Below are 54924 nucleotides of genomic sequence, written 5' to 3'. Positions count from 1 at the left end.
TACCTCGTCTCCACCGGCGAGCTCAACCTGTTCCTCGCCGCGACCGCGGGCGCGATCGGGTGCAACATCGGCTCGGTCGTCGCGTATGAGATCGGACGCCGCGGCGGGCGGCCGATGGCGGAGAAGTTCGGCCGCTTCGTGCTGGTCGGCCCGGGCGAGCTCGACCTCGCCGACCGCTTCTTCAACCGCTGGGGCGCCTGGGCGATCCTGATCGGGCGGATGCTGCCGGTGGTGCGCACCTTCATCGCCTTCCCCGCCGGAGTCGCGCGGATGAAGCTCATCCCGTTCCACCTCTACACCTTCCTGGGTTCCTGGCCATTCTGCCTGCTGCTCGCCTGGATCGGCATGACGTTGGGCGACAAATGGAACAGCGACCCGCGGCTGAAGGCCTTCTTCCACCGCGCCGACGCGGCGATCGGCGTGGTGCTGGTCGCGGCGATCGCCTTCTACGTCTGGCATCGGGTGCGCGGCCTCAAGAAGCACGGCTGAGCCGTCAGCGCGGACGCTCCCCGCGCCGCGGCCCCGGTCCGCGATCCGACCGGCCGCGATCGGGCCGCGGCGTACGATAGCCCTCGGCGCGGTTCTCGCGTCGCGTCTCCCGATACTCGCGCCGCACGTCGCCGCGATATTCCTGCCGCGCGTCGCGCCGCCCCTGACGGAACTGGTCGCGCGTGATCGTGCCATCGCGATAGGCGTCGCGGTTGGCACGGAGATCGCCGCGATAGTCGCGCCGCTCTCGCCCGACATCCCGGCGGAAATCGCGCCAATTGTCGCGCACGTCGCGCCCGTTGTAGCCGCCGCGGCGCTGCTGCCAGAAACGCTGCTGGTTGTCGTTCCAGCGATACGGGCGACGGTAGCGATCGTAGACGTAGACGCCGGTGCCCGGGTAATAGAAGCCGTCGTTCCACCCGTAATAGCTCGGCGCATAACCGTAGCCGCCGTAGCCGTACCCGCCGTACGGGTCGTCGTAATAGCCGCCGCTGCCGACGCCGAAGCCGACCCCGCTATAGCCATAGCCGGTCGAGCAGGCAGAGGTCATGGTCGCCAGCCCGCCGAGCAGGCCAGCGGCGACGATGTGGGTCCATCTCATCGGAACTCTCCGTACCTTGGAGGAAGCGGCCGATACGCGCCGCCCATGCGGAGCCAACGGCGCGGGGCGGCCGGCGGTTCCGGCGAGGCTCAGTGCCCCTCGAACGCCACCAGCGCGCTGACCGCGATGTCGTCGGCGCGCAGCCGCTCGGCGCCGCCCAGGTCGGGCAGGTCGACGACGAACTGCGCCTGCCGCACCTCGGCGCCGGCCTTGCGCAGCAGCCGCACCGCGGCGCGCGCCGTGCCGCCGGTGGCGATGAGGTCGTCCACGAGCAGCACGCGCGCGCCCGGCGCGCAGGCGTCGGCGTGGATCGCGATCCGGTCGCTGCCATATTCGAGCGCATAGTCCTCGGCGATGGTCGCGCCGGGCAGCTTGCCGTCCTTGCGGATCAGCAGCACGCCGGCGCGCAACGGCACCGCCAGTGCCGCGGCGAAGAGGAAGCCGCGCGCCTCGATCCCCGCCACCAGGTCGATCGGCCCCTCGGTCGCCGCCACCATCCGCTCGACGCAGGCGGCCACGCCGGCCGGGTCGAGCAGCAGGGTGGTGATGTCGCGGAACTGGATGCCGGGCTTGGGGAAGTCGGGGATCGTGCGGATCAGGGCCCGAAGGTCGTCGTTCATGCGCGGCTCCGCTGGGCGATGATGGTACGGCACACCGGGGCGGGACCGTCGCGGGGTTCCTAGCCGGTGCGGGGCGGAAGTCCACAGCGGCGCATCGTGCGCTTGCTCAAGCACCTGCGAACGCGCCAGAAGAGCGAAGATAGTGAGGAGCAGTCGATGCGCGCGACGATGACGGCGGTGGTTCTCGCGGCGGCCTTGGCGGCGCTGCCCGCGGTCGCGGCGCCGCGGGTGGAGGAGGTATCGCTCGAGCAGCTGAGCGCGCAGCTCGCCGCGGGGAAGACCAGCAGCGTGGCGCTGACCCGCGCCTATCTCGCCCGCATCGCCAGGATCGATCGCAAGGGCCCGACGCTGCGCAGCGTGATCGCGCTCAACCCCGACGCGCTCACCCAGGCGCGCGCGCTCGACGCCGAGCGCGCCGCCGGCCGTGTCCGCGGGCCGCTCCACGGCGTGCCGATCCTGCTGAAGGACAATATCGAGACCGCCGACCCGATCCCGACCACCGCGGGCAGCCTCGCCCTCGCCGGCAACGTGACCCGCCGCGACGCGCCGCTGGTGGCGCGGCTGCGCGCGGCGGGCGCGGTGATCCTCGGCAAGACCAACCTGTCCGAATGGGCCAACATCCGCTCGACCCGGTCGATGAGCGGCTGGAGCGCGGTCGGCGGGCTGGTGCGCAATCCCTATGCGCTCGATCGCACCGCCTGCGGTTCGTCGTCGGGCTCGGGCGCCGCGGTCGCCGCCAGCCTCGCCGCCGCGGCGGTGGGCACCGAGACCGACGGCTCGGTCACCTGCCCCTCCTCGATCAACGGGCTGGTCGGGCTCAAGCCGACACTGGGACTGGTGAGCGCCGAGCGAGTCGTGCCGATCAGCCACAGCCAGGACACGCCCGGTCCGATGGCGCGCAGCGTGCGCGACGCCGCGCTGCTGCTCGGCGCGATGACCGGCGGCTCCACCGACTATGCCGCCGCGCTCTCCATCAGCGCGCTGAGCGGCGCGCGCGTCGCGGTGATCCGCCCGCCCGAGCTGCGCCCCGCGCTCGCGGCGCGCTACGACGCCGCGCTGGCGGTGCTGCGCGCCGCCGGCGCCGAGCTGGTCGAGGTCGCGCTGCCCAAGCTCGACGGGCTCGGCGAGGCCGAGCAGCTGGTGCTCTCGACCGAGCTCAAGGCCGATCTCAACGCCTATCTCGCCACCACGCCCGCGAGCGTCACGACGCGCACGCTCGCCGAGGTGATCGCCTTCGACCGCGCCCATGCCAGCGCCGAGATGCCCTATTTCGGCCAGGAGTTCTTCGAGGGCGCGGAGAAGACCAAGGGACTCGATGACCCGGCCTACCGCGCCGCGCGCGCGACCTCGCTGCGGCTCGCCGGCGCGCAGGGGATCGACGCGATGCTGCGCCAGGCGCGCGCGACGCTGCTGGTGGAGCCGAGCTACGACGCCGCCTGGCCGAGCGACCGGGTCTATGGCGACCAATATGGCGGCCCGTCGGCGTCGCAGCTGCCCGCGATCGCGGGTTACCCGCATCTGACCGTGCCGATGGGGCTGGCCGACGGGCTGCCGGTCGGCCTCTCCTTCATCGCGACCCGCGGCGGCGATCAGGCCGTGCTCGGCGCGGGTTATGCCTATGAGCAGCGGGCGCGCGCGAGGGTGGCGCCGCGCTACCTGGCGCAGGCCGGCGTGAACGCCGCGGCGGACGCCGGCACCGCGCGTTGACGCCCGCCTGCGCAACGCGGCGTCGCCCGCCGCTCAACGCCATACGGGGGAGACGGTGCGCGCGCGCCGCGTTGAGCGCGCATCATCTCGCGGAGACGTACCCATGAAGATCACGCGCAGCGGCGACATCGCGTCATCGCGCGGCCCGGCGGACTATTTCACCGGCGAGGTCCGGCTCGACATGCCCTTCGAGGGCAGCGGGGCGCTCGCCGGCGCCACCGTCACCTTCGAGCCGGGCGCACGTACCAACTGGCACACGCATCCGCTCGGCCAGACGCTGCTCGTCACCTTCGGACGCGGCCGCGCGCAACGCGAGGGCGGCGCGATCGAGGAGATCGCCCCGGGCGACATCGTCTATTTCGCGCCGGACGAGCGCCACTGGCATGGCGCCGCGCCCGACACCGCGATGACGCATGTCGCCATCGCCGAGAAGAAGGACGGTGGCGCGGTCACGTGGCTCGAGCCGGTCAGCGACGCCGACTATCGCGGCGACGCGGCGGCATGACTCGCCCGCGCCTCACCTGCCTGATGGCGGGCTCGCTCGACGGCCGCCTGCACCCGAGCCGCTGGACCGAGAGCCCCGACGGCACCGCGGCGGACTGGACCGACGCCTACGAGGCGATCCACGACCGCTATGACGCGGACGGCTGGATCGTCGGCCGCGTCACGATGGCGGAGATGGCCAAGGGTCTGCCGCACCCGCCCGCCGACGTCGGCACCCCGCCGCGCCCGCTCCATGTCGCGCGCGATAGCGGGCCCTATGCGATCGCGCTCGACCGCGCGGGCAAGCTCCACTTCACCGCGGGAGAGCTGCACGGCGACCATGTCGTGGTGCTGCTCGGCGCGGACGTTCCCGACGCGCATCTCGCCGAGCTGGTCGACGACGGCGTCTCCTACATCGTCGCCGACGCGCGCGACGATGGGCTCGATCTGGCCGCCGCGCTGGACGTGCTGGGCGAGCGCTTCGGGGCGCGCCACCTGCTGCTCGAGGGCGGCGGCGGGGTGAACGGCAGCTTCCTCGCCGCCGGCCTGGTCGAGCAGTTCGACCTCCTGCTCGCCCCCGCGCTGGACGGCGGCGACAGTCGGGCGATCGTCGAGGCCGGCGCCGCGGGGTTGAAGGGCAAGGTGCGGCTGAAGCTGCTCGGCGCGGAGCAGCTCGGCCACGGCGCGCTCCACCTGCGCTATGCGGTGACCTCGGCTCAGGACGCGGTGTAGCGGTCGCAGGTGTAGCGCTGCGCGGCGGGCGCGGGATTGTAGACCATGTCGAAGGTGCGGCGGTCGCGCACGATGAACGAGGCGGTGTAGCGCATCTGCTGCACGCCCGCGCTCAGCCAGCGGCTGCTGATGATCGGGTTGTAGAGGTAGTTCACCTCGACGAACATCACCCCGGTACCCGGCGGCGCGGTGACCTGCGCGCCGGCATTGCCCATGCCGGTGACCACCGTCCCGGCGTAGGCGCTGCCGGTCTGCGTGCCGGCGTCGGCCGGGGCGGTGCCGTAGTGCGAGTCATAGGCCGCGCCGCTCTGCGTGCCGAGGCAGCGCTGCCAGTGGATATACTGCTTGCCGCCGCTCTCCTCCAGCGAGGAGACGATGATCCGCCCGCGCGTGGTGAGCCCCAGCTTGGCGCCCTGCAGCCGCGCCGCGGTGAGCACGTCGTTGATGTCGACCTCGCGCAGCTGGGTCGAGTTGTCGCTCTGCATGCTGCCGACGCGCGAGGCGTTGTCGGCGAGGTTGAGCGCGAGCTGGCTGACCTGGAGCGAGGTCAAGGCCACGTTGCTCGTCTCGATGCCGTAGCAGCCGAGCGTCAGCACCACGGGCAAGGTGAGCGCGAACTCGATCATCGAGACGCCCGAGCGGTCGCGCCGCAGCCGCGCGGCGAGCGGGGCGAGGCTCAGGTGCATATCGACCTCACCACGTTGCTGGTCTGGGTCTTGTACGGCTGGTTCTTGAGCAACGTGGACGCCGACAGCGACTGGGTCCGCGGCCAGCCGACCAGCGCCGCCATCGGGAAGATGCGGTTGTAGGTCAGCGTGACGGTGTAGTTGGTGACGTCGTTGGCGCCGCCCTGCCCGCCGACGCCGGGATCGGCATCCCAGATGCCGTTGCCGTTGACGTCGTCGAAGCACTCGCCGGCGTCGCGCACGCCGTTCCTGTTCTGATCGTCGAACGCCTCCGGCTTGACCAGCGAGAAGCTGGCGTAGCTCTTGCGCGACGTGGTGATCGTCATGCCGCCGCCGAGCGCGGCGAGCATGGTGCGCACCTTGGTGTCGATCGCGCTCTGGTCCGCGGCGTTGTTCTCCAGCGCGCTGTCGCGCCCCGCCTTCACCACCGCGCCTTCCAGCACCGAGCGGACATAGACGCCGTACATCAGGTCGAAGAGGCCGAGCACCACCATGAACAGGACGGGCGCCAGCAGCGCGAACTCGATCGTGCTGACGCCGCGGCGATCGCGCGCGAACTGGCGCGGCGCGGTCACTGGTCGATCCGCAGCATCGCGACCTGCTTGGCGATCTTCTGGAAGATCGCGGAGAGCCCGCTGCCGGTGGTGGTGTACAGCGCCTGCGAGCTGTTGCGCGCGCATTGCGTCAGCTGGTCGCTGGGCGCGTCGTCGATCGCGACCGTCCACACGTCGATGCCGAGCTGGCGCGCCCGGCCGCACTCGTAGAGGAAGCGCGCGTTGTGATAGTTGGTGAGATTACCGGTGTCGCCGCCGCTCACGCGCTGATCCACCCCCTCGAGGCCATAGAGGCCGTAGATCGAGGGGCTGGGCGACATCACGCCGTCGGTCAGAAAGACGATGATCTTCCGGGGTGAGGGCTGGCCGGTACGTCCGCTGTTATCCGCGGCGAAAATGCCCGCTGACGCAAGCAGCCGCGTCCCCCAGATCATGCCCGTGTCATGGTACGTGCCACCGAGCGGCTTGAAGTCGGGCGCGTCGACGTAAGCGGCGATAGCGGAGGCCGTCATGGCAGAGAGGCGATGGATCGGCTTGCCGCACGAGTAGAAACCGGACTTCCGCTGGCTTGCGCTGCCGAGATTGGCGTGATCCTCCCCGATGCCGGTATCAGCCGCCGTGTCTTTTCGGAGGTACTCGACGTCGGCCCACATCGGCCGCCAACGCGTCTGTACCAGTGTGGCGTTGGGGATCAGTTCGGGATCGAGGTCATAGGACGCGGAGGTGAAGTTCGTTGTCCCGGCCTGCGTCTGACGCTCCTCGACACAGCCGTCCCATTTGGAAGTGGCGCCGGTGACGGCGAGCTTGCTCGGGTCGGTCACCGCCGCGCCGGTGATGTACTTGGACACGTCGAGGTTGAATTTATCGTACGCATAGTTCGGCACCATGTTGCGGGTGACATTGCCGTAACATCTGCCGCCGCTCCACACCTGACCACCAGTGTAGCTGGCGGTGGCGGTGGCGTCGAAGGTACCGGCGGTGCCGTACGAACGCGTGCCCATCACCGCGGTACAGTCCGCCTGCGCCTTATAGTTCGGGCTGCCTGTCGCACTCTCGACGGACTCGCCGGATGCCGGAGTGCGCGATTGATACCACCATTTCTCGCCCGAGGTCGCGCCGAGCAGATAATTGGGAGACATCTGGTAGATCGCCTTGCCGGCGTTCACAGTCGACGTGTAGGTGACGAAGCCGTAGCGCACCCGCGTGCTGCTATCCATGGATGATGTGATCACCGCGGCGAAATCCTTCACCGCCTGACGCAGCGCCTTGATGCGCGAGCCGTTGCCAGCGGTGGTCTCGGGCACGGCATAGCCAGTCGAGTTGAGATAGCCCGCGACCGCATCAGGATCGCTCCCCGGGCGTGTATAGGCCTGCGCCGGATTCGCGTTGACATAGCTGCTGCACTGCGCGTCGGTGTCCTCCGGGCGACACGCCATCGATCCGGTGGTGTCGAGCACGAAGACGATGTCGGTATCGGCGATGTCGAAGCGCGCCTTGCACGTCACCGTCAGGTTGGCGGTGGCCATGGAGAACATCTTCATCACCGTCATCGGCACCTGTACCGTCGCGGTGCCTGCCACCTGCTGGTCGCTGGTCTTGGTGGGGGTGAAGGTGGCGTTGGCGGCGCCGAAATAGCCCGTGCCGAAATTGTTGTTGAAGAACGTCTTGGCCTGCGCCGTCGCGGTGGCGTCGAGCGTCGTGCCGCCGTCCGTCGCCATGAAGCGCCGCCCGGCCAGCACGCCCGCGTCGCACGCCTGCTGCAGTCGCGACTTGACCACGTACATCCGCGACACGTCCAGCGCCGAGCCGGCCAGCGCGGCCAGCGGGAGCATCGCCACCGCCATCATCGCCGCGACGTTCGCGCCGCGGTCGCGGCCCAGGCGGGTCAACCAGGAGAAGCTCGTCATACGCATGCGACCGCCTTGGGACCCGACGCGTCGCTGGCGCGCGCGGCGGGCGGGATGACAGTCGCCCGCTCCCGTTCGCGGAGCTGTGGGCGACCGGGGTCAATGACCTCGTCGCCTGCCTGTAAGTTACTCGTACTTAAGGATTCGTTCGCGCGACCGTATACGCCGCGGATCGCGTCATCCGTCCGGTGCGCCGCGCACGGCGACGGTGGCGACGATGACGTTGAGCAGCGGACGGCGGCTCGCATCCTCCACCGTCACGCGCCAGTGTCCCTCCTCGGCGTAGCCGGGGTGCGCCGAGAGGTAGCCGCCGAGCCGCCGTACTGCCTCGTTGCGCGCCGCAGCCACATCGGCACACTCGATCCCGGTCGCGTCCCGCTCGCGACCGGCTAATTGAAAATAAAACAAGGCCATGGCTCTCAGAAACGCGGCGGAAGTCGATCGTTCCGGCACTTGATGCAAGGCAACGGATCAGTCCTACCCGCGCGTGGCCACGTCAGCGTTTCGCGCCGATCCGCCGCAGCTTGATGTTGCGGAACGCGACCGGCTCGCCATGGTCCTGCAGCGCGATCACGCCGCTGGCGAAGGTGCCGTACAGCGGCATCTTGGCGAACTTGGACTTGGCCACGCGCGCCTTCCAGGCGGCATCGCCGTAGGACACGTCGGCCGTCGGCACGCCGTTGAGCCATTGCCGGATGCGACCGGGCTCAACCAGCAGTCGCGCGTGATTCCAGCTGCCCGCCGGGCGCGACACGCCCGCCGGCGGAACGGTGATGTCGTAGAGCGAGCCGGCGCGATGCGACGGGATCTTGCCGTCGGGATGGCCCTGGTCGTCGAGCACCTGCATCTCGAGACCGGTCTCATAGCTCTGCGTCGTCCCGGGCTCGTCGCGCGCGAGATAGATCACGCCGCTGTTGCCGCCCTTCTCGACCTTCCAGTCGAGCGTGAGTTCGAACGGGCCGTAGCTCGCCGCCGTGGCGAGATCGGCGCCGCTCATGTGTCCGCCCGAGGCGGTGAGCTCGAGCGCGCCGTCGCGCACCACCCAGGAGGGCGCGGGCGCGCCGCCCTTGAACGAGCGCCAGCCGGTGAGATCGCGTCCGTTGAACAGCAGCGTCCAGCCGGCGGCGCGCTCTCCGGCGGTGAGCGTGTTGGGCGCACTCGCGCCGCGCTGCGCTACGCTCGGCGCCGCCGACAGCGCCAGGGCGAGTGCGGCCACGCCAGCCTTCGTCAGATTCCGCATCATGTCTCTCCTTCTCGACCGCGCTGCCCCATCCTCGGGCAACGCCGGCACGACCCGGGCGCACTCAAGCGCATGCGTCCGTCCAGCGCAACGCCGCTCAGCGCGTCTCCTCGCGCAGCGTGCGCTCGAAGTCGACCCGGGCAGCGCGCGCCATGTCACCGAGCAGCCGCGGGGCGACCAGCGTGCCCGATCGCGCGCGGCCGAACACGTCCGCCGCCTCGGGGTGCATCGGCAGCACCACGTCGGCGCGCAGCCGCTCCATCCGAGCGAAGGTGGCGCGATAGTCGCGTACGATCGTCGCATAGCGGCGATTGTTCACGAGGCGGTTGCCCGCGACGGTCATGCTGCCAGCGAACACCACCTCGCGCGGGCGCCCGCGATCGGTCACGCGCATCACCCAGCTGGTACAGCCGGGCGTGTGCCCCGCGGTCGTCACCGCGCGCAGGCTGACATCACCGAGCGTGACTCGCTCACCGTCGGCGACGCCGGTGACGCGCGCGACCGGCGCGAAGCGGCGGACACCGTAGCTGGTCTCCCCCGGCGGCGTGCCGGTGCGCAGCGCGGCGACGTCACCGCGCCCGGCGAGCACGCGCGCGCCGGTGTCGCGGCGCATCCGCTCGAGCCCGCCGACATGGTCGAAATGCGCGTGGCTGACCAGGATGAGCTTGACGTCGTTGAGCTTCAGCCCGAGCGAGCGGATGTTGCGCTCGATGGCGGGGACGTTCTCGTCCATCGTCGCGTCCACCAGGATCGCGCCGGCGCTGGTGCGGATCAGGTACGCGCCCAGTCCGCGCGACCCCACATAGGTGATGGGGCCGAGCAGGTGCAGAGGGGCGCGCGGCTGCGTCCACTCGGGCGGGTCGCCGCTCGCTGCGGCGACCGGCGCGGCGGGAAGCGCGAGCGCGGCCGCGAGAAGCGTCAGGAGAGGAACGATCCGGGCGGTCGACGTTCTCTTCATCGATGTCCGAGGCCCGTCCGGCGAGACAACCGCGTGCGCCTGCGGTTGCAGCTGCCCAGAGCGGCCGGCAGACCGCTTTCGGCTCTGGAAGCCGGCATCCGCGGGGGCACGATCTCGGTCGAACGGCCTGATCCTCGGCATGGGGTCCCGCGCGCCGCCGAGTGACGCGGGCGAGCAGCCCCCGGCCGCTCGCTCGTCCCGCGCGCCGCGGCGGCTCGCGCCGCCGAGTGACGCGGGCGAGCAGCCCCCGGCCGCTCGCTCGTCCCGCGCGCCGCGGCGGCTCGCGCCGCCGAATGACGCGGGCGAGCAGCCCCCGGCCGCTCGCTCGTCCCGCGTCATTCCCACTCGATCGTGCCCGGGGGCTTGGAGGTGTAGTCGTAGGTCACCCGGTTGATGCCCTTCACCTCGTTGATGATCCGCGTCGCCACCCGCGGCAGGAAGTCGCCCGGGAACTGGAACGCCTGCGCGGTCATGCCGTCGGTCGAGGTCACCGCGCGCAGCGCCAGCACCGAATCATAGGTCCGCCCGTCGCCCATCACGCCGACCGAACGCACCGGCAGCAGCACCGCGAACGCCTGCCAGATCGTGTCGTACAGACCCGCCGCGCGGATCTCCTCGAGGTAGATCGCGTCGGCCTTGCGCAGGATGTCGCAGCGCTCCTTGCTGACCTCGCCGGGGATGCGGATCGCGAGACCCGGCCCCGGGAACGGGTGGCGGCCGACGAAGGCGTCAGGCAGCCCCAGCTCGCGGCCGAGCTCGCGCACCTCGTCCTTGAACAGCTCGCGCAGCGGCTCGACCAGCTTCATGTTCATCCGCTCGGGCAGGCCGCCGACATTGTGGTGACTCTTGATCGTCACCGACGGGCCGCCGGTGAAGCTCACGCTCTCGATCACGTCGGGGTAGAGCGTGCCCTGCGCGAGGAACTCGGCGCCGCCGATCTTGCGCGCCTCGTCCTCGAACACGTCGATGAAGGTCTTGCCGATGAACTTGCGCTTCGCCTCGGGATCGGTGACCCCCGCCAGCCCGCCGAGGAACAGGGTCTCCGCGTTCACATGGACCAGCGGGATGTTGTAATGGTTGCGGAAGAGCCCGACGACCTGGTCGGCCTCGCCCGCGCGCAGCAGCCCGTGGTCGACGAAGACGCAGGTGAGCTGGTCGCCGATCGCCTCGTGGATCAGCACCGCCGCCACCGCCGAGTCGACCCCGCCCGACAGGCCGCAGATCACGCGCCCGCTGCCGACCTGCGCGCGGATCTCGGCGATCTTGGTGGCGCGGAACTCGGCCATCGTCCAGTCGCCCGCCAGCCCGCAGACGTGGCGCGCGAAATTGGCGATCAGCTTGCCGCCGTCGGGGGTGTGGACCACCTCGGGGTGGAACTGCATGCCGTAGTAGCGGCGCGTCTCGTCGGCGGTGAGCGCGAAGGGCGCTCCCCTGGACGAGGCGACCGGGGCGAACCCGGGCGCGAGCGCGGCGACATGATCGCCGTGGCTCATCCACACCTGATGGCGCTCGCCCGACTGCCACAGCCCGTCGAACAGCCCGCAGGCGGCGTCGACCTCGACATAGGCCTCGCCGAACTCGCCGGCGTTGCCCTTCTCGACCTTGCCGCCGAGCTGCTCGTTCATCACCTGCTGGCCGTAGCAGATGCCGAGCACCGGCACGCCCGAGTCGAACACCGCCTGGGGCGCGCGCGGGCTCCCCTTGTCCACGACCGAGGCGGGACCACCGGAGAGGATCACGCCCTTGGGGCGCATCCGCTCGAAGGCGTCGGCGGCGGACTGGAAGGGCGCGATCTCGCTGTAGACCCCCGCCTCGCGCACGCGGCGCGCGATCAACTGGGTCACCTGGCTGCCGAAATCGACGATGAGGATGCTGTCGGGATGCTCCATGGCGGGCCTGTAGCGGCTGTACCCCGGGCTTGGAAGGGGCGCGAATGTTGCGAATGTTGAGTCCATGGCGGGGTGCGCACCGGCGAATGTCGAGTCGGACGTAGCGTGCGTCGCGCCACGCCGCGCCGCAGCCCCGAGCGTCACGCCGCGGCGATCTCCGCCGCCATCGCGACCAGCTTCGCTACCGTGTTGACGTTGCGCGCGGTCCCCTCCGCCGCCGCCGACAGCTTGAGCCGCGACCGCCCCATGCCCGCGCCGTAGGCGACGTAGATCTCGCGCACGCCGAGGGCGAGCCGTTCGCCGCCCGGCGCTAGCGCGTGTTCGAGCGTGTCGGTCGGGGGCGGCGCGTCGAGGAAGACCATCACGGTGGTAGACGGCGGCGCGTCGGCGAAGGGGTTGGCAGCGAGCGCCGCCGCCAGCTCGTCCGCGGTGCGCACCGCGACCCTCACCTGCCGCCCGGTCGACTCCTGCAAGGCCTCTTCCAGGCGCCGCTTCGCCGCCGCCGCGTCGAGCGGACTGGTGAAGACCACGTTCCCGCTCGCGTTATAGGTCCGCACCGCGGCGAAGCCCGCCGCCTCGCACGACCGCCGCAGCTCGGCCATCGCCAGCGCGCCCGTGCCGCCGACGTTGACCGCGCGGAGCATTGCCACATAGGCCGTCATCCCCGGCTCACCGCGCACAGCTTGTTGCCGTCGGGATCGCGGACATAGGCCAGCACCGCGCGGCCGAAGCTGGTCTCGCGCGGGCCGGGGCCGTCCTCGATCGAGGTGCCGCCGTGCGCGACCGCGACGTCGTGGAAGCGCTGCACCTGCTCGGCCGAGTCGCAGCGGAAGGCGACGGTGCTGCCGTTGCCGACGCTCGCCGGCGCGCCGTCGATCGGCTGACTGACACCGAACATCGTACCGTTGTGGCGATAGAACAAGCGCTCGTGCCCGCTCGGCGCGGTGTCACGGCGTGCCGGCGGGGCGCCGAGCACGCCGAGGACCGCGTCGTAGAAGCGCGCCGAGCGCGCCAGGTCGTTCGACCCGACCAGGACGTGGTTCAACAAGACCGATCTCCTTCTCTCCCAGGATCACGCCACGTGACAGATCGCGCGGGCGTAGGACAGCCCGCGGGCCGCCGCGCTGGGAGGCGAGCCGACGGGTCGCGCGCCGGACGGGCCGACGTGGCCGACCGACGGCGAGCGCCGCCTCACACCGCGGTTCTGCCGTAATCCTGCCGCGTCACCGGGTGGCTCGACGACAGGCCGCCGTCGACCACGATCGCCTGGCCGTTGACGTAGCTGGCTTCCTCGCTGGCGAGGAAGAGCGCGACACGCGCCAGTTCCTCGGGCTGCGCGCCGCGGCGCAGCGGGTTGAGCCGGCCGAGCCGGTCGAGCTTACCCGCCTCGCGCGCGTAGTCGAAGGTCGGCCGCGTCATCCCCGTCTCGGTCAGCCCGGGGCAGATCGCGTTGACCCGCACGTTGCTGCCGCTCAGCTGCTGCGCCGCCACCTGCGCGAGGTTGATCACCCCCGCCTTGCTCGCCGAATAGGCCGGCGACCCCGCCCCCGAGCGCAGCCCGGCGACGCTGGCGGTGAGCACGACCGCGCCGCCCCCGCGCGCCGCGATCAGCGGCGCGGCGTGCCGGAGCGCGAGGAACGGGCCGATCAGGTTGACGCGGAGCACCTCGGTGATCAGCGCGACGTCGGTGTCGAACAGGTTGGCGAGCCCGCCCGAGATGCCCGCGTTGGCGAACATCACGTCGAGCCCGTCGTGCCGCTCCGCCGCCAGCGCGACCAGCCGCGCGACGTCGCCCTCGTCCGCCGCGTCGCCGCGAAAGGCCAGCGCGATGCCGCCCGCGTCGGCGATCGCGGCGGCGGTGGCGTCCGCGCCCTCGCTGACGTCGGCGGCGACGACGCGGCCGCCCTCGCGCGCGAACAGCAGCGCGGCGGCGCGGCCGATGCCCGAGCCCGCGCCGGTGACGACGATCGACTTGCCCGCGAACCGCATCCGCTCCCCCTCCGCGCTCATGCCCCCGCGCGCCCGGCGAAGTGCCACGCCGCGCTCACCAGCAGCGGCAGCCGCGCCGCGGTCTCCTGCGCGCGCGCGTTGGCGGCGGTGCCGACCAGCACGCGCTTGCGAATGCCCTGCACGATGCTGGCGAGGCGGAAGAGGTTGAAGGCGAAGTACCAGTCGATCGCGACCGGCTCGTCGCGACCGGTGCGCGCCGCGTAGCGCGCCAGCATCTCCTCGAGCGTCGGGATGCCCGACGCGTCGCCGGTCAGCCCCATGACGCCGGAGCGCCCCTCTGGCTCGGTGACCCAGCTCATCAGATAATAGGTCAGGTCGGCGACCGGATCGCCCAGGGTCGACAGTTCCCAGTCGAGCACCGCGGCGACGCGCGGCTCCTCGCCCGGCGCGAAGCGCATGTTGTCGACGCGGTAGTCGCCGTGGACGATCGCGGTGCGGGTCTGCGGCGGCACGGTGCGCGGCAGCCACTCGATCAGCCGCTCCATCTGGGGCAAAGTCTCGGTCTCGGCGCCGCGATACTGCTTGGTCCAGCGCGCGACCTGACGCTCGAAGTAATTGCCCGGCCGACCATAGTCGCCGAGCCCGATCGCGCCCGGATCGACGTTGTGGAGATCGGCGAGCGTGTCGATCATCGCGTGATAATGCGCCCGCCGCGCCGCGGGCGCGAGCACGGGCATGGCACCGTCCCAGATCGTCCGCCCCTCGACCATCTCCATGACGTAGAAGGCCGAGCCGATCACCGACGCGTCCTCGCACAAGGCAAAGGGCCGCGGCACCGGGAAGCCGGTGGGGTGGAGCGCGGCGATGACGCGATACTCGCGCTCGACCTGGTGCGCCGAGGGGAGCAGCTCCCCCATCGGCTTGCGCCGCAGCACGTAGCGCCGCTCGGGCGTGTCGAGCAGGTAGGTCGGGTTCGACTGGCCGCCCGCGAACTTGGCATAGTCGAGCGGGCCGGCGAAGCCGGGCACGTGCTCGGCCAGCCACGCGCCCAGCCGCGCGGTGTCGAGCCGGTCGCGCTCGGCGAGATCGCGCTGGAGCGAGGGTTCGTCGCTCATGCGAAGACGATCACGCTGCGCGTCGAGTCGCCGCGGCGCAGCTCGTCGAAGGCGTGGTTGATGCGTTCGAGCGGGAGGCGCTCGGCGATCAGCGTGTCGAGGTCGAGCAGCCCGCGCCGGTAGAAGTCGACCAGGCGCGGCACGTCGATCGGGAAGCGGTTGGAGCCCATCAGCCCGCCCTGCAGCCTCTTGCCCGACAGCAGGTCGAGGGCCGAGAGGCCGACCGATTCCATCGGCGGGAGCATGCCGAGGATCGTCGCGGTACCGCCGCGGCGCAGCACCGCCACCGCGGTCGCGGCCGACTGCGGCCGGCCGACCGCCTCGATCGCGTGGTGGACGCCGCCGCGCGTCGCCTCGACCACCGCCGCGGCGACGCCCTCGACGGCGCTGTCGAACGTGTCGGTCGCGCCGAGCCGCTCGGCGATGGCGCGCTTCTCGGGCACCGGGTCGAGCGCGACGATCCGCCCCGCCCCCGCGATCCGCGCGGCGTTGATCGCCGCCAGCCCGATCCCGCCGCAGCCGACCACGCACACCGTCTCGCCGGGCGACACGTCGGCGGTATTGAACACCGCGCCCGCGCCGGTCGTCACCGCGCAGCCGATCAGCGCGGCGCGGTCGAGCGGCATGTCGCGGTCGATCGCGACGCAGGCGTGCTCGTGCACCAGCATCTGCTCGGCATAGGCGGAGAGATTGAGCATCTGCGCCACCGCGCCGCCGTCGGCGAGGCGCAGCCGCGGCTCGGCGCCGCGCGGCCGCCGCGTCTCGCCGCTGACGCACAGCGACATCCGCCCGCTGAGGCAGAACTCGCAGTGCCCGCAGAAGGCGGAGAGACAGGTGACGACATGATCGCCGGGCCTCACGGTACGCACCTCATTGCCGACCGCCTCGACCACGCCCGCCGCCTCGTGGCCGGGGATGGCGGGGAGCGGGTGCGGGTAGAGGCCGTCGACGAAATGCAGGTCGGAGCGGCACACGCCCACGGCCGCGGTGCGGATCAGCACCTCGTGCGCAAGCGGCGTGCTGACGGTGACGTCGGCGATCGTGAGCGGCTCGCGCGCGGCGGTGAGGACGGCGGCTCTCATCGGCGAGCCACTGCGAAGGCCTGCGGCACGCCAGCCGCCTTGCCCGGCGTCATCCCAAATTCGTCCCGCGCTCTCAGACGACATGGCGCTCGCGGCAGGGTGGATCCCGGAGCAAGTTCAGGATGACGCCAGGGAGGAAGAGTGACGCACCTTCCCAGCCCGGATGAACGCGGGACCGTGGATCCGCGAACGGGTCCAGGTCGACGCCGCGACAGGCGGGAAGAGAAAGCTTCCACCCCCCTCACCGGCTCACCCCGACGTCGCCACTCGATGCCGCGGCGCGCCCGCCGGCGTCACCGTATTTTCCGAACTCGTGCCGCGCGATGGCTCGGCAGTGCACCTCGTCCGGCCCGTCGGCGAAGCGCAGCGTCCGCACCGAGGCCCAGGCATGCGCCAGCCCCGCGTCCTCCGCCACGCCGGCGCCGCCGAACGCCTGGATCGCGTCGTCGAGAATCTGCAGCGCCATCGTCGGCGCCTGCACCTTGATCATCGCGATCTCCTGCTGCGCCGCCTTGTTGCCCGCCTTGTCCATCATGTCCGCGGCCTTGAGGCAGAGCAGCCGGGTCATCTCGATGTCGATCCGCGCGCGCGCGATCCGTTGCTCCCACACGCTGTGATCGGCGATGCGCTTGCCGAAGGCGACGCGGGCGAGCAGCCGTCGCGCCATCTTCTCGATCGCCACCTCGGCGACCCCGATCGTGCGCATGCAATGGTGGATCCGCCCCGGCCCGAGCCGCCCCTGCGCGATCTCGAAGCCGCGCCCCTCGCCCAGCAGCACGTTCTCCACCGGCACGCGCACGTCGGTGAAACTCACCTCGCCGTGGCCGTGCGGCGCATGGTCGTAGCCGTAGACCGAGAGCAGCCGCTCGACCGTCACGCCGGGCGTGTCGAGCGGCACCAGCACCTGGCTCTGCTGGCGGTGGCGCGAGCCCTCGAGGCTGGTCTTGCCCATCAGGATGCCGATCCTGCAGCGCGGATCGCCCACGCCCGAGGACCACCATTTGCGACCGTTGATGACGTAATGGTCGCCGTCGCGCTCGATCCGGGTCTCGATGTTGGTCGCGTCGGATGAGGCGACCGCGGGCTCGGTCATCAGGAAGACCGAGCGGATCTCGCCCTCCATCAGCGGGCGCAGCCACGCCTCCTTCTGCGCGCGCGTGCCGTAACGGTGAAGCACCTCCATGTTGCCGGTGTCGGGGGCGGAGCAGTTGAAGCACTCGCTCGCCCAGCCGATCCGCCCCATCTCCTCGGCGCAGAGCGCATATTCGAGGTTGGTCAGCTGCGTGCCCTGGAACTCGAAGCTGTCGTCGACGTGCTGCTGGCCCGAGTGCGGCGGCATGAAGAAATTCCACAGCCCCTCGGCCCGGGCGGCGCGCTTGACCTCCTCGATCACGGGGATGACCTTCCAGCGCTCGCCGCTCGCCAACTGCTGCTCATACTCATGGTCGCGCGGTGCGATATGGCGCGCGATGAAGGCGCGGACGCGATCGCGGAAATAGGTCTCGCGCTCGCTCAGCGTGAAGTCCATCGCCACCCTCTCCTCGTTCGTCGAGGCTGGGCTTAGGCCATACCGTGTATTCGGTAAAGCGCGCTTCGTCGCGCCGCCGCAGCTACGATCCATGTCGATGGAAAAGGGACTGTATCTTCGAAAGCGACGTGCTACCCATCGCGCCATGGGGGATCTGAGGACCGACGACGCCACCGCCACGCGGCGCTTCCGCGAGAAGCGCGAGGCGATCCTGGCCGCCGCGGCGGACGCGATCAACGAGCAGAGCGCCAAGGGCATGACCTTCGCCGACGTGGCGCGTCGCGTCGGGCTCAACACCACCAGCGTCACTTATTACTTCAAGCGCAAGGAGGATCTCGCCGCCGCCGCGTTCGAGCACACGCTCGACTATCTGCTGGCGATGCTCGACGCGGCCGCGGCCGAGCCGACCCCGCCCGAGCGGGTCGAGCGGCTGGTCACGCTCAACCTCGCGCGGCTCGCCCGGATCGAGCGCGGCGAGGAACGCGCCTTCGCGGTGCTCTCCGACCTGCGCGCGATGGACGAGCCGGTGCGCGCCCGGCTGATGGCGCGCTGGCGCGAGGTGTTCCGCCGCACCCGCGCGCTGTGGGGCGAGCAGCGCGCGCGCGGCGCGGTCGACCTCGCCGGCGCGCGCGCGCACGTGCTGCTGGAGAACATGTTCTGGCTGCCCGCCTGGCTGCCGCGCTACGACGCCGACCAATATCCGCGCGCCGCCGAGCGACTGATGGACCTGTTCCGCCACGGCCTGGCCGGCGCGGACGCGCGCTGGGCGCCGCGCCCGCTGACGCTCGCGCAGGACGATGGCATGCCGGGGCGCGACGCCTTCCTGCTGGCGGCGACGCGGCTGATCAACGAGCTGGGCTATCGCGGTGCCTCGGTGCAGCGGATCGCCTCCGAGCTGAACGTCACCAAGGGCAGCTTCTACCACCATCTCGACGCCAAGGACGATCTGGTCGCGGCCTGCTACCGCCGCAGCTTCGACACGATCGCGGCGGCGCAGCGCAGCGCCGACGCGCGCGGCGGGACGCACTGGCAGCGGCTGTGCGACGCGGTGGCGACGCTGGTGGCGGTGCAATTCTCCGACAGCGGCTCGCTGCTGCGTACGACCGCGCTGAGCGGCCTGCCGCCGGGCGAGCGCCAGCAGATGGTCGACCGCTCCACCCGCATCGCGCGCCGCTTCGCCGGGACGCTGATGGACGGCGCCGCGGAGGGAACGATCCGCGCGGTCGACAGCCTGATCGCGAGCCAGGCGCTGATGGCGCTGCTCAACGCCGCCTTCGACATGCGCAAATGGGCCTCGACGATGCCGCGCGACCGCGCCGTGGGGCTCTATGCCTCGACGCTGCTGTTCGGGATGTTCGACGACCGTCTGCTCGGGGAGTGAGCCGACGAATGGGGCCGCCGTGCGCCGGGTCCGCTGCCGCTCCCGGTCGCTCACCCCAGGCAAGGCCGAGCGTCGCCGATCCGGCCGCCGCCGCTAGACCGGCGCGCCGAGCGCCTCGGTGCGCGCGCGGATGGCGAGCTGGTTGTGCGGCCCGCGCCGGCGCGAGAACTCGCGCACGGAGCAGCCCAGGAACAGGTGGCTGTCGCGCAGGAAGTGCGAGCGGTCCCAATAGCCCGCTTCCTCCAGCGTCATCGGCGCCGCCTCGGGCTGGGTCAGCACCGCGCTGAGCGCACGCAGGAAGCGGGTGCGGCGCAGCAGCAGCTTGGGAGTGAAGCCGAAATTGAAGCGGGTCAGCGCGGCGAGCGCGCGCGGTGTCATGTCGAGCGACTCGGCCACCGCCTCGATCCGCGTCGTGGCGGGGTCGCGCAGCATGGTGCACAGCCGGTCGATGCGCGGGTCGGCGACCGGGCGGCGCTGCAGCCGCGCCTCGAGCCAGGCATCGAACACCTGCTCGAACGGCTCGCCCGACTCGAGCGCGGCGCGCAGCATCTCGGCGCCGGGGTCGAGCTCATCGAGCGACACGACCCGGTTCGACAGCCGCGACACGTCGCCGCCGAACAGCTGCGCCCAGCCGTACGGCAGCAGCCCGGCACCGACCAGGATGCCGCCCGAGCTGGTGACATAGCCAGCGTAGCTGGTGGGTCCCGTCAGCGCGCAGGTCGGCATCGGGTCATAGCTGCGGCTCCCGATCCGCAGCCCCCAGGAGGGGCTGCCCGCCAGCGTGACCCGGATCGTCGCGACGCTCGGGAAGAAGGCGTCGTGGAAGACATGCCCCGGCACCACTGGCGCGGCGAAGCGATGATAGCCGGTAACGTAGCGCGTCAACGCGTCGCTCGGGCGGCGGTACGCGACCCCGACGCTCTCCTGATCCCCCACCGGCGCCCCCCAGCAACCCTTATTTACATCTCATTACCGCGCGGATCGCGCGGGACAAGCCTTGGTCCCGGTTCGATCCATATTCTTTTCACATAGATCAGCTTGTTCGGGAGGCGAGGACAGCGCTGCCGGGCGGCGCTATGGACGAACCATGCCTCGCTTCGCGCATCGCGCCGTGCCGATCGTCCTCGCCGCCGTCACGGTCGACGTGATCGGCTTCGGCATCGTCATGCCGGTGCTGCCGGGGCTGATCGTCGCGCTCGGCCGCACCGACCTGGCGCATGCCACGCTGATCGGCGGGTGGATGCTCGCCGCCTTCGCGTTGGCGCAGTTCGTCGCCGGGCCGATCCTCGGCAATCTCGGCGACCGCTTCGGCCGGCGCCCGGTGCTCGTCGCGGCGATGGTCGCCTTCGCGCTCGACTATGCGCTGATGGCGGGCGCGCCGACGCTCGCCTGGCTGTTCCTCGGCCGCGCCATCGCCGGCGCGGCGGGGGCGAGCTACGGGCCCGCCGGCGCGGTGATCGCCGACGTCACCCCGCCCGAGCAGCGCGCCGCGGGCTACGGCCTGCTCGGCGCGGCGTTCGGCCTCGGCTTCATCGTCGGACCCGCGCTCGGCGGGCTGGTGGCGCATTGGGGGCCGCGCGCGCCGTTCGCGCTCGCCGCCGCGCTGGCCGCCCTCAACGCGGTGGCGATGCTGCTCTTCCTGCCCGAGACGCTGGGGCGCGAGCATCGCCGCCCGTTCCGTTGGCGCGACGCGCACGTCATCGGCGCCTTCCGTCCGCTGTTCGCCGCGGGCAACGCCGCGCCGCTGCTGGTCGCCTGGTTCCTGTGGCAGCTCGGCGGCATCGTCTACCCGGCGGTATGGAGCTTCTGGGCAACGCTGCGCTTCGGCTGGAGCCCCGCGGCGATCGGCTGGAGCCTCGCCTGGGTCGGCTTCCTGCAGCTGCTGGTGCAGCTACTCCTCACCCGGCGTGCGGTGGCGCGGCTGGGCGAGCGCCGCGCCGCGCTGATCGGGCTGGCGGCCGGCGCGGCGACGCTGCTGGCCTATGCCTTCGTCACTCGCGGCTGGCAGGTCTATGCCTTCTTCCTCGTCGGCGCGCTCGGCGCGCTGGCGTGGCCGGCGATGAACGGGCTGCTCAGCCGCCTGGTCGACGCGACTCGCCAGGGCGCACTGCAGGGTGGGCTCGGCAGCATGAACTCGGTGGCGGCAGTGATCGGGCCGCTGATCGCCACGCAGAGCCTCGCCTGGGGCGCGCGGCACGGCTTCGACGGGCTCGCCTTCGTCGTGGCGGGCACGCTGATCGGCGCGGCGGCATTGATCGTGGCGGTCGGCGTCCCCACCCTTCGCGCACACGACGGAGACGCGCGATGATCGACCTGCATTACTGGCCCACGCCGAACGGCCACAAGATCACGATCTTCCTGGAGGAGGCCGGGGTCGACTACACCGTCCACCCCGTCAATATCGGCGAGGGCGAGCAGTTCCGCCCCGAGTTCCTGGCGATCTCGCCCAACAACCGCATGCCCGCGATCGTCGACCATGCGCCGACCGACGGCGGCGCGCCGGTCAGCGTGTTCGAGAGCGGCGCGATCCTGCTCTATCTCGCGCACAAGACCGGGCAGTTCGGCGGGGCGACGCCGCGCGCCCATGTGGAGGTGCTCGAGTGGCTGATGTGGCAGGTCGGCGGGCTCGGCCCCATGCTGGGGCAGAACCATCACTTCACCCGCTACGCGCCCGAACGGGTGCCCTATGCGATCGATCGCTATCTGAAGGAGACCAACCGGCTGTACGGCGTGCTCGAGCGGCGGCTGGAGGAGCGCGACTATGTCGCGGGCGGCGCGTACAGCATCGCCGACATGGCCTGCTTCCCCTGGATCCTGCCCGAGCCGCAGGGCCAGGACATCAACGACTTCCCCAACATCGCGGCGTGGCACGCGCGGATCAAGGCGCGTCCCGCGGTGGTGCGCGCCTATGAGCAGGGCGCGCGAGTGCAGGCCCAGCCGGCGGAGATGAGCGAGGAGCAGCGGCGCGTGCTGTTCGGGCAGACCGCGCGATAGGTCGAGTCGATCAGGACGGGGAAGGCTTGGTCTGGGCGCATGCCGCCGTCGCCGCCCGCCCCCCTCGTCTCTTCCCCTCACCTCCTGTCGTCACCGCGGAGTCGGTCCGGGATCCACCGGGCCGCACCATCCGAGAACGTCGTTCTCGCGGAGGAGTGGATCCCGGACCGAAGTCCGGCATGAGGGAGGTGTCACGTTGTCGCGATCCTCATCCCCCCTCCCGCGTCGGCCACACCTCCGCCGCGGTGACCACCGGGATCTTCGAGCCGAGCGCGGCGAGCGCGACCTGGTGGACGAAGTCGGTCGGCGCGGTGCACAGGTCGCCGATCACGCCGCGGTCGAGCACCGTCGCCTCGGGCGCGAGCGCGGTGTAGGTGACGCAATTCTGCGTCATCATGCCGCAGATGAAGAGCTCGCCGGTGTCGAGCAGATGCGCGCCGAGATCGGTCTCCTGGAACGCGTCGGGGAAGCTCTTGGTGATCACCGCGGCGCCCTCCGCTACCTCCATGATGGCGGGGCGGATGACGCTGCCGGGCTCGTCCTCGGCGAAGGGACCGCCGGCGGCGACGTGACGGACCAGCACGATCTGATCGCCCGCCGCTCGCGCCGCGGCGACCGCGGCGACGATCCGCTCCTCCACCGCCTCGGCGCGCCACAGCGGCAGCGCGCCGCGCGCGAAATAGGCATTCTGGACGTCGATCACCAGCAGCGTGCGCCTCATGTCATCTCCTCGTCGTCGCAGCCTCCTTCATAGCGGGCTCCACGGGGCCGACGTGCCGCGCGGCCGACTCTTCTCGCCCCGCCGTGGCGCGCGGCATTGATCCGTCGCGATCCGCCGTTAGCGTGAGGCGATGACCAACCCAGCGTCGCCCACCCCGCTCGGCCAGCTGCTCGCCGCGTTCGTCCGCGACGGCGGCGCGGCGCGCTGGCACGGCGCGATCCCGCCCGATTGGCAGCAGGGCCGCACCGCATTCGGCGGCCTCTCGACGGCGTTGGCGCTGCACGCGGCGCACCAGCTCGAGCGCGAGCTGCCGCCGCTACGCTCGGCGCAGGTGGCGTTCGTCGGGCCGCTCGCCGGGGCGGTGACGGTCTCCGCCGCGCTGCTGCGGCGCGGGCGCAACGCCGCCTTCGTCGCCGCCGAGGTGAGCGGCGAGGCCGGGCTCGGCGTGCGCTGCACCTTCGTCTTCATGCGCGCGCTGCCCGAGGCGCTGGCGCACACGCGCGGCGCCGCGCCCGCGGCCGCTCCGCCCGGACCCGACGACCGCGTGCTGCGCGGCGGCCACCCGCAGGTGGCGTTCACGCGCCACTTCGAGTTCGTCGACCCGCCCGGCCAGGACGATCCGGCGGCGTGGCTACGCTGGGCGCGGCTTGCCGAGCGCGACGGGCTCCATCCCGAGGTCGAGCTGCTGGCGATCGGCGACTGCCTGCCGCCCGCGGCGCTGCGGCTGCTCGGCGTCGGCGCGCCGGTGAGCTCGATGACCTGGCAGCTCAACCTGCTCGCCCCCGCGCCGGCGACGCGCGACGGCTGGTGGCTGCTGCGCTCCGCCACCGACCACGCGCGCGACGGCGCCTCGTCGCAGCAGATGGCGATCTGGGACGCGGACGGCCGCGCGGTCGCCGAGCAGACCCAGTCGGTCGCGATCTTCGGCTGATACAAATCGCGACAATATTCCGGCGCTCCGACATCCCGGCGCGACACACGCGGCCTAGTGCCGCGACACTGATGGGGCCCGAGCCCCGTCGAACGTGTCGAGGGGTGTATCCGATGAAGACCTTGCTCTCCGCCGCGGTGCTCGGCGCCGCCGCGCTTACCAGTGCCGCGCCGCTGCTCGCGCAGGACCTGCCCGCGGCGCGGGCGGACGCGCCGCCGCCACGCCCGATGGGGCCGCACGACCCGCTCGCCGCCGCCGACGCCGACCGCGACGGCGTGGTGACGCGCGAGGAGGCCGCGGCCGAGGCCGACCGCCGCTTCGCCGCGATGGACACCAACGGCGACGGCAAGATCGATCGCGACGAGCGCCGCGCGTTCCGACCGCCGCACCGCCCGCGCGGCGACATGGCGCCGCCGCCCGGCGAGAACGGCCCTCCGCCGCCGCCGCCCCCGCCGGGTGCGGACGCGCCGCCGCCGCCCCCGCCGCCCGGCGCGGAGCGCGACGGCGACCGGCACGAGCGCGGTGACCGCCCTCACCGCCGCGCCCCGCGCGAGATGACGCGCGAGCAGTTCCGCGAGCGTGCGCTGCGCATGTTCGACCGCGCCGACACCAACCATGACGGCCGCGTCGACCAGCAGGAGCGCGAGGCGATGCGGCTGATGATGCGCGCGCGCCGCGTCGGCCCCGACGGCGACCTGCGCGGCCCCGGCCCACGCGGCGGCGGACGCGAGGGTGAGGGAGGCGACCCGCACGACGGCGCCGCGCCCGAGCGCGACTGACACTGCGGCCCTTCCCATCAAGGCATCAGCTATGGCAGGCCCCGACGACATGGCCGACACCCCGCATCTGCTGCTGGTCGACGACGAGCGCTCGATCCGCGAGCCGCTCGCCGTCTACCTCACCAAGCAGGGCTTTCGCGTCACCCAGGCGGGCGACGCGGAGAGCGCGCGGACGCGCATGGCCGCCTATGCGATCGACCTCGTCGTGCTCGACATCATGATGCCGGGCGAGGACGGGCTGTCGCTGTGCCGCCACATCCGCGCCACCGGCGAGACGCCGGTGATCCTGCTCACGGCCAAGAGCGAGGAGACCGACCGCATCGTCGGGCTCGAGATGGGCGCGGACGATTATGTCGTGAAGCCCTTCTCGCCGCGCGAGCTGGCGGCAAGGATCAAGGTCGTCCTGCGCCGCACCGCGGGCGGCGCGGTGCGGCAGCACGCCCCCGAGAGCGGCGCCTATGCCTTCGCCGGCTGGCTGCTCAAGACCGGCGAGCGCGCGCTGGTCGACCGCGAGGGCGTGTCGGTGCCGCTGTCGACCGGCGAGTACAACCTGCTGCTCGCGCTGGTGCAGCGCCCGCGCCAGGTGCTGACGCGCGACCAGCTGCTCGACCTGACGCAGGGGCGCGAGGCGGCGGCGTTCGACCGCGCGATCGACAATCAGGTGAGCCGGCTGCGCCGCAAGATCGAGGCCGATCCCAAGGCGCCCGAGATCATCAAGACGGTGTGGGGCGGCGGCTACGCGCTCTCCACCGACGTGACGCGGCTGTGAGCGCGGCGATGAGCGCCGCGTGACCTGGCGCCGCCTGCCCTGGCCGCGCAGCCTCGCCGGGCAGATGGCGCTGCTGGTCGCGCTCGCCCTGTTCGTGGCGCAGGCGATCAACCTCGCGCTGCTGCTGCGCGAGCGGAGCAGCTTCCGCGTCGCGCAGGCGTCACGCCCCGCCGCCTTCCGCCTCGCCGACGCGCTCGACCAGGAAGCGAGCGGGCGCCGCATCGCGCCCGATCGCGGCCGCGTCCGAGTCGCCGCGCGCAGCCCGATCACCGCCGAGATGGCAGCGCAGCCCGAGATGGCGCGCGAAGTGCGCGCGCAGCTCGACGAGTTCGGCGTGCGGATGCGCCGGGTGGAGGTGGCGATCGCGCCGCCGGGCACCTATCAGGTGCCGCTCAGCCGGTTCGAGCGCCGCATGGCCGCGCGCCACGGCCCCGAGCCGCCCCCGGAGACGATCGTGGTCGCCGCGCAGCAGCCCGGCGGGCGCTGGCTGGTGCTGGCGGGCGGACTGCCGCGCGGCGACACGCGGCTGTTCTGGCGGCTGCTGGCGCAGACGCTGATCCTGTACGGCATGGTGCTGCTGCCGGTGCTGTGGGTGGCGCGTCGGATCTCGCGCCCGCTGCGCGAGCTCGCCGCCGCGGCGCGCGCCTACTCGCCGCGCACCCCGCCGCGCGCGCTCGAGGAGGAGGGGCCACCCGACGTCGCCGCGGTGATCGCCGCCTTCAACGCGCTGAGCCTGCGCGTCACCGCGATGCTCGACGAGAAGGACCGCATGCTCGGCGCGATCGGCCACGACCTGCGCACCCCGCTGGCCGCGCTGCGCGTGCGGATCGAGTCGGTCGAGGACGAGCAGGACCGCGCGCGCATGGCCGACACGATCGCCGAGATGAACCGCACGCTGGAGGACATCCTGTCGCTGGCGCGGCTCGGCCGCCCGAGCGAGCCCGAGACCGAGGTCGATCTCGCCGCGCTGGTCGACGCGGTGGTGGAGGACTTCCGCGACCTGGGCGACGATGTCGCGTTCGAGGAGGCCGCGCGGCTGCGGATGCGGCTGCGCCCGTCGCTGATCCGCCGCGCGGTGCGCAACCTGATCGAGAATGCGGTGAAATATGCCGGCGCCGCGGAAGTGTCGCTGCGCGCCGAGGCGGCGAGCGCGGCGATCGTCGTCGCCGACCGCGGGCCCGGCATCCCGGCGGACCGACTGGACGACGTGTTCGGCGCCTTCATCCGGCTGGAGACGTCGCGCAACCGCGAGACCGGCGGGATCGGCCTGGGGCTCGCGCTGGCGCGCGCGATCGTCGAGGAGGCCGGCGGCGCGATCGTGCTCGCCGCGCGCGACGGCGGCGGGCTGGTCGCGACCATCACGCTGCCGCGGGGGTGAGCGGGAGGCTGGGCCTCTGCCGTTTGGCCCTCCGCTACCGTTCGGCCCTCCTCCTCCGTTCGTTCCTCCAACCGTTCGGCTCGAGTAGCGATCGAGCTTGTCGAGAGCGCGTATCGAGAGCGCGCCACCTGCGGCACCTTCTCGATACGCCGTCTCGGCAAGCTCGACGGCTACTCGAAGCGAACGGGTTAGTGGGGCGACCCGACGACAGACACCCCCCTTGCGCTCGTCCGGCGCAGCGCCGAAAGCGTCCGCTCACCTGGGAGAGCCTGTATGTCGATCCTGTCGGACCGCTGGATCCGCGAGCGCGCGCAGGGCGAGGGCATGATCGAGCCCTTCGTCGAGGCGCAGCGCCGCGACGGCTGCATCAGCTACGGCCTGTCGAGCTACGGCTATGACGCACGCGTGGCCGACGAGTTCAAGATCTTCACCAACGTCGACAACGCGATCGTCGACCCGAAGGACTTCGCCTCGAACAGCTTCGTCGACCGCAAGACCGACGTGTGCATCATCCCGCCGAACAGCTTCGCGCTGGCGCGGACGGTGGAATATTTCCGCGTGCCGCGCGACGTGCTGGTGATCTGCCTCGGCAAGTCGACCTACGCGCGCTGCGGCATCATCGTGAACGTCACCCCGCTCGAGCCGGGCTGGGAGGGGCACGTCACGCTGGAGTTCTCGAACACCACGCCGCTGCCCGCCAAGATATACGCCAACGAGGGCGCGTGCCAGTTCCTGTTCCTCCAGGGCAACGAGCCCTGCGAGATCAGCTACGCCGACCGGGCGGGCAAATATATGGGGCAGCGCGGGGTGACTCTGCCGCGATTGTGAGGGTTGGCGAGTCACCCTTTGCCTCTCCTGTTCCCCCGCGGAAGCCGGGGCCCAGGTGGGAAAGCTGTCGTGAGACTCACCCGCGTCTCCCGCCTGGGCCTCGGCTTTCGCCGGGGAACAGGTTGCGTGTGTGGAGCGTCAGCGCCGTGATCCTGCCGCCGAGCAGTTCGGTTGAGTCGCTGCTGCCCCCACCTTCCGTACCGTGGAGGGAACCCCCACCGGCGCGCACGTCTTAGAAAGAGCCTATCAGCGGGAGAACCGGATCTTGGAAGTCGTCACCCTGTGCCTGTTCCTGTTGCTGGCGGTGGTCGTCAGCGGCACCGTCTCGCGACTTCTGCCCTCCGCTCTCCCCCGCCCGCTGGTCCAGATCGCGCTCGGCGCGCTGATCGGTGCCTTCGCCGGCATCCGCGTGGAGCTCGATCCCGAGCTGTTCTTCCTGCTGCTGGTCCCGCCGCTGCTGTTCCTCGACGGCTGGCGCATCCCCAAGGACGAGCTGCTCCGCGACCGCGGCGCGGTGCTCGGGCTCGCGCTCGGTCTGGTGTTCCTCACCGTGCTGGGGCTCGGCTTCTTCGTCCACTGGCTGATCCCGGCGATGCCGCTGGCGGTCGCCTTCGCGCTCGCCGCGGTGGTGTCGCCGACCGACCCGATCGCGGTCGGCGCGATCGCGCAGAAGGTGCCGATCCCCAAGCGCATGATGCACATCCTCGAGGGCGAGTCGCTGCTCAACGACGCCTCGGGGCTGGTCTGCCTGCGCTTCGCCATCGCCGCCGCGCTCAGCGGCACCTTCTCGCTCGGCGAGGCGCTCGGCACCTTCGCCTGGATGGCGCTCGCCGGGGTCGCGATCGGCGCCGGCGTGACCTGGCTGGCGATCGGCGGCAAGTCGCTGGTAGCGCGCCGCACCGGCGGCGACGACGCGGGCTCGAACATCCTCGTCAGCCTGCTGATCCCGTTCGGCGCCTATCTCGCCGCCGAGCATGTCCACGCCTCGGGCGTGCTCGCCGCCGCCGCCGCGGGCATCGCGATGACCTTCGTCGGCAGCGGCGTCGCGGTGAGCGCGGCGACGCGGATCCGCCGCCGCGCGGTATGGGACATGCTGCAGTTCACGCTCAACGGCGTGATCTTCGTGCTGCTCGGCGAGCAGTTGCCCGCGCTGTTCGCCGGCGCGCGCGCCGCCGTGGCGGGCACGGGGCACGACAGCCTCGGGTGGCTGCTCGGCTATGTCGCCGCGATCGTCGCGGTGCTCGCCGCGCTGCGCTACTGCTGGGTGTGGGTCGCGCTGCAACTGACGCTCTATCGCGCCAAACAGCGCGGCGACGGTCCCAAGGGCAGTCCGCCGCGGCGCGTGATCGCGGCCATGTCGGTGGCGGGCGCGCGCGGCGCGATCACGCTGGCGGGTGCGCTGACGCTGCCGCTGGCGCTGCCGAGCGGCGCCGACTTCCCCGCGCGCGACCTCGTCATCCTGCTCGCCTCGGGCGTGATCCTCGCGTCGCTCGCGATCGCCGCGGGCGGGCTGCCGCTGCTGCTGCGCGGGCTGACCTTCCCCCCCGAGGAAGGCGCCGCGGGCGAGCGCGACCGCGCCCGCGTCGTCACCGCCGAGGCGGCGATCGCCGCGATCGAGCGGGTCCAGCACGCCATGGCGCAGGACCGCGGCGACGCCGATCGCTACACCGACGTCGCCGCCCGGCTGATGGCGCAGTATCGCGATCGTATCGCCCACCTCGACGAGGACAGCGGCGCGCGCGACGAGCGCTCGCAGGACAAGGAGATCGAGCGCGAGCTCCGCCTCGCGGCAGTGCGCGCCGAGCGCCAGGCGCTCTTCGAGCTGGGCCGCCGCCGCGAGATCGGGCTGACGCTGGCGGAGCAGCTCGGCCGCGAGCTCGATCTCGCCGACGCGCGCCTGACGCGGAAGGGGCTGTGATCCGGACATGAGCGAGACGATCGCCGAGCTGCACGCCGCGATGGAGGCCGCCGCCGCCGCGCTCGACTTCGAGGAGGCGCGCCGGTTGCGCGATCGGATCACCCTGCTGCGCGGCGGCGCGAGCGCGGAAGACGCGGCCGCCGCCGACCTCAGCGGGCTGGAACGCCAGCGCCCCGGCGCGATGGGGCTGGGCACGAGCCAGCAGCGTGTCACGCCGCCGCCCGGCTGGACTCCCCCGCCCCGCCCCGATCCGATGACTCGCGGCCGCGGCACGCGCCGCCGCTGAGCGGTCACGGGCGGGACACCATGTTGCGCTAGGAGAGAAGGCAGATCGCGGGCGCCCGGCCAGCCGATCTGGCGCTACAGAAGAGGCGCGCCGTGGCAGCGAAGAGCCCGCCTGGGTCGGAGTCCGCTCGATCCTCGCCTGAACCGCCAGCGTGCGCCGGCGAACGCCGGTGTCCGGGGCCGCCTACCATACCGCGCGCCGGTCTGGGGTCCCGCCTGCGCGGGAGCACGGTCCGGCATCGGCGGCGCGGACGTCGACCCTCACAAGCCTCGTCTGCGCCGCACCTCGCTCCTCACAAGCCGATCGTGTCGAGCGCGGCGGCGAGCTCCGCGTCGATGGTCTCGCCCTGCCGCGGGGTCAGCCGGTTGAGCGCGGTCCGGACGCGGCGCTGCGCCACCTGGAGCGTCTTGTGGCGCACGGCGCGCACCTGGTTGGTCCGCCCGGAGCGGCTCTCGCCCAGCAGCGCGGCCCATTTCTCCTCCTCCGCCGCGAGGAGGGCGAGCGCGAGCCGGAGGCCGTCGCGCTGCCCGCGCGCGTGATCGTCACTCATCCGCCGTCGCTCCGCCATGCTGCCGGCCTGGGTGGCACGGCGCGTCCGATGCTATACGGCACCGCCGTGCCCCAGTTGATCCCGATCGTCGACCCTGCCGACCCGCGCGTCGAGCCCTATCGCGACATCCGCGAGCGTGACCTCGTCGGGCGACGCGGCCTCTTCGTCGCGGAAGGCACCGTCGTGCTCGAGAAGCTGGTGGAGAGCGCGACCCATCGCGCTACCTCGCTGCTGATCGCCGACAAGCGCGCCGCGGTGCTGGCGCCGCTCCTGGCGCGGTTGCCCGAGGACACGCCGGTCTATCTCGCCGCGCCACGCGTGCTCGACGCGGTCGCCGGCTTCCCGCTCCACCGCGGCGTGCTCGCGATCGGGCAGCGCGCCGCGGACCTGTCCGCCGACGCGCTGCTGGGCGGCGCGACGCCGCCACGCGACGTGCTGCTGCTGAGCGGCATCGCCAACCACGACAACATGGGCGGGATCTTCCGCAACGCCGCGGCTTTCGGCACGGGCGCGGTGCTGCTCGACCCCGACTGCTGCGACCCGCTCTATCGCAAGGCCATCCGCGTCTCGGTCGGCGCCGCGTTGACGGTGCCGTTCGCGCGGCTCGGGCGCGACGAGGACGCGCTCGCGCTGCTGGCGCGGTTCGGCCTCGAGGCGGTCGCGCTCAGCCCAGCGGGCGCGACCGCGCTGCCGGCGTGGCGACCCGCGCCGCGCAGTGCGGTGCTGCTCGGCGCCGAGGGACCTGGGCTGGCGCCGGCGCTGATGGCGCGGGCGCGCACGCTGCGGATCGCGATGGCGCAGGGCTTCGACTCGCTCAACGTCGCCACCACCTCGGGGATCGTGCTCCACCATCTCGCCACGGCGCGCGCCGGCGGGGCGTAGCGTTATGGGGCGACGCCGCGCGCCGCGGCGTTGCCGTGCCGGGCCGGTGCGGCATAAGTCTCGTCCCCATGAGTATCCTGTGTACCCTCGGCCTGCACCGCTGGCAGAGCCAACCGACGCTGCGCCCCGGCACCACCGTCCATCGCTGCGCCTGGTGCGGGGCGCGCGCGCTGACCCACGGCGGGCGGCAGCGGCGCCGCAAGCGCATCGTCTTCGGCGTCGCGCTGCTGGTCTCGGCGGGGCTGTGGTTCGTCAGCTACAATCTGCTGGTGCACGGCCGCACCCGCGTGCTTCACACCGCCTCGACCTCGGCGCGTAAGGTAGCGGCAGCGGCGTCGCACGGGCGCAACGTCGTGCATCGGATCGAGGGCGACCGCGGCAGCTACGTCGAGGGCACGGACTGAGGCGCCTGCCGCATCGGATTGCCTGGACGGTCCGCGTCCGCGCGCGATCGTTCGACGGGAGCGGCGCGTTGGAACGCCCTCGAATCTGGTGGCGGGAAGATCGGTTGCCGACTGACAGGTCGGGCGGCGGCGCCGAACGATCCGAGGTGGTGCCCCACAGAGGACGAAGAAGGGCACTCAAATCATTGGACAATTGTTCAAACGCGATCTCAGATGTGATGCGGAAGAGTCCCATTCGATCGTGTGGCGACTTGGGCGACTTGACGGTAGCGTCCCGACGGGTTCACCCTGTCAGCCACATCGCGGCCGGATGCGTGCTCCACGTAGCTAGGCTGCTTCTGGAACAAATATGCCGTCGCGAACTCGCGCGAGCGAAGGCGGGCTTTCTTCAACAGCCTTGCCTTGCAGCTGGAGACTCCGCCGGGATCTGTCGTCGAGTCGCGCTCGAAGACTGGTCAGCGTGGCACGAGTGATGCGGGGTCGCGCCGCAATTCCTCCACAATCTCGTCGTGACGGCGGATCGCGTCGCGCAGCCCCCTCTCCACATCCTGTGCGAATGCGTTGTCCCAAGGGATACCCGCTACTGCGGATGTGTCGACCTGCCGTTCTGTCCACAAGCCGATTTGGATATGCTCCATCATCGAGTGTTCGATATAATTGTAGAAACTGTCGGGCATCGTCGCCCCCTCGATCAGGTGCATGTTGTCGCGCATCAACGCTCGGATGCGCTCGTGGTACGCACCGAAGTAACGCTCGCCCAAATATTGCTCGACCTGCGCGTACGCATCGGGGGCCAGAACACCCTTGAAGCGCTGCTTTACGTCCCACGTTGCCCAGATCTGGTGAATAAGGCCGTGGACCGGACCGTAGAATTGCGAGATCTGGGCCTCGGCCTCCTTCAGCAGGATCTCTAGACGGCGTACCCGGTCGGCGGCCTGACTCGCCGATACGCGTGCTTCGCGATCACGCGTCACGGTCAGATGGTGGACGACCAACCAGCCAACCGCAGTGGCAAGCACGGTAAGCACCCCAAGTGCGAGCGTCACCGTTAGTTGTTGTATAGCTTGGCCGCCCGCTCCGACCGCCTTTGCGGCGGTGCTCATCGACTATGCTCCTAGCGCGACCTGCGGCGCGTCGGCGCTCGTCATCTCCGCATGGTGCCGCGTGTTCCTGTTTACCGGTACGCCGGACAACCCGGAAGAGCGAAGCCTTACAATCCGGATCACCTCCGGTCGGGAGCTCTCGGTTAAGCCTCGTTGATGTCTGCGGCATAGAGGAGGTTGCATCGGCATCTTTTCGCGAGGTCCACCGGCGCAGCCGGTTGGCTCGTCCAGGTCCGACCATGCCTAGTCGGCCCAGCTTCCCAACTCGAGGTTGTTGCCCCTGAGGTCTCTTCACGGAGACAGGACCAAGCCCTCTTGATCTCCCAACTGCCTCCTGCGACGAACGCTTCGCTCGCGGCGCTGGCTCTGCACCAAGTCCGGTGCGCCGCGGGCACCTTCTCCGCAGGCCGCGAGTGCTGCTACAGCAAAACGGCCGATCCCAGCCGCTTCAGACATCTTAGAGATTGTCGCGAGCGAAGCTCGCTATCTCGCGTCATTCGCAGGCCATGCCTTACATGGACGGGCAGCCCGCCAGCACTCCCAGCATTTTCTCGCGGTCGAGCCTTGATCACGACGCCGATCCTGCAGCCACTTAGCCCCCCCAAACCCCAGCGCCGATGTCGGTACATCGATAGCTCCATAAAGGAGAATGTAGATGACCGACGTTGACGACCAACTCACCGACCTCGCGCGTGACGACAGCGCCACCTACGCTGCCTGCCCGCTCTTCGCATTCACGGCAACTCCCCCTCCGTAAGCATCACGACCAAGCCGAAGCGCTTTGCCAAGGTCCCAGTATCGATGGTTCAGGAGTGGCCAGAGGCGCCGGTCCTTGCGAAGGACATGGACCCGGTCGACCTCGCACGCGAGGTCGAAATCTTCGCCGAGTGCGGTCAGCGCGCCGCCATCATCGCTCGCCAGCTGCCGGATGGTGTCCTCGAGGCGGTCGCCGGCCTGCACATCCTCGCCGCAGCTCGCGTGCACCAAGAGCTTCACACCGAGGCAATTGTGGAAGTCATCGTTGACCTCCACGTCATGAGCGCGGAAGACCCATATCGCTTCGCTACTGCAGAGATGGAAGGTGGCCCTGCCGTCAGCAGCTTGCAGCGCGGCCTCTTCTACCAACGTGCGGTAGCGGCGCTCGGGTCAGAGGCCGAGGTCGCTCGCGTGTGCAAAGTGCACAAGAGCACCGTCAAGCGCGCTTTAGATGTCGCCCGAACGGTTGAATGCATCAACGACAAGATCACGATCCACAATCAGGTAAGCCAGCGACAGGCGGAGTGGTTTGCCCAGCACGTCGGCTTCTCCAGCGACTTCTCGGACACTGAGGATCCCACGACCGCAAGGCGCCTCGCACGGCTCGTCAACAACAGCGAGGTCGTGCCCGCGGCGACGCTCTTCCGCCAGTTGCGCACGGCGCTGAATGGCGGTCGCCGCCAGTCAGCGGCCGTAGACCTCATGGTAGGGGATGCAGCGGTGGGCACGATCTCGCGTGCGAAGAGCGGTCGCATCAAGATCGACCTCACCAAAGCGGGCGATGTCGACCTCGACACGCTTATCGCGGCGATACACCGCTGGATCGCCGCGGCGCGAGCACCGAGCACGATCTGATCAACCGGGCGAGTTGCGCATGCGCAACTCGCCCTTCTTTTTAGCCACAGACCAGAAAAGTTATGGGGCGCGCGATAACGTATCCTGATCTGCGCGGCGCGCGTCAGGATGTGTGAGCCCCATAACTCTTCCTTGAGGAGGAGGCATCGATGAAGCGAGCCACGTGGCAGGTGCGCGGCAAGGAAGCGACACCGCGTGACCTGATCGAGGCGCTGGCGCTCGCCCGCGCCGACCGCAAGAAGCGGTCTCGCCTGGAGCACGAACGGCGCAAGGCTGAGGCAGACCAGCGCGCCACCGGCGCCGCGATCAGGCGCAGCATACGCGAGCAGGAGCGCTCGAGCTTCTCGCTCACCTGCCGGCCGACACCGCTCTCGGGGCGGCGGAAAGGCACGACGCGGAGCCGCTACATCGAGACGATTTCCGGCCTCACCTTCCCGGGTCGCTCCTATGTGGCGCGTGACGGCTTCTCGTCCTTTCACCTCAAGTTCCGCAGCCGCGGGCTCGGCGATCGGCGCAAGGACCGCGGCCAGGTGTACCGGCCGGGCGAGGCGGTGCGTATGATCCGTTACATCATGCGGGACGATGCGCGCGAGCTCGTCGACGGCGGCATCGTCTCCAACATCTCGACCGATCCAGATGTCATCGCCGGCCTGTTGCCGCGCTGGAGGAACTCGAGGTCACCGCCGGCATCGCGGACGCGCACGTCTACACCACCATCGTCGTCAGCCTGCCTCACGAGTTGACAGCCACCGAGCGCGTGGCGCTGCTGGAGCGCATCTGCGCGCTTCTCGGCGAGCACGGTCTCGCCTTCGCAGGCGTGCTGCATCGCCCGGATCGCGACGGCGACCAGCGCAACCACCACGCCCATATCGCGGTGAGCCTGCGACCCTGCCGTGCGCGCGGTGATGGCAGCTTCGACCTCGCCGCGTCGACCGCAGCCGATCTGAATGACGGGAGCTTCATCGGCGCTTTTCGCGCGCATGTCGCGAAAGAGATGAACGCGGCAATGGAAGCGGCCGGCCATGCACGACGTTTTACCGCACAGAGTCGCGCCGCTCGTGGGCTCGCACCTGTGACCGCTCGACAAGCCAAAGCCACACCAGGGCAGAAGCATCACGAGCGTCGCGTCGAGGGGATCAAGAAGGCGCAGGCGGAGCTCAGCTGGCTGCGCGAACTGCGCGCGATCAACGACCGCGTGATGAGCCTGCTCGGTACGGTCCAACGCTGGTCGGAAGGTGGCCGAGCTCGCCGGCTTGCATCACTGCGCGGTCGCGAAGCGACCTGGTCTCTCCCGCAGGATCGTGGTGCTCGGGTGCCCGACATCGTCCGCGATGCGCTCGCCGCCGAGCGAGTTGCGCGCGCGCAACTCCCCGTTCAGCACCAGCCCGCGACCGAACCGCCGCCTGCCCGGCCAGACAAAGCAAGTGTGGCGGCGACGCTCCAACATGAGCTGCAACGCCGCATCGTGGCGCTTCGTGACGACGGCTGGAGGCAATTGCGGAGAGACGGCTTCGAGGTCGAGCGCACCGGCGCGTCATACACGATCAATCTGGCTGGCCTGTCGCATGAGCAGCGCGAGGCGCTGACCCGGGCCGATTTTGCCGGCGAGTGGCAGCGCCGGCTCGCTGAGCTGTTCGCGCAGCAGGAAGCCCTCAGACGTCGGCGCCGCAAGGAAGAGCAGGACACAGCGCCAAGCTCAACCGTCGTCGCCCCCTCCTCCACGGACGTGGACGAGGAGGCCGAGGCTTTGCGCCGCCTGTACGAGCAACGGCAGCACGGCAGGACGCGCGGCGACTGATCGCCGTGGCCGGGCGTCGCCGGCCGTGCCGGAGATCAGGGGAAGAGCGGCAGCCGTTCGGCTGTGCCAGTTGGTGAAATCAGCAGCGCCCGCGCGAGCAGCCACGCGCCCGCCCCTGACGATGGAAGATGACATGAAGACCAAGACGCCCGACGCCACCTCGTGGCTGAGCCCGAGCGAGGTGATGGACGCGCTCTACGACGTGCGGGCTGCCGAGTGCGAAGCGTTGGGCTACGCACTGCTGCGCCAGCGCGCCAAGAACAAGCCGAATGCCGCCGGGCAGCTTATCCGCTCGAAGCTCGCGCCGGTGCGTCCCGACGCCAGCGCGCGTACGACCTCCTGCGGGGTCGCAACAACGGCGCGCGACCACCGCGTTATCCTCGCTGCCGGCGCGCCCGATGCGCCCCTCACGCACCTGCTCGACGACTATGACGCTGCGGTGCGTCCGCACCAGAGGCTGCTCGCAGCCGTGCTGACGCTTCGCTGCGCCTTCGACCAGCCGCTGCACGATCTGTTCGACGCCGCAACCGCGTTCACCGCCATGCAGATCGCGCGTCGCAGACGCCTGAGCAGCGTCATTATCGCTCATGCGCCAGGCGATGAGCTCAGCGACGCCGCGCCGCACGTCCACATCTGCCTGCTCGCGCGCCGACATGGCCCGTCGGGCTGGGGCGCCGTCGACGCCGATCTTACCGATACCGCGCACCAAGCATGGTGCGACGAGTGGCAGGGCTTCAACGCCGCTTGGCAGAACATCACGCCGAACGCTTGAGCTCGTGGCGGCTCAGCGAGGTTACCTGCCCGACCGGGCCGCCCACCCCTGCGCCTTTCTCAACGGTGCGACCACAGCACAGGTTGGGCGTGCTCAGCTCCCTGAAGATGCCCGCGAGTGAGGGCGAGTTAAAGCTTTCGCTGGGTGGAAGATGTCGCAATCCAACCAAATCGAATGAAACAATAATCTATCATTGCCTCGACCGATTGCACCGGCGAACCAGCTTGAACGGCTGGCGGATCTCGCCAGCCGTCTTGTAGTCACCCACGCACTGCCCCTCGAGGTCCTCACGCGTGGGATATGCATCGAGCAAACGGACACGGTTGCGCTCGTCGCAACCGGGTTTATGGCGCCTGCTTCAAATCCGGCTGCGAGGGAGCGACTGCCGGTCGTTGTCGATGTCTTGCTCCGGCTCGAACACCGGCTTCAGCACGACAGTCGTGCGATCCGCGACGCGATTGCTGCAGCGCAGCCAGCTGTACCGCCCGCTCAAGCGCCTCCGACGAGATGGCGCGGCCGGTCTCGTGTCCCGCAAGCGCGGGCGGCCTAGCAACAGGCGATTCAGCGACGCTTTCCGCGACCAGGTGGTTGGCATCGTGCGCGAGCGCTACGCCGACTTCGGTCCGACGCTGGCGTGTGAGTACCTGGCTGAGCAGCATGGCATCACGCTATCGCGCGAGACGCTGCGGCAGATGCTCATGGCGGCCGGCGTGTGGAAGGCCAAGGTTGCGAAGAAAGCCCGGCTTCACCAGTCGCGCTATCGGCGCGAGTGTCGCGGCGAGCTGGTGCAGGTCGACGGGTCGGACCACGACTGGTTCGAGGGCCGCGGCCGGCGCTGCACGCTGCTGGTCTACATCGACGATGCCACCAGCGAGCTGATGCATCTGGAGATGGCGGAGAGCGAGAGCGCTTTCTCCTACATGCGCGCGACCCGCAGCTACCTCGAGTGCCACGGCAAGCCGGTGGCCTTCTATTCGGACAAGCACAGCGTTTTCCGGAACAACAATGCGACCGCCGACAGCGACGGCATGACGCATCTCGGCCGGGCGCTCGACAAGCTCGGGGTCGAGATCATCTGCGCCAACTCGCCGCAGGCCAAGGGCCGCGTCGAGCGCGCAAACGGCACGTTGCAGGACCGTCTGGTCAAGGCGATGCGGCTGGCGGGCATCTCGTCCATCGACGACGCCAATGCCTTTCTCCCCTCCTATGTCGCCAGGCACAATGCCCGCTTCGCCTGCGCTCCAGCGGACCCGCGCGACGTCCACCGCCCGCTGGCCGCGCACGAGAACGTCGAGGCCGAAATGGTGTGGCGTGAGGAGCGGACGGTGACCGCGTCACTGGCGCTGCACTTCAACGAAGCCATGTTCATTCTCGAGCCGACGCCCCTCACCCGCTCGCTGGCGCGCAAGCGCGTCCACGTCTGCGAGTACCCGGACGGTCGAATCGAGATCCGCCACGGCGAGCGCGTGCTGCCCTACCGCGTGTTCGACAAGATGCGGCAGGTGAACCAGGCCGCCATCGTCGACAACAAGCACCTGGGTGCCGCCCTCGCCATGGCTCAGGCTATCCAGGCAGCGGCGCCGCATCATCCCAAGCGCAACAACAATGAGCCGGCGCGCAGCTCCCGGTCCGTCGGGGTGTTCGCACCCCCCGCCCCGGCCACGGGCAAGTCGACCGACGCCGGCTGTGCACGCCGAAGCTGAAGCGCGGCCTTCGCCTCTCCCACGAGGAACTCGTGGCACGCGGCCTGGGCGAGTACGTCCGTTAGCGCCCAATCGCGCGCATGCAAATTGTGAGCGGTCTGTTCAGACTGCTTGCTTTAACGACCCTACAGAGCTTCGGAACCTGATAGAGCGACTGGGCAAAGTCGTTACGTCCACTTGTATAGCCCTGTGGCTCATAGCCGAACCCTTTAAAGCAGACAATCAATGCAGAGACGACATAACTCGTCGCACGCATCTCGGCAGGGGAGGCAACGTTGAACGAAGCGACAACATCGGTCGACTTTATCCTTTCTGGAGACCCAGCGGCAATCAAACGACCGTTTATGCTGTTAACATCTTCCGCAATGGATGAGGCGATGGCGATCTGGCCTTGAAGATAAGCATCTTCTCCGTCGATTGACGTTAGAATACCCTCTCTCACGACGCGGTTGCCGTTTAATACAGGAAAACGCTTGATTCTCAACGGATAGGAACTATCGGCTAGGCATTTCTCGATAGCGACCGCTGTCGGCCAAGTCGCAGCCGGCAACGCAACATAGAAGTTTACACTCATGATGGTTCATCCTAGGAATTAGCCGAGGTAGTAGAGTTCACTTAGGTTTCCGAGATCCTGCGGCCAAAGCGGACGGCCTGCAATCCTGCCAATTACGGCCATTCGGGCCGGTCGTCACGGACGTACCTGAAATGCCAAAGATTCAGGGTCCAGACGCACGGCTTACTGGGGTGACCTCAAAATTTGGAAACGAATAGTGCTGGTTGGAACATAACGCCACCGCTTCAGAGGCATGCTTCCTGAGCCTGCTTCAGATCGGTTCCGGCGTAGCAGGGCCGCCCGAGGACTTGGTCGAGCGCGGGGCGGTGAATCATGAGGTGGCTTCCACCGAACACCACCAGGACGCTTTCGCCCCTGTTGAGGTGCGCGATGATCAGATTGTGCAGATAAGCGTCTCGCGCCCTCGAAACGGCTGACGCAATCCTGTTGGTGCCGTGTCGCCCGTCGGCAAGCGGCCCGACCTCCTCAGTGTCAAAGGTCGTATCGATCGGCTTTCCGTTCTTCTCGCGGTACCAGGCCGCCCAATCGGAGAAGCGCGGGAGAACGCTTGCCGGCAGGCCCAGCATCGCGCGGTTGTAGTCCAGGGAAGCTTGAACCAACGACACCAGGCGGGGATCACCGGCATTGCTAATCTTGCGCTCGCCGATCCACTGGGGGATTGCCCGCAGCACGTAGAAGCCGAGCAAATCCTGGCCGGAGAAGCCCTGAGCGTAGATCGGCCGTTCGAGGTCCGGGTCGTCGGCCTCGCCGCCAATCAAGACTGCGCCCTGTCGGCGAGCGCCCAGCACTGTAGGCACGGTTTCGCCCCCCTCCACGAACCCGTCGCCGCGCCAGCCGTTCTGGGCCACGTAGGCGAAGATGCGGGCGGAGTTTGCGCCCCAAGAGGTCGGGAAGCCCTCCGCAATCACAGTGTCAAATTTGATCTTGGCATAAGCGTCTTCGATCAATCGGAAGGTCCGACTTTTGCTCTGGTTTTCGTGCTGTGCCCCGATGAACACCAGGCGATGCGGCCCGACTCGATAGACGGAGGCGAATGCGTCGTCGGGCTGCCGGTCGCGTAGCGCGGTCGTCCATGGAGCGAGTTGGTTGGGGGCCGGCCGCAACGCCGAAGAAGCGCCCCTCGCCTCCATCGCCTCAGTCACGCCGGCCGGGAGGGTGGCAGGAGGTGACCCGAACATCGAAAGCGCGGTTGCGATAGCGACCATTTGGCGATCCGGCATGGCCAGAAGCTGGAGGAAAACGGCGCGGCCCGCAATGGCGAGCCGATCGACCCCGGCCCACCGACCGACGGGGTTTGTCTGCCAGCTATTCTGGTCGATCGAGCGCCCGATAGATCGTCAAGTAATGGCGTTTTGAGCACCCTGGCCGCCTTGCGAACGGAGGTGCCTTCGCCGACGAGACGTTTCCCAAGCGAGATCTGACCTAGCGTGAGTTGGGGCAACGCGCTGATTAGGTACTGGCCGGATTGGACGCTTCCGCCCATAGCTAGACGCTTACCCGTTCGCAGAGCGAACCGAAAACCGACGATCGTTCATGATTAGGAAGCCGATCCCCGCGCCTTGAGAGGGTAACTCAGAAATGCCAGCGTACGGCATGTTTCGAGCTACTGCGACTCGCGCCCTTGCTTCGGCTTCAATCCGCCTTCTAGCGACCGCCTGCGAGTGGACGTGGATGGAACAAACAGTCCGATTCCAAGATGGTCTGGTACTAACCTTTCAACATCGCTCAAGTGGCACATTCCGCACCATCGCTAGAAATGAGAATGGTAGCTTCACTACCGACCTTAATACTGGCCAAGACGGCCGGCATGTCAGCTTATACCGTTCGCCAAGCCGACGGATTATTGCGGCTGATTATGGCGAGACTCCTCTAGTTATTACATTCGATCAGTCGGGTTCTCCCCTAATGGCCGGTGCTGAAATCCTGAAGGAGGAATTCAAGATTGCGGGCCAATGGCGATATATGGGCTCGGTGCACCGCGACGCCGAGAATCATTTGGTGTATTATCCAAAAGATTCAGAGTGCCAAATCTTTGACGATGGACCGCCCGGACGGGTGGCTCGATCCACTCCTCCATGTTCTGGATTATACTCTTGAGCCTGGCGCCGATCAAGGAGGGGGCGATGCCGCTTTTGATGCTCGACTTTGTGGCTGCCGTGCTGGTGATCGTCGGAGTGCCGCTCGCCCCTGGGCTCGCCTATCGACGCAGAAGGCGGCTTGCGCTTTGGTGCGGACTAGGCATCGCCGTGTTCGTTGTCGGCGGCAATCTCATTGAGAAGCTGGCGACCGGTAAGTCAGGGCTGTTCTAACACACGTCTGCGTCTGTTCTCACAAGCAGAGGCCGTTTTCCCATGGGCGGACGAGCCGTGAGCGCCCACTAGCCGCCGCTAGACTCGCGTGGCAGTCTTCTTCAGATGAAGCCCAACCGATTCGAGTGGCTAGACCAAGAACGGGAACGTGTCGCCCGTGAGGGCACGGGTGCTCAATACGTCAGCTATGTATATACTCGATATTCGAAGCGCTCGGCTGGCATGGCGCTCGCGGTGATTCTCATATTCTCCCTCTTGGGGAAACTTCCTCTAAGCTCAGAGGGCACCCCCGAACCTCTTCCAGTCCTTGTGACTGGCATCGTTTTGGCAGCGCTTTCGACCATGATTCTGCGGAGGTTGAGACCCGCCGGTCTCATGTTGAAGTCTGGGTTGTGGACGACTGTAGGCTTTGGTTCGCTGCTGACGGTAGCGGGGCTGCTCCTTTTAACCGGCGTCCGCTAACCTGCCAATTCCAGACGTCTGATGTGCGCCCGGCCGGCGGAGTGGCTGAATGGCCGAGATTGGCAGGTTAGCTGACATTCGCGCAAGCGACCCCGCCCGGGCGGAACGGAACGTCTTCGTCCGTGCCCTTCAGCGCAGGCTACCCCCGAACGTGCCGATCACTTGCTGCGAGTTGCGGGCGAGCGCGAAGGCGAGACCGATCTCCGCACCCTGCGGGCCATACAGCTCGCCGTTGAAGGTGCCCGTCCCTCCATCGGCGGTGGTGACGCTACCGGCCAGCCGGTTGCCCGTCGCACTGAGCTGACCCGTCACAGTCAGGACGATGCTCGATGCGGAACCCGACGTCGACGTGGCAGTGATCGTGCCGGTGATGGTGCGCGTCACAAAGTCGAGCGACAACGTCGCGTGCGACGCGGCATACCCGTCCTCTCCGGTGGCAGACACCCCTTCGGCCAGCAGGACGGCTTGGAACGTCGCCGTGCCAGATCGCGGCACGTCTGACGCGGCCGTCGACGCGCCGGCCACCATCCGGCGCTCCAGCACGTCGAAACCGCCGCTCGGACGAAAGGACGACTCATACTGGTTGAGCACGAATGAATAGCGCAGATGAGCGGGCAAGCCGCCCAGCTGCGGCCCGAGCTGGCCGATAGCGAGGAAGCCTGTCGGCGATTGATAGGTTGTGCGGTCGCTTTGCTGCAGCGTGATCTGCGATCCTGGGTAGGTCTGCCCGGCGAGATTGCCGACCGACACGCCCGCCTGTTTGGTCGAGCTGGCGAAAGTGAAGAAGGGCACGTCGCTGGGCTCGTACAGCTTCGCAGAGATGGACGCATATGTATTGCCGGCATTTGTCTGCGTGCCGATGGCGGTCAGCTGTGCGCCGTTCGGCTGAAAACTGCGGTCTCGGCTGAAGTCGAAGGCGAGGTCGTAGGTCGCCGCGGGTGTAGGGGTCGCTGTCGGCGTCGGGCTGGGTGATGGCGTGGGCGCGGGCATGGGCTTTGGTGGGGTCCCCACCGCGACTGCCCCGGCACTACCGCTGCCACCGCCCCCGCACGATCCAAGCACCAGGGTCGCCATCAGCCCCGGCAGCACTCTAAGTCGTCCTAACATTTTTCCTCTCTGGTCACAGAGAGCAGCAAATGCCTTGGCCGGCGTCAAGTCAAGCGGCAGGAGCCGCGCTGGCCGCGCGGGATAGTTCAATCAAGCAGCTCCTGCACGATAGCCATCCGGCAATATCGCCTATTGGCAGGTGAACGGTCCGGCGGCTTTCAGGACAACGGAAGGCAAAGCGGACGCTACCCGCCTAGCATTTCTACCCGCTCGTCCTCTGTGCAGAGCGCGATAGCCGCCAGCGTATGCTGCCCTTTGGCATAGGAGACGACGGCCAGAGCCCCCCTGACCGTAAGGTCGTCCTGTGCTCCTGCAAGGTCCCGTAATGCTATCGGGAGTATAGCGGTCCAAGCGTTTTCGTATTGCTGTGCAAGTTCGGAAGGGATCGGCGTACTGCCCTTAGCCAAGCGACCGTCCTCAATTGAGGCGACCAACGCGTAGGCATTCCAATCGGGCTCCGCTTGCTTCTGCATCATCAAGACAATCTCGCCGACTGCTGCGTACGAGGCCGAATTTACCGTCCCTTGATGGTAGAGTTTATCCCATAGTTCCTGCACGGCATCCTCGACGTGTCCGGTACGCCAAGCCTCTATTGCGGGCCGGGGATCATAAGGTTCACCATATGCGCTTAGCCACGGATTGTCGGGCACATCTCGCTCCAGCTACGAACGTCCCGTTCTAGCGCCCAAACATAAGCTGCGGAATGGCAGAGATTGGGCGCTTGCGGCATCCTTCCTCGGGCCGAGAGACCCAAAAGCAGTCACTCAGACGGCGCTGATCGCTTCCTAATTCTCGCCGTTCGTTCAGCTCAATGCGTCGACCTCCGCCGGCTCGCAGAACGCGCCGCCTCTTCCCCCGCTTAGGCAGTGCCTCGGATTGCTGCCGCGAGTATAGCGGCGAGCGCTTCCTCTGCCCTTTGCTCAAGGCAGGATCGGTGGATGACAGATCCCGGCGGATCCAGTCAGGTGCCCGACTCACAACAGAGGCAATCACAGCGAGCTGCTCTTCCGTCATGCCGTCAGTTTTCCCTTTTGTTCTCGCGCTTGCTGACTCATAGAATCGAAATGCCGATACGTCTCAAGAACCGCTGGCTCTACCCCATTGATTGAGAGCAGCTGTCAGCAGCTGTGCGCTTCAAGCGCGCAGGTTCGAGGTGCGATCACTGTGGCCGCCCTCACCTGCGTAGGGTCATCCACCTGGGAGACGGCAGGTGGTGGGACGCCGACGCCCGGTGCTGGCGGTCACATTGGGGGCGACGAATGCTTTCCGGCTATCTCGCAATCTCGGCTGTCCGAACGACCAAGGTCGTGCTCGCTTGCGCTCACCTCGACCACGATCCCGGCAACAATGCGCGGTCCAACCTGGCTGCGCTCTGCCAGTGTTGTCACTTGGTCCACGACGCCGCGGAGCATAGCTGGCAGCGTTGGTGGAACGGGTTCCGGCGCCGAGCCATGCGCGACCTCTTCGAGGATCCACGTTTGACCAGAAGGCGTATCGTTTACCCGGCTGCCAGCTCGCCTAGACCCACTGCGAAGCGAGCTTAAGTGCGGATACCCAGCGTCTTGCGTGCGGCGCCGAGTGCGGCTTTGCCGCCCTTCTCCACGTTGCCGACGACGTCCTCGGCCACCTGCTCGATGGCAGCGCCGACGCCCTCCACCGCGGTCGCAGCCTTTCGCCCCAATCCGATCTGCTTGGCGAGCGCTCGCCGGCCCTCGCTGTAGCCCGGTGCCACCATTGGGTAATCGGCCTTGAGGTTGAAGCGCTCACGATACTCGGCGGGCGTGAGCCCGTGGCTCGCGAGATGGCGCTTCAAACTGGCGTACGGCTTGCCATCGATCATGCTGATGATGCGGGCCGGATCGGCGAGCGACTTGCGGACCGACACGGCCGGTACATGCTCAACCCCGGGCGCAGCTCCTGCGGTTGGAGCAGGACGCGACAAACCCGCCACAGCGGCGTGCATCGACGTTAAGAAATTGAGTACGTCGGCTGAGCCTGCGCGCGTATGCGGGTTCGTGAGCCACGCCGCCGTCAACTCCGCGGCGAGCTCAATTGTATCGACGTGCGCGTCCGCGCTTTGCTCAGAGGATGTGGTCATTCTCACGCTCTAACGTGCGCGGCTTTTGCTTGCCAGCTATCAAGCTGTTCTAGCTGTGTGCGCTGTTCAGTTCTGGGCCTAACCCCCTCAGTCTGATGACCAAAACGATCAGTCACGGACCCTCTCACGTCTCCCGAAATCAGCCGTCGGTTCATCTCGGGTCATAGGCTTGGCAAGCTGGCTTCGGATGCCGCATCGATTTACTTACGCCAGCTACAGACGCTGTCGGGTCATGCTGCGTACTCGGCAGGCAGCGCACGCTCTCCGACAAGTTCGAAGGCCGCCCCGTCAACGAGCACCTGCGGGCTCAGCGGGCGGCAGTTGTAGCTGGAGGCCATCGAGGCACCGTAGGCACCGGTCGCATGGAAGACCGCCAGATCGCCTCGCGCGACCCGGTCGATCTCCTGGTCCGTGCCGAAGGTGTCGCCGGTCTCGCAGACCGGACCAGCCAGATTGGCGACCATCGTCTCGCCGGAGGGCTGAACGGCGGCGAAGCGGTGGTAGGCGCCGTACATGGCCGGCCGCGCCAGATCGTTCATCGCCGCGTCGACGATCACGAACGGAGCCGCAGTGCCCGGCTTCACCCATATCACACGCGTCATCAGCACGCCGGCGAGCCCCGCGATGACCCTTCCGGGCTCGAAGGTCAAACCGACGTTCCACGACGGAGATACGCGCGCGACCATGGCGGCATAGTCGGCCAGCGAGGGGATATGATCCTCCTCGCGGTACGGGATGCCGAGCCCTCCACCCAAATCGACGCGGGTGATGACATGCCCGCGCGCACGAAGTTCCAGGATGAGCTCGCCGACGCGGCGGTATGCCGCCTCGAGCGGGGCGAGGTCGCTGAGCTGGCTGCCGATGTGCAATGCCAACCCATGCAGGTGCAGCCCATCGAGACGGCTCAGGCGGTCGTAAATGTCGGCGGCATCGGCGATGCCCACGCCGAACTTGTTCTCGCAGCGGCCGGTCGAGATCTTGGCATGGGTGCCCGCGTCGACGTCGGGGTTGACGCGCAGCACCGCCGGCGCGCGCCGGCCTCGGACGTAGGCCAAGCGCGAGAGCACGCGGCCTTCCTCTTCCAGCTCGAGGTTGAACTGGCCAATGTTGGCGTCAAGCGCGTCGCTGAGCTCGCGGTCGGTCTTGCCCACGCCCGAAAAGACGATGCCTGCCGGCGCCATGCCGGCGTCGAGCGCACGACGCAGCTCACCACCCGAGACGATGTCGGCACCGAAGCCACGCCCGGCAAGCAGGCTTAGCACTGCGCTGTTCGGGTTGGCCTTCACGGCGAAGGCGAACCGGGTCGCAGGCAGCGTTCGCAGCGCCGAGCGGAAAGCGTCCGCTGCATGACGCAGCGCGGCGGCCGAGTAGACGTGCACCGGCGTGCCGACCGCCTCCGCGATCGCCGACAGCGGCACGTCCTCGGCGTGGAGGGCACCTTGCTTGTACGCAAAGAAGCTCATCGTCGATCCGTCGCTCACAGGCCGAAGCCGTCGCTGTTCTGCCCACGCCGACGCACGCGTGCGGCATGGACCGCGGTTGCGGTATGACAGTGGCCGCGCCGCTCGGCGCGGAACACCTGCGCCACGCGCTTGCCGTGTACCATCAGCGGCAGCCCGAGCAGGGCGACGATGAAGAGCGGCACCATCAGCGGCGAGTGGTCCAGCATGAGACAGGCTGCACAGGCGCCGGCGAACAGGGCGAAGCCGGTAGCCTTCCAGGCAAGGTCGCGATGGGTCACCCGAGCATACCCCCGATCGTCACGGCGGCCGGTTCCCCGACGACGCGGTCACCCGCGGCTGCCAGCAGCTCGCTGAGACCGGCCCGATGATCGTCGCGCGCGGTGCCGTGCCACAGCACGATGTCCGCCGGGAAGACCGCCTCCTGGGCGAGCGCCTGCGCCATGTCGACCTGGTCGAAGACGAGGCCAATCGCTCCGTCACGCATCATGCCCGCGGCCGACCGCGCACGGGCGATCATCGCGGGCGACCCGTCGATGCCACGCGCCTCGATGGCGGTGAAGCCGAGCGCACGTGCCTCACGCGCCGCCTCGATCAGCAGCGCGCCGTTGCCGCAATCGGCATCGACGATCCGAACCGAGCAGCGGTGCCGCTGCCGCAGATCGGCGAGCGCCGCGATAAGCGGCAGCCAGCGCGGATCGGCGTGCACCGTGCGCGAGCCCGGCACCGCGAAGTCGCGCGCTGCGCGGGGACCGTTGGCCATCGACAGGCCGGCCTTTTTCATTGTCGCTGTCATCGTGACCTCCTTCAGGCCGCGCGCACGAGCGCGCGCTCGCCGGCGGGGACCGGACCGAACGGGACGAGGGGCTTGAGCAGCGTGACCGCCATCTCGAGGCTGGCGTGGTAGATCTCGCGCTCGGCGTGGGCGAAGCTGAGTGCGGCGCCGCGGGACGTGAAGCGGCCCTCGAGCTTGCCTGCGCCGTCCTGGACGAGCCAGTGACCGGCATGGTCCTGACCGACGTAGATGACGGGGCCGCGTTCGTCGGGCTCCGGGAGAGGTTCAGACGACATGATCGCTGCTGATGCCTTCGATGAACGGGCATCGCGTGCCCGCCCATCTCAGCTACGCACGCTTCCATAGTCTTTCGAGATCGATGCCTGGGATCGGCATAGTGGCGGCATAGTGCGTCAACGGCTCGTCGCATCTCGCCGCTGGCTCACAGCCAGCGAGCGCGCCTGAACCGCCAGTACAGCGCCGAGCAGATCATAAGAATGGCCACCAGCGTGGCGGGGTAGCCGTAACGGCTGTGCAGCTCGGGCATGTGCTCGAAGTTCATGCCGTAGATCCCCGCGATGGCGGTCGGCACCGCCAGGATCGCCGCCCAGGCGGCGAGCTGGCGCGCGATCGCGCCGGTGCGCTGCTGCTCGATCAGATTGCTGAACTCGAACACCGAAGTGAGCAGCTCGCGCAGCCCACTCGTCATCGCCTCGACGCGGCGGACGTGGTCGAGGACGTCGCGGAAATAGTGGCGTGCCTCCGTGTCGACGCACGGGAGCTCGTTCTTGGCGAGCTTGCGCGCCACCTCCTCCATCGGCACCAGGATCCGATCGAAGCGCATCAGATCACGGCGTAGGGCGAAGATCCGGGCGATCTCGGCACGATCGAGAAAGGTGTCGAGCATGCGCTGCTCCATCGCCGACACCTCCTCCTCCAGCGCGGTCACCAGCGGCAGATAGCCGTCGACGATGAAATCAAGTACCGCATGAAGGACATAGTCGCCGCCCTTGCCGAGCAGGTCGGGCGCGGCCTCGAGGTGTTCGCGCAGCGGCCTGTGCGAGCGGGTCGAGCCCTGGCGCACGGTGATGATGTGACTGTGGCCAAGGAAGGCGGCGGTCTGGCCGTAGACGATGCGACCGTCGCACAGATAGGCGGTGCGGCCGATCACGAACAGTTGATCGCCGTAGACGTCGACCTTGGGCAGCTGACCGTCCTTGAGCGAGTCCTCGACTGCGAGCGGATGCAGGCCGTAGAGCCGCTGCAACGTCTCGATCTCTTCGGAACACGGGTCGCTGAGCCCGATCCAGACGAACTCGGAACGGTCGCTCGGACAGCTGACCTGTTCCTCGATCGCGATTTCGCGAACACGCCGGCCATGGCGATACAGATACGCGGCGACGACCGGCACGAGCTGAAGCGCTTCAGCGGTGCCGGTGAGCGAGGCTCGTGATCTGCCGCACCTTCGCCGATCGGGCACGAGCAACCGCGATGACGTGACGGGCCTGCATCAGCGATGCGGAGCGCCGCGTATCGAACGCCCGACTGGCAGGCGAGATCGGGCTCGTGAACCGCTCCTGCAGCGAGGTCGCTCGTTCCGGGCGAGCTTGCGGTAAGGGCTCGAGCAACTTTCGTCCGTGCACCAGCAGCAGGATACCGCCGATCGCCAGTAGGAAGCTGACCAGTCCCAGAGCGAACTCTGCCAGGTGTGCCGGTCCCGTCGCGACCATCTCGTACACGGCACGGTGGAGCAGAGACGTGCCGGCCGCGGCGACAAGCAGCAGGACGCCGAGCAGGCGAGCGGGGATCTTACGCACTTGCCGCCGCCTTCGCGTCGACGATGCGCAGGCTAAGAAGTCCATCGATCTTGGGCACCGTGCCCGCCGACGATGCGATCGCGACCTGTGGCTGCCCAGCTCTCTCCGCCTGCGCGAAACGCCGCACCGCTTCTGCCGAGGCGAAGCGACCGAGCAGCATTCCTGCGCTCTCGCGCACGGTCCAGCTGCCATCGGCATCACGTCCGACGACGAGAAGCGCGGGCTCCTTGATGTAGTCCACCGAGAGTTGCTCCATTGAAGAAGAGACGTTCACACGCGAGTGGTGTCGCCACCGAGCGCTCACCTCCACCTCGTCGAACAGGCGCCGACCCAGCGTGAGCAGCAGGCCGCCTGCGCTCGCCGCCACGAAGCCGAGCGCGGCGAGCACGAAGGAGGTCAGGCCTGCTCTCATCGGGGGCACATGCATGGATGCCAGCCTCGAGGTGGCCATGTACGCGAGCGCGCACAGAGACAGACCGCCGGCGCGAAGCGCGAGGTCACCGGATCTCGATCGATGCCACCGTACCATCCCACCATCCTCGTTGAGGTGGCGATCCAGCTATCGCGCGCGGCGTAGCAGTTCGAGATCGAAAGTTGAGATCTCCATAGCGGCGACGTAGTGGTGCGCCGAACCGCACCGATTGAGAAGTCAGGAGGGAATGGTGGTGACCTCTACGTTGGACCTCCGTTATATCTCCATCGTGACCCAGAAGCAGTCACTCCCGGCGCCCTGCCCGACCCCCAACTGCGGACGTCCGTTCATCTCCGCGGCCAGCACGCGTGACGCGCCGCGAAGCTGTTGGCCCGGTCGGGTCTGGGCGCACACGGACGTCGGGCAGAGTGCTAGTTGGTTATGCCTCTCGCGGATCGGTCACTGCCCCCTGCCTCTCGGCCGGAGGAGCGTGATGCTTATGTCCGGTTCGGGGGCGCTTGCGGCCCCCTGCCCTCTCGTGCCGAGGACCCAAAAGCCATCCTTCACCCGGGTAGTGGCGCTCTCCAGAAGCAGACCCTCCTTCATGCAAGACGTACATATCAACCCGGTCATTTACGTCTTGTGTGACGATCGGCATCATAACCGGCTGAGGCAGGCGCAACGATCGATGCACGGCCGCGTGATCGCGGCACGGCTAGGCCTGCGCGGTAGGCCTGATCACGATTTCGCCGACGTTCACCCCCGCGGGCTGCCCGATGGCGTAGGCGATGGCTTCCGCTATGGCTTTCGGCGACATGGCGATCGACCCGCCCGCCGCGATCTGCTCTCGAAGGGCCGCATCGCGAATGTGGTCAGCAAAGCCGGTAGCTGTGAAGCCAGGCGTCAGAGTAGTCACGCGCAGATCTCCGGCAAGCTCCTGACGCAGGCCATCGCAGATCGCGACGACCGCCGCCTTCGTGCCTGAATAGACCGCCATGTTCGGGGCGATCTTGCGCGCTGCCGTCGACGCCACAGCGATGAAGTGGCCGGAGCCCTGCTCGCGGAAAATCGGGAGCGCCGCGGCGATGCTCCAAAGAACGCCCTTAACGTTGACGTCGACCATCGTCTCCCAGTCGTCGAGGGCGAGTTCGTCGACAGGACCGATCGGCATCGCGCCGGCATTGGCGACGAACACATCGAGGCGACCGAAGGTCGCAACCGCGTGCCGTGCCAACCTAGCCACGTCATCGCGCCGCCGGACATCGACGGGAACGTGGGTCGCGGCTCCACCGCTCGCCCTGATCTCCTCGACAAGGAGTTGCAGCCGCTCGTGGTTCCGCGCGCCCAGCACCACCCTCGCGCCCCGTTCGGCAAGATAGCGAGCGGACGCTTCTCCGATACCGCCGCTCGCCCCAGTGATCGCCACCACCGCACCGTCAATCTGCATCGTCGTCTTCCCTCCAGTTCGAAGGTTCGTGCACCCGTGGAATGCCCGTCGCGCCTCCTATGCGGCGCGGGATCGTCACGCGCCCTCCGGGAAGCAGACCCCGGTAAGCTCCTCAGAAGCTTGCCAGAGGCGTACTGCTACATCCTGGTCCAGCGCCTGCGCCGGCACTTTCGCGAGGGTCGGATAGCCACGCACCTCGGCGATGCCGTCGGGACCATAATACGCGCCTCCGACCGCATCGCGCGCAGTCGCCGCGTAGAGCGTCGGTAACGCGCCGCGGTCGGCTGGCTGAAAGAGGAACGGCAGCAGCGTCCGCGCGAGCCCGTGTGCGCTGCGGCGCCCAGGCCCGTTGTGGAGCAGATCCGTTCGCGCGATCCCCGGGTGCGAGGCGATGCTGAGGATGCCCCAGCCCTGTGCATCACTCCTCCGCTGCAGCTCCAGTGCGAACATGAGGCAGGCCAGCTTCGACTGGCTATAGGCCTTCATCGCGGCGTAGGCGCGTGTCGAGTTCAGGTCGTCGAAGTCGATGGAGCCAGCGCGCGCAGCGACGCTCGACAGCGAGACGACGCGAGCGCTCTCGCTCAGCAGCGGCAGCAGGTGGGCGGTAAGAGCGAAGTGACCAAGGTAATTGGTCCCGAGTTGCAGCTCGAAACCGTCTGCGGTGACTTTGCGACGTGGCGGCACCATCACACCGGCGTTGTTGATCAGCATGTCGATCATCCCGTGACGTTCGGCGATGCGCGCGGCGAACGCAGCGATCGAAGCGAGATCGGCCAGGTCCAAAGCCTCAAAGTTCACGTAAGCCAAGGGCACGGCCGCCTGTATCCTGCTCACCGCCTCAGCGCCCTTTGCCGCGTTCCTGCCTGCAACGACGACGCGGGCGCCTGCGCGTGCCAGTGCAAGAGCATCCTCGAAGCCTAGTCCGCCGGTACCGGTCACGATCGCTGTTCGATCATGCTGTGGCGACATGTCGGCGTTCGTCCACCTTGCCATGCTAAGACCCTTTCGCTAAACTTGCACTCGGTGTAACGCCATATTTGCACTGAGTGCAAGCATTTCTGAAGGTGGAGTTGGTGACTGATCGCTCTGCAGCCTCCCGGCCGCCCGGTGTCCGAGAGCGCAAACGTCGCGAGACACAGCGGCGGATCACGGACGCGGGCGTGTGCTTGTTCATCGAGAAGGGCTTCGATGGCGCGACGGTGGACGAGATCGCGGCAGCGGCAGGCATTTCGCGCCGAACCTTCTTTCACTATTTTGAGTCGAAGGACGACATTCTGCTCTCGTTGCAGAATGATATCGGTGAGCTGTTCGCTTCTGAAATCCGCAGGGCGCCGGCAAGCGACTCGCCGTTTGAGCTCGTGCGCGGCGCGGCGCTGAGCGTATGCGCGTCGCTCCCGCACGACGACATGCTAGCCTTGGATAGGCTGATGCGAGGCAGCGCCTCGGTGCAGGCCCGTAAGCAGGCGAGCTATCGCCAGCAGGAGGAAGCGCTACTCACCGCGCTGCGCGAGCGCTGGCCCGAGCCAGAGCGGGAGACGAGGTTGCGGGTACTCGCAATGATCGCTGTCGGCACTACCCGCCTCGCGTCTGAGACCTTCAGCCAAGAGGGCGGCGCCCGGCCGTTCGACGAGGTTCTTCGCGGCGCTTTCGATGCGGTCACCGCCGAGTTCGCCCCGGGGTAAGTTACTTGCTTCTCTGAGCGGGCGGGACCCAAGAGCGGTCATCCAGACGCCCCTACCCGCTTCCCAACTCCGGCCGCTCGTTTACCTGCGCCATCTCTGACCGACTGAGCACCCCTGTTCGCAGACAGCCTGATGAAGAGCTTAGGGCATGTCAGCGCTCGTGCGAGTGGCGCATCACAGTGTTTCGGGCGCGTAAGTGCCCGCGCAGGAGAATCCCGAGCATAGTTGTTTTGGTTGACCGACAACGCGCGATGTAACGCTCTCGGCGGCTCGCAGCCTTCTGGCTAGTCCCAGGTTAAGGCAGCCTTTGGTTTGCCTGGGTTATGAACCAAGGTGAAGCACCTGCTGAGGATGCGTGTTGGCATAGGTAGTGGCGATGTCACTAGCACCGTTTGTTGAAAGACTGAAAAGGCTCGCTCGGCTGACCGAGCAAGACGAGCGTGCATTACACCAGCTTCCCTTTGCAAAGCGGCATATCGACAAAGGCCGTGACGCAATCATTAAGGGCGAGGCGCCGTCCTACCTATACGTCATCTTGGATGGCTGGGCTGGAAGGTATAACCTGCGGCCGAATGGAAGCCGGCGTATGACTGGATACCTTCTGCCAGGAGACTTTTGCGGTATCCACGCCGTGTGTCATGCGCCGATGGATCACTCAATAACCGCGCTTACAAATTGCTCCCTCGCCAAAATCGAGCTGGCCAACTTCAACGCCTTAGCGACCGACTCTCCGGCGATAAGCAGAGCGCTTTGGCAGGCGAAACTTATCGACGAGGCTACTCTGCGAACATGGCTCGTCAATTCTACCGACGCGCTTAGAACAATCGCTCACCTGCTCTGTGAACTTGAGGCCCGACTCATTCCAGATGCTATGGATAACGAACGCAAATTGGAGCTGCCGATCACACAGGAGCAGCTTGGCGACGCGCTCGGCATCACTCCGGTGCACGTAAATCGAATTATGAGGCAGCTACGAGAGCGTGGACTCGCGACCGTTCACCAAGGAGCCCTGCACATCCCTGATTTAGCGGCCTTGCGTAAAGAGGCTTCTTTTGATCCCAGCTACCTGCATCCCACTCACGCCAGTAAGGTTTGATGGCGCATATGGGTTGTGTTGACCCACGACGATGTGGCAGCCGTTAGGCAATCCGCCACCGCCAACGCACTCGCAGCGTCTTAGCGGATAGCCTTACCCGGACGCGCGATCAAACTGGTGCCCGCGCCAAGGCTCGAGGGGCGAGATCAACAAGCGTCCGAAGATGAGATGGCGCTAAGCGGCCCTGAGTGACCGGCTTTGGGCGCTTGCCGCCTCTGCCCCTCCGCGCCGAGACCCACAAGCGGCCATTCAGGCGTCCATCCCCGCTTCCCAACTCCAGCCGCTCGTTCATCTCGCTGCTCGAGGCTTCTGGGCGTTCCGCGCGAAGGTAAGGAGCCTCGTCAATACGTTCCGCATGATCGGAGTGTCGCAAACGGATGTGCCGTCCGCAATCGGGCGGAGGCCGAGGAAGCTCCTGCTTCCGAGTTTGAGCGCAGAGGCGCACCTGCTATGTCCGCGGGCTATGAACAAGAGAGTGCGCGGTCCCCTCAAAAGATTCTTCTGGGCAATCGGAGGACTCTACGTCCTCGCCGTCACGGTGCGGGAGATGGCTAGCGGCGTGATCCACTGCGGATTTGGACAAGAGATTGCCCGCGTCACCCAGCCGCTGCCCTTCTGGATCGTCGCAGCGATCTACATTCTTGCAGGCGGTACACTGCTCTACTTGGCCGCTGCGCAAGCCCGAGGTTCCCGGCCCAGCTAGCGAAAGCGCGCTTCACAAGTGGGCGTTGCGACCCCTCCGCCCTCGTGCCGAGGATCCACTTAGCGCTCACTCAGGGCCTCTGCCCGCCTCCTCAACCCGGCCGCTTGTTCATCTCGGTGCCCAAGCCGTTCGGCGCCTCGAAAAGCGTTTAGCTTGGTTCGGAACGGCAGCGATCATGCACTTGCTGCGTCTCGAGAGCACCGATATCTTCTCGCGATGGTCACGGTTTTTGATCTCTGGTTCACCCGCGAGTATGATCATCGCGAGGACACGGAGCTTCATATCGGCATCTACGCAACTGAGCCGGAGGCCCTGGCGGCGATCGAGGCGCTCAGGGAGAAGCCTGGCTTCTGCGAATATCCCGACGGCTTTGACGTTATTCCCACAAAGCTCGGGTTGACCGGATGGCAAGATGGTTTCGTGACGAGCATCGGACCGCCGCCAAAAGACGCGACCGGAGAAGCATTCGACCTTCCCGCCTGGTTGTAATAAAAGTTCGAAGCTAGGCGCTTGCGGCTTCCTCCCCGCTCGTAGCGAGGACCCAAAAGCGTTGGGGTGGACGCCCCCTGACGGCATCGATGTGCCAGAAGTGGAGGTGTTGAAACACCACTGCAGGAGGCGTCCGTGAGTGAG

General features: G+C 68.5%; 57 protein-coding genes (1 of these 57 only partly in view). 25 read left to right on the top strand and 32 right to left on the bottom strand.

Features of this window, described 5'->3' with window-relative positions; genetic code table 11:
• On the top strand, positions 1-489 hold the 3' portion of the coding sequence (locus FHY05_RS03480; RefSeq protein WP_183943034.1) for a DedA family protein. 144 nt of this gene lie to the left of the window's left edge; the window shows 489 of its 633 coding nt (coding positions 145-633); its start codon lies off the left edge, out of view; it ends in the stop codon at positions 487-489.
• Between the two features lie 4 nt (positions 490-493).
• Here the strand turns inward: FHY05_RS03480 and FHY05_RS03475 are convergent, their stop codons facing one another.
• A complete protein-coding gene (locus FHY05_RS03475; RefSeq protein WP_183943033.1) occupies positions 494-1090 on the bottom strand; it encodes a hypothetical protein in 597 nt (198 codons plus the stop codon).
• Between the two features lie 89 nt (positions 1091-1179).
• Positions 1180-1710, bottom strand: a complete 531-nt coding sequence (locus FHY05_RS03470; RefSeq protein ID WP_183943032.1) for an adenine phosphoribosyltransferase — start codon at positions 1708-1710, stop codon at positions 1180-1182.
• Positions 1711-1866: 156 nt separating this feature from the next.
• Between FHY05_RS03470 and FHY05_RS03465 the strand changes: the two genes are divergently transcribed.
• The 3 genes from FHY05_RS03465 (at position 1867) to FHY05_RS03455 (ending at position 4632) form a co-directional block, all read left to right on the top strand.
• Positions 1867-3417 carry an amidase gene (locus FHY05_RS03465; protein ID WP_183943031.1) on the top strand — a complete coding sequence of 517 codons (1551 nt, stop codon included), beginning with the start codon at positions 1867-1869 and terminating at the stop codon, positions 3415-3417.
• 103 nt (positions 3418-3520) lie between these two features.
• Positions 3521-3922: a cupin domain-containing protein gene (locus FHY05_RS03460; protein WP_183943030.1), complete on the top strand. Its 402-nt coding sequence runs from the start codon at positions 3521-3523 to the stop codon at positions 3920-3922.
• Complete coding sequence (locus FHY05_RS03455; RefSeq protein WP_183943029.1) at positions 3919-4632, top strand: RibD family protein; 714 nt, start codon at positions 3919-3921, stop codon at positions 4630-4632. Before FHY05_RS03460 ends, FHY05_RS03455 begins: the two co-directional genes overlap by 4 nt.
• On the opposite strand, the gene FHY05_RS03450 is transcribed toward FHY05_RS03455, so the two are convergent.
• The 13 genes from FHY05_RS03450 to FHY05_RS03390 form a co-directional block, all read right to left on the bottom strand.
• Complete coding sequence (locus tag FHY05_RS03450) at positions 4617-5318, bottom strand: TadE/TadG family type IV pilus assembly protein (protein ID WP_183943028.1); 702 nt, start codon at positions 5316-5318, stop codon at positions 4617-4619. The two genes, FHY05_RS03455 and FHY05_RS03450, sit on opposite strands and share 16 nt — an antisense overlap.
• Positions 5309-5893: a TadE/TadG family type IV pilus assembly protein gene (locus FHY05_RS03445; RefSeq protein WP_311732360.1), complete on the bottom strand. Its 585-nt coding sequence runs from the start codon at positions 5891-5893 to the stop codon at positions 5309-5311. The genes FHY05_RS03450 and FHY05_RS03445 overlap by 10 nt, the downstream gene beginning before the upstream one ends.
• The gene (locus tag FHY05_RS03440; protein WP_183943026.1) at positions 5890-7785 is read right to left on the bottom strand and encodes a TadE/TadG family type IV pilus assembly protein; all 1896 of its coding nucleotides are present in this window, start codon (positions 7783-7785) and stop codon (positions 5890-5892) included. The genes FHY05_RS03445 and FHY05_RS03440 overlap by 4 nt, the downstream gene beginning before the upstream one ends.
• Before the next feature lie 171 nt (positions 7786-7956).
• Positions 7957-8193 (bottom strand): DUF6894 family protein, encoded by a 237-nt coding sequence (locus FHY05_RS03435; protein WP_183943025.1) that lies wholly within the window; start codon positions 8191-8193, stop codon positions 7957-7959.
• An 82-nt stretch (positions 8194-8275) separates the two neighbouring features.
• Positions 8276-9019 (bottom strand): DUF1080 domain-containing protein, encoded by a 744-nt coding sequence (locus FHY05_RS03430; RefSeq protein ID WP_183943024.1) that lies wholly within the window; start codon positions 9017-9019, stop codon positions 8276-8278.
• A gap of 97 nt (positions 9020-9116) precedes the next feature.
• The gene (bla, locus tag FHY05_RS03425) at positions 9117-9977 is read right to left on the bottom strand and encodes a subclass B3 metallo-beta-lactamase (RefSeq protein WP_183943023.1); all 861 of its coding nucleotides are present in this window, start codon (positions 9975-9977) and stop codon (positions 9117-9119) included.
• A 335-nt stretch (positions 9978-10312) separates the two neighbouring features.
• A complete protein-coding gene (gene guaA / locus FHY05_RS03420; protein ID WP_183943022.1) occupies positions 10313-11866 on the bottom strand; it encodes a glutamine-hydrolyzing GMP synthase in 1554 nt (517 codons plus the stop codon).
• Between the two features lie 140 nt (positions 11867-12006).
• Positions 12007-12510, bottom strand: a complete 504-nt coding sequence (locus tag FHY05_RS03415) for a DUF1697 domain-containing protein (RefSeq protein ID WP_260181247.1) — start codon at positions 12508-12510, stop codon at positions 12007-12009.
• A gap of 14 nt (positions 12511-12524) precedes the next feature.
• On the bottom strand, positions 12525-12914 hold the full coding sequence (locus FHY05_RS03410) for a VOC family protein (protein ID WP_183943020.1): 390 nt from the start codon (positions 12912-12914) through the stop codon (positions 12525-12527).
• 143 nt (positions 12915-13057) lie between these two features.
• Entirely contained in the window at positions 13058-13876 is an 819-nt protein-coding gene (locus tag FHY05_RS03405) for an SDR family NAD(P)-dependent oxidoreductase (RefSeq protein WP_260181170.1), read from the bottom strand.
• Entirely contained in the window at positions 13873-14931 is a 1059-nt protein-coding gene (locus FHY05_RS03400) for a phosphotransferase family protein (RefSeq protein WP_183943019.1), read from the bottom strand. The genes FHY05_RS03405 and FHY05_RS03400 overlap by 4 nt, the downstream gene beginning before the upstream one ends.
• Positions 14928-16013 carry a Zn-dependent alcohol dehydrogenase gene (locus tag FHY05_RS03395; protein WP_183943018.1) on the bottom strand — a complete coding sequence of 362 codons (1086 nt, stop codon included), beginning with the start codon at positions 16011-16013 and terminating at the stop codon, positions 14928-14930. Before FHY05_RS03395 ends, FHY05_RS03400 begins: the two co-directional genes overlap by 4 nt.
• Before the next feature lie 241 nt (positions 16014-16254).
• Positions 16255-17541, bottom strand: coding sequence for an acyl-CoA dehydrogenase family protein (locus FHY05_RS03390; RefSeq protein WP_183943017.1), 1287 nt, complete (start codon positions 17539-17541; stop codon positions 16255-16257).
• Positions 17542-17686: 145 nt separating this feature from the next.
• Here FHY05_RS03390 and FHY05_RS03385 point away from each other — a divergent pair, with 145 nt between their 5' ends.
• The gene (locus FHY05_RS03385) at positions 17687-18922 is read left to right on the top strand and encodes a TetR/AcrR family transcriptional regulator (protein WP_183943016.1); all 1236 of its coding nucleotides are present in this window, start codon (positions 17687-17689) and stop codon (positions 18920-18922) included.
• A 93-nt stretch (positions 18923-19015) separates the two neighbouring features.
• On the opposite strand, the gene FHY05_RS03380 is transcribed toward FHY05_RS03385, so the two are convergent.
• On the bottom strand, positions 19016-19807 hold the full coding sequence (locus tag FHY05_RS03380) for a helix-turn-helix domain-containing protein (RefSeq protein WP_183943015.1): 792 nt from the start codon (positions 19805-19807) through the stop codon (positions 19016-19018).
• Positions 19808-20009: 202 nt separating this feature from the next.
• Between FHY05_RS03380 and FHY05_RS03375 the strand changes: the two genes are divergently transcribed.
• Complete coding sequence (locus tag FHY05_RS03375; protein ID WP_183943014.1) at positions 20010-21230, top strand: MFS transporter; 1221 nt, start codon at positions 20010-20012, stop codon at positions 21228-21230.
• The gene (locus FHY05_RS03370; protein ID WP_183943013.1) at positions 21227-21916 is read left to right on the top strand and encodes a glutathione binding-like protein; all 690 of its coding nucleotides are present in this window, start codon (positions 21227-21229) and stop codon (positions 21914-21916) included. Before FHY05_RS03375 ends, FHY05_RS03370 begins: the two co-directional genes overlap by 4 nt.
• Before the next feature lie 208 nt (positions 21917-22124).
• Here FHY05_RS03370 and FHY05_RS03365 read toward each other — a convergent pair whose 3' ends face one another.
• Positions 22125-22637: a cysteine hydrolase family protein gene (locus FHY05_RS03365; protein ID WP_183943012.1), complete on the bottom strand. Its 513-nt coding sequence runs from the start codon at positions 22635-22637 to the stop codon at positions 22125-22127.
• 130 nt (positions 22638-22767) lie between these two features.
• On the opposite strand from FHY05_RS03365, the gene FHY05_RS03360 reads away from it, so the two are divergent.
• The 7 genes from FHY05_RS03360 to FHY05_RS03330 all read left to right on the top strand — a co-directional run bounded on the left by FHY05_RS03360 (position 22768) and on the right by FHY05_RS03330 (position 29526).
• Positions 22768-23568, top strand: a complete 801-nt coding sequence (locus FHY05_RS03360) for a thioesterase family protein (protein ID WP_183943011.1) — start codon at positions 22768-22770, stop codon at positions 23566-23568.
• A gap of 113 nt (positions 23569-23681) precedes the next feature.
• Positions 23682-24347: a hypothetical protein gene (locus FHY05_RS03355; protein ID WP_260181169.1), complete on the top strand. Its 666-nt coding sequence runs from the start codon at positions 23682-23684 to the stop codon at positions 24345-24347.
• A 49-nt stretch (positions 24348-24396) separates the two neighbouring features.
• On the top strand, positions 24397-25116 hold the full coding sequence (locus FHY05_RS03350; RefSeq protein WP_183943522.1) for a response regulator: 720 nt from the start codon (positions 24397-24399) through the stop codon (positions 25114-25116).
• Positions 25117-25180: 64 nt separating this feature from the next.
• Positions 25181-26494 (top strand): HAMP domain-containing sensor histidine kinase, encoded by a 1314-nt coding sequence (locus FHY05_RS03345; protein WP_183943521.1) that lies wholly within the window; start codon positions 25181-25183, stop codon positions 26492-26494.
• 273 nt (positions 26495-26767) lie between these two features.
• The gene (gene dcd / locus FHY05_RS03340; protein ID WP_183920730.1) at positions 26768-27322 is read left to right on the top strand and encodes a dCTP deaminase; all 555 of its coding nucleotides are present in this window, start codon (positions 26768-26770) and stop codon (positions 27320-27322) included.
• A 265-nt stretch (positions 27323-27587) separates the two neighbouring features.
• A complete protein-coding gene (locus FHY05_RS03335) occupies positions 27588-29240 on the top strand; it encodes a Na+/H+ antiporter (RefSeq protein ID WP_183943010.1) in 1653 nt (550 codons plus the stop codon).
• 7 nt (positions 29241-29247) lie between these two features.
• Positions 29248-29526 (top strand): UvrB/UvrC motif-containing protein, encoded by a 279-nt coding sequence (locus tag FHY05_RS03330; RefSeq protein ID WP_183943009.1) that lies wholly within the window; start codon positions 29248-29250, stop codon positions 29524-29526.
• A gap of 292 nt (positions 29527-29818) precedes the next feature.
• On the opposite strand, the gene FHY05_RS03325 is transcribed toward FHY05_RS03330, so the two are convergent.
• Positions 29819-30076, bottom strand: a complete 258-nt coding sequence (locus tag FHY05_RS03325) for a hypothetical protein (RefSeq protein WP_183943008.1) — start codon at positions 30074-30076, stop codon at positions 29819-29821.
• A gap of 66 nt (positions 30077-30142) precedes the next feature.
• Here FHY05_RS03325 and FHY05_RS03320 point away from each other — a divergent pair, with 66 nt between their 5' ends.
• Together FHY05_RS03320 and FHY05_RS03315 are read left to right on the top strand one after the other, a co-directional pair.
• Positions 30143-30958, top strand: a complete 816-nt coding sequence (locus FHY05_RS03320; protein WP_183943007.1) for an RNA methyltransferase — start codon at positions 30143-30145, stop codon at positions 30956-30958.
• A gap of 68 nt (positions 30959-31026) precedes the next feature.
• Positions 31027-31362, top strand: a complete 336-nt coding sequence (locus tag FHY05_RS03315; protein ID WP_183943006.1) for a hypothetical protein — start codon at positions 31027-31029, stop codon at positions 31360-31362.
• Positions 31363-31817: 455 nt separating this feature from the next.
• Here FHY05_RS03315 and FHY05_RS03310 read toward each other — a convergent pair whose 3' ends face one another.
• Positions 31818-32465 carry a hypothetical protein gene (locus FHY05_RS03310; protein ID WP_183943005.1) on the bottom strand — a complete coding sequence of 216 codons (648 nt, stop codon included), beginning with the start codon at positions 32463-32465 and terminating at the stop codon, positions 31818-31820.
• An 843-nt stretch (positions 32466-33308) separates the two neighbouring features.
• Here FHY05_RS03310 and FHY05_RS03305 point away from each other — a divergent pair.
• The 5 genes from FHY05_RS03305 (at position 33309) to FHY05_RS03285 (ending at position 38349) form a co-directional block, all read left to right on the top strand.
• Positions 33309-34076: a hypothetical protein gene (locus FHY05_RS03305; RefSeq protein WP_183943004.1), complete on the top strand. Its 768-nt coding sequence runs from the start codon at positions 33309-33311 to the stop codon at positions 34074-34076.
• A gap of 149 nt (positions 34077-34225) precedes the next feature.
• Entirely contained in the window at positions 34226-34819 is a 594-nt protein-coding gene (locus FHY05_RS03300; RefSeq protein WP_183943003.1) for a hypothetical protein, read from the top strand.
• Entirely contained in the window at positions 34816-35874 is a 1059-nt protein-coding gene (locus tag FHY05_RS03295; RefSeq protein ID WP_260181166.1) for a hypothetical protein, read from the top strand. Before FHY05_RS03300 ends, FHY05_RS03295 begins: the two co-directional genes overlap by 4 nt.
• A gap of 133 nt (positions 35875-36007) precedes the next feature.
• Entirely contained in the window at positions 36008-36646 is a 639-nt protein-coding gene (locus FHY05_RS03290) for a hypothetical protein (RefSeq protein ID WP_183943002.1), read from the top strand.
• A gap of 293 nt (positions 36647-36939) precedes the next feature.
• Positions 36940-38349 carry an ISNCY family transposase gene (locus FHY05_RS03285; protein ID WP_311732359.1) on the top strand — a complete coding sequence of 470 codons (1410 nt, stop codon included), beginning with the start codon at positions 36940-36942 and terminating at the stop codon, positions 38347-38349.
• 61 nt (positions 38350-38410) lie between these two features.
• On the opposite strand, the gene FHY05_RS03280 is transcribed toward FHY05_RS03285, so the two are convergent.
• Positions 38411-38923, bottom strand: a complete 513-nt coding sequence (locus FHY05_RS03280) for a hypothetical protein (protein ID WP_183943001.1) — start codon at positions 38921-38923, stop codon at positions 38411-38413.
• 224 nt (positions 38924-39147) lie between these two features.
• Positions 39148-40143 (bottom strand): hypothetical protein, encoded by a 996-nt coding sequence (locus FHY05_RS03275; RefSeq protein WP_183943000.1) that lies wholly within the window; start codon positions 40141-40143, stop codon positions 39148-39150.
• An 855-nt stretch (positions 40144-40998) separates the two neighbouring features.
• Here FHY05_RS03275 and FHY05_RS03270 point away from each other — a divergent pair.
• The gene (locus FHY05_RS03270; protein ID WP_183942999.1) at positions 40999-41232 is read left to right on the top strand and encodes a hypothetical protein; all 234 of its coding nucleotides are present in this window, start codon (positions 40999-41001) and stop codon (positions 41230-41232) included.
• Positions 41233-41823: 591 nt separating this feature from the next.
• Here the strand turns inward: FHY05_RS03270 and FHY05_RS03265 are convergent.
• The 11 genes from FHY05_RS03265 to FHY05_RS03215 all read right to left on the bottom strand — a co-directional run bounded on the left by FHY05_RS03265 (position 41824) and on the right by FHY05_RS03215 (position 51803).
• Positions 41824-42684 carry a transferrin-binding protein-like solute binding protein gene (locus FHY05_RS03265; RefSeq protein WP_183942998.1) on the bottom strand — a complete coding sequence of 287 codons (861 nt, stop codon included), beginning with the start codon at positions 42682-42684 and terminating at the stop codon, positions 41824-41826.
• 1657 nt (positions 42685-44341) lie between these two features.
• A complete protein-coding gene (locus tag FHY05_RS03260; protein WP_183942997.1) occupies positions 44342-44899 on the bottom strand; it encodes a MucR family transcriptional regulator in 558 nt (185 codons plus the stop codon).
• A gap of 230 nt (positions 44900-45129) precedes the next feature.
• On the bottom strand, positions 45130-46362 hold the full coding sequence (gene lysA / locus FHY05_RS03255) for a diaminopimelate decarboxylase (RefSeq protein WP_183942996.1): 1233 nt from the start codon (positions 46360-46362) through the stop codon (positions 45130-45132).
• A gap of 14 nt (positions 46363-46376) precedes the next feature.
• Positions 46377-46640, bottom strand: a complete 264-nt coding sequence (locus tag FHY05_RS03250; RefSeq protein WP_183942995.1) for a hypothetical protein — start codon at positions 46638-46640, stop codon at positions 46377-46379.
• On the bottom strand, positions 46637-47143 hold the full coding sequence (locus FHY05_RS03245; RefSeq protein WP_260181164.1) for a class I SAM-dependent methyltransferase: 507 nt from the start codon (positions 47141-47143) through the stop codon (positions 46637-46639). The genes FHY05_RS03250 and FHY05_RS03245 overlap by 4 nt, the downstream gene beginning before the upstream one ends.
• A 23-nt stretch (positions 47144-47166) precedes the next feature.
• Entirely contained in the window at positions 47167-47430 is a 264-nt protein-coding gene (locus FHY05_RS03240; RefSeq protein ID WP_183942994.1) for a hypothetical protein, read from the bottom strand.
• 146 nt (positions 47431-47576) lie between these two features.
• The gene (locus FHY05_RS03235; protein WP_183942993.1) at positions 47577-48545 is read right to left on the bottom strand and encodes a magnesium and cobalt transport protein CorA; all 969 of its coding nucleotides are present in this window, start codon (positions 48543-48545) and stop codon (positions 47577-47579) included.
• 13 nt (positions 48546-48558) lie between these two features.
• Positions 48559-48951, bottom strand: a complete 393-nt coding sequence (locus FHY05_RS03230) for a hypothetical protein (RefSeq protein WP_183942992.1) — start codon at positions 48949-48951, stop codon at positions 48559-48561.
• On the bottom strand, positions 48944-49339 hold the full coding sequence (locus FHY05_RS03225) for a hypothetical protein (protein WP_183942991.1): 396 nt from the start codon (positions 49337-49339) through the stop codon (positions 48944-48946). Before FHY05_RS03225 ends, FHY05_RS03230 begins: the two co-directional genes overlap by 8 nt.
• A 739-nt stretch (positions 49340-50078) precedes the next feature.
• Positions 50079-50810, bottom strand: a complete 732-nt coding sequence (locus FHY05_RS03220) for an SDR family oxidoreductase (RefSeq protein WP_183942990.1) — start codon at positions 50808-50810, stop codon at positions 50079-50081.
• 75 nt (positions 50811-50885) lie between these two features.
• Complete coding sequence (locus FHY05_RS03215) at positions 50886-51803, bottom strand: oxidoreductase (protein ID WP_183942989.1); 918 nt, start codon at positions 51801-51803, stop codon at positions 50886-50888.
• A gap of 53 nt (positions 51804-51856) precedes the next feature.
• Here FHY05_RS03215 and FHY05_RS03210 point away from each other — a divergent pair, with 53 nt between their 5' ends.
• The 3 genes from FHY05_RS03210 to FHY05_RS03200 all read left to right on the top strand — a co-directional run bounded on the left by FHY05_RS03210 (position 51857) and on the right by FHY05_RS03200 (position 54780).
• The gene (locus tag FHY05_RS03210; protein WP_221190991.1) at positions 51857-52492 is read left to right on the top strand and encodes a TetR family transcriptional regulator; all 636 of its coding nucleotides are present in this window, start codon (positions 51857-51859) and stop codon (positions 52490-52492) included.
• A gap of 376 nt (positions 52493-52868) precedes the next feature.
• Positions 52869-53588 (top strand): Crp/Fnr family transcriptional regulator, encoded by a 720-nt coding sequence (locus FHY05_RS03205; RefSeq protein ID WP_183942988.1) that lies wholly within the window; start codon positions 52869-52871, stop codon positions 53586-53588.
• Positions 53589-54507: 919 nt separating this feature from the next.
• Entirely contained in the window at positions 54508-54780 is a 273-nt protein-coding gene (locus FHY05_RS03200; RefSeq protein WP_183942987.1) for a hypothetical protein, read from the top strand.
• The last annotated feature ends 144 nt before the right edge of the window (positions 54781-54924 follow it).

This window comes from Sphingomonas sp. BK580, from assembly GCF_014194975.1.
Classification (GTDB): domain Bacteria; phylum Pseudomonadota; class Alphaproteobacteria; order Sphingomonadales; family Sphingomonadaceae; genus Sphingomonas.
This window is presented reverse-complemented; position numbering and strand designations above follow the sequence as displayed.

What these genes read in the sequence shown, in the direction of transcription:
- FHY05_RS03310 (WP_183943005.1), bottom strand. Translation starts at nt 32,465, where the DNA reads ATGAGCACCGCCGCAAAGGCGGTCGGAGCGGGCGGCCAAGCTATACAA.
- FHY05_RS03305 (WP_183943004.1), top strand. Translation starts at nt 33,309, where the DNA reads ATGGACCCGGTCGACCTCGCACGCGAGGTCGAAATCTTCGCCGAGTGC.
- FHY05_RS03360 (WP_183943011.1), top strand. Translation starts at nt 22,768, where the DNA reads ATGACCAACCCAGCGTCGCCCACCCCGCTCGGCCAGCTGCTCGCCGCG.
- FHY05_RS03390 (WP_183943017.1), bottom strand. Translation starts at nt 17,541, where the DNA reads ATGGACTTCACGCTGAGCGAGCGCGAGACCTATTTCCGCGATCGCGTC.
- bla (WP_183943023.1), bottom strand. Translation starts at nt 9,977, where the DNA reads ATGAAGAGAACGTCGACCGCCCGGATCGTTCCTCTCCTGACGCTTCTC.
- FHY05_RS03415 (WP_260181247.1), bottom strand. Translation starts at nt 12,510, where the DNA reads ATGCTCCGCGCGGTCAACGTCGGCGGCACGGGCGCGCTGGCGATGGCC.
- FHY05_RS03300 (WP_183943003.1), top strand. Translation starts at nt 34,226, where the DNA reads ATGAAGCGAGCCACGTGGCAGGTGCGCGGCAAGGAAGCGACACCGCGT.
- FHY05_RS03325 (WP_183943008.1), bottom strand. Translation starts at nt 30,076, where the DNA reads ATGAGTGACGATCACGCGCGCGGGCAGCGCGACGGCCTCCGGCTCGCG.
- FHY05_RS03240 (WP_183942994.1), bottom strand. Translation starts at nt 47,430, where the DNA reads ATGTCGTCTGAACCTCTCCCGGAGCCCGACGAACGCGGCCCCGTCATC.
- FHY05_RS03365 (WP_183943012.1), bottom strand. Translation starts at nt 22,637, where the DNA reads ATGAGGCGCACGCTGCTGGTGATCGACGTCCAGAATGCCTATTTCGCG.
- FHY05_RS03330 (WP_183943009.1), top strand. Translation starts at nt 29,248, where the DNA reads ATGAGCGAGACGATCGCCGAGCTGCACGCCGCGATGGAGGCCGCCGCC.
- FHY05_RS03270 (WP_183942999.1), top strand. Translation starts at nt 40,999, where the DNA reads ATGTTCTGGATTATACTCTTGAGCCTGGCGCCGATCAAGGAGGGGGCG.
- FHY05_RS03440 (WP_183943026.1), bottom strand. Translation starts at nt 7,785, where the DNA reads ATGCGTATGACGAGCTTCTCCTGGTTGACCCGCCTGGGCCGCGACCGC.
- FHY05_RS03355 (WP_260181169.1), top strand. Translation starts at nt 23,682, where the DNA reads ATGAAGACCTTGCTCTCCGCCGCGGTGCTCGGCGCCGCCGCGCTTACC.
- FHY05_RS03405 (WP_260181170.1), bottom strand. Translation starts at nt 13,876, where the DNA reads ATGAGCGCGGAGGGGGAGCGGATGCGGTTCGCGGGCAAGTCGATCGTC.
- FHY05_RS03265 (WP_183942998.1), bottom strand. Translation starts at nt 42,684, where the DNA reads ATGCCCGCGCCCACGCCATCACCCAGCCCGACGCCGACAGCGACCCCT.
- lysA (WP_183942996.1), bottom strand. Translation starts at nt 46,362, where the DNA reads ATGAGCTTCTTTGCGTACAAGCAAGGTGCCCTCCACGCCGAGGACGTG.
- FHY05_RS03395 (WP_183943018.1), bottom strand. Translation starts at nt 16,013, where the DNA reads ATGAGAGCCGCCGTCCTCACCGCCGCGCGCGAGCCGCTCACGATCGCC.
- FHY05_RS03375 (WP_183943014.1), top strand. Translation starts at nt 20,010, where the DNA reads ATGCCTCGCTTCGCGCATCGCGCCGTGCCGATCGTCCTCGCCGCCGTC.
- FHY05_RS03215 (WP_183942989.1), bottom strand. Translation starts at nt 51,803, where the DNA reads ATGGCAAGGTGGACGAACGCCGACATGTCGCCACAGCATGATCGAACA.
- FHY05_RS03435 (WP_183943025.1), bottom strand. Translation starts at nt 8,193, where the DNA reads ATGGCCTTGTTTTATTTTCAATTAGCCGGTCGCGAGCGGGACGCGACC.
- FHY05_RS03455 (WP_183943029.1), top strand. Translation starts at nt 3,919, where the DNA reads ATGACTCGCCCGCGCCTCACCTGCCTGATGGCGGGCTCGCTCGACGGC.
- dcd (WP_183920730.1), top strand. Translation starts at nt 26,768, where the DNA reads ATGTCGATCCTGTCGGACCGCTGGATCCGCGAGCGCGCGCAGGGCGAG.
- FHY05_RS03465 (WP_183943031.1), top strand. Translation starts at nt 1,867, where the DNA reads ATGCGCGCGACGATGACGGCGGTGGTTCTCGCGGCGGCCTTGGCGGCG.
- FHY05_RS03460 (WP_183943030.1), top strand. Translation starts at nt 3,521, where the DNA reads ATGAAGATCACGCGCAGCGGCGACATCGCGTCATCGCGCGGCCCGGCG.
- FHY05_RS03470 (WP_183943032.1), bottom strand. Translation starts at nt 1,710, where the DNA reads ATGAACGACGACCTTCGGGCCCTGATCCGCACGATCCCCGACTTCCCC.
- FHY05_RS03205 (WP_183942988.1), top strand. Translation starts at nt 52,869, where the DNA reads ATGTCACTAGCACCGTTTGTTGAAAGACTGAAAAGGCTCGCTCGGCTG.
- FHY05_RS03290 (WP_183943002.1), top strand. Translation starts at nt 36,008, where the DNA reads ATGAAGACCAAGACGCCCGACGCCACCTCGTGGCTGAGCCCGAGCGAG.
- FHY05_RS03345 (WP_183943521.1), top strand. Translation starts at nt 25,181, where the DNA reads ATGGCGCTGCTGGTCGCGCTCGCCCTGTTCGTGGCGCAGGCGATCAAC.
- FHY05_RS03220 (WP_183942990.1), bottom strand. Translation starts at nt 50,810, where the DNA reads ATGCAGATTGACGGTGCGGTGGTGGCGATCACTGGGGCGAGCGGCGGT.
- FHY05_RS03400 (WP_183943019.1), bottom strand. Translation starts at nt 14,931, where the DNA reads ATGAGCGACGAACCCTCGCTCCAGCGCGATCTCGCCGAGCGCGACCGG.
- FHY05_RS03370 (WP_183943013.1), top strand. Translation starts at nt 21,227, where the DNA reads ATGATCGACCTGCATTACTGGCCCACGCCGAACGGCCACAAGATCACG.
- FHY05_RS03430 (WP_183943024.1), bottom strand. Translation starts at nt 9,019, where the DNA reads ATGCGGAATCTGACGAAGGCTGGCGTGGCCGCACTCGCCCTGGCGCTG.
- FHY05_RS03260 (WP_183942997.1), bottom strand. Translation starts at nt 44,899, where the DNA reads ATGACCACATCCTCTGAGCAAAGCGCGGACGCGCACGTCGATACAATT.
- guaA (WP_183943022.1), bottom strand. Translation starts at nt 11,866, where the DNA reads ATGGAGCATCCCGACAGCATCCTCATCGTCGATTTCGGCAGCCAGGTG.
- FHY05_RS03275 (WP_183943000.1), bottom strand. Translation starts at nt 40,143, where the DNA reads ATGCCGGATCGCCAAATGGTCGCTATCGCAACCGCGCTTTCGATGTTC.
- FHY05_RS03475 (WP_183943033.1), bottom strand. Translation starts at nt 1,090, where the DNA reads ATGAGATGGACCCACATCGTCGCCGCTGGCCTGCTCGGCGGGCTGGCG.
- FHY05_RS03280 (WP_183943001.1), bottom strand. Translation starts at nt 38,923, where the DNA reads ATGAGTGTAAACTTCTATGTTGCGTTGCCGGCTGCGACTTGGCCGACA.
- FHY05_RS03200 (WP_183942987.1), top strand. Translation starts at nt 54,508, where the DNA reads ATGGTCACGGTTTTTGATCTCTGGTTCACCCGCGAGTATGATCATCGC.
- FHY05_RS03315 (WP_183943006.1), top strand. Translation starts at nt 31,027, where the DNA reads ATGAGTATCCTGTGTACCCTCGGCCTGCACCGCTGGCAGAGCCAACCG.
- FHY05_RS03450 (WP_183943028.1), bottom strand. Translation starts at nt 5,318, where the DNA reads ATGCACCTGAGCCTCGCCCCGCTCGCCGCGCGGCTGCGGCGCGACCGC.
- FHY05_RS03245 (WP_260181164.1), bottom strand. Translation starts at nt 47,143, where the DNA reads ATGAAAAAGGCCGGCCTGTCGATGGCCAACGGTCCCCGCGCAGCGCGC.
- FHY05_RS03350 (WP_183943522.1), top strand. Translation starts at nt 24,397, where the DNA reads ATGGCCGACACCCCGCATCTGCTGCTGGTCGACGACGAGCGCTCGATC.
- FHY05_RS03385 (WP_183943016.1), top strand. Translation starts at nt 17,687, where the DNA reads ATGGGGGATCTGAGGACCGACGACGCCACCGCCACGCGGCGCTTCCGC.